The 57,671-nt window shown below is 48.0% G+C and carries 55 protein-coding genes and 2 pseudogenes (2 of these 57 cut by a window edge); 25 read left to right on the plus strand and 32 right to left on the minus strand.

Going from position 1 to position 57,671, the window contains the following annotated elements:
- Window positions 1-898, minus strand: partial view of a helix-turn-helix domain-containing protein gene (locus NG795_RS17390; RefSeq protein WP_367289904.1) — the 5' portion only. It extends 131 nt beyond the left edge of the window; only the first 898 of its 1,029 coding nucleotides appear in the window; it begins with the start codon at window positions 896-898; its stop codon lies beyond the left edge, outside the window.
- A 559-nt stretch (window positions 899-1,457) separates the two neighbouring features.
- Between NG795_RS17390 and NG795_RS17395 the strand changes: the two genes are divergently transcribed.
- The 5 genes from NG795_RS17395 to NG795_RS17415 all read left to right on the plus strand — a co-directional run bounded on the left by NG795_RS17395 (window position 1,458) and on the right by NG795_RS17415 (window position 6,410).
- Entirely contained in the window at window positions 1,458-2,039 is a 582-nt protein-coding gene (locus NG795_RS17395; protein ID WP_367289905.1) for a DUF3727 domain-containing protein, read from the plus strand.
- Window positions 2,040-2,559: 520 nt separating this feature from the next.
- Window positions 2,560-3,654, plus strand: coding sequence for an endolytic transglycosylase MltG (gene mltG / locus NG795_RS17400; protein WP_367289906.1), 1,095 nt, complete (start codon window positions 2,560-2,562; stop codon window positions 3,652-3,654).
- A gap of 231 nt (window positions 3,655-3,885) precedes the next feature.
- Window positions 3,886-4,410 (plus strand): YqeG family HAD IIIA-type phosphatase, encoded by a 525-nt coding sequence (locus NG795_RS17405; RefSeq protein WP_367289907.1) that lies wholly within the window; start codon window positions 3,886-3,888, stop codon window positions 4,408-4,410.
- Between the two features lie 254 nt (window positions 4,411-4,664).
- Window positions 4,665-5,825, plus strand: coding sequence for a glutamate 5-kinase (gene proB / locus NG795_RS17410; RefSeq protein ID WP_367289908.1), 1,161 nt, complete (start codon window positions 4,665-4,667; stop codon window positions 5,823-5,825).
- A gap of 180 nt (window positions 5,826-6,005) precedes the next feature.
- Window positions 6,006-6,410, plus strand: a complete 405-nt coding sequence (locus NG795_RS17415) for a hypothetical protein (RefSeq protein WP_367289909.1) — start codon at window positions 6,006-6,008, stop codon at window positions 6,408-6,410.
- Between the two features lie 316 nt (window positions 6,411-6,726).
- On the opposite strand, the gene NG795_RS17420 is transcribed toward NG795_RS17415, so the two are convergent.
- From NG795_RS17420 to NG795_RS17450, 7 genes are all read right to left on the minus strand, one after another.
- A complete protein-coding gene (locus NG795_RS17420; protein ID WP_367289910.1) occupies window positions 6,727-6,873 on the minus strand; it encodes a hypothetical protein in 147 nt (48 codons plus the stop codon).
- Between the two features lie 109 nt (window positions 6,874-6,982).
- Entirely contained in the window at window positions 6,983-7,213 is a 231-nt protein-coding gene (locus tag NG795_RS17425) for a DUF4327 family protein (RefSeq protein ID WP_367289911.1), read from the minus strand.
- Between the two features lie 783 nt (window positions 7,214-7,996).
- Window positions 7,997-9,649 carry a glycoside hydrolase family 3 N-terminal domain-containing protein gene (locus NG795_RS17430; RefSeq protein ID WP_367289979.1) on the minus strand — a complete coding sequence of 551 codons (1,653 nt, stop codon included), beginning with the start codon at window positions 9,647-9,649 and terminating at the stop codon, window positions 7,997-7,999.
- A gap of 9 nt (window positions 9,650-9,658) precedes the next feature.
- Window positions 9,659-10,087 carry a 30S ribosome-binding factor RbfA gene (gene rbfA, locus NG795_RS17435; RefSeq protein WP_367289912.1) on the minus strand — a complete coding sequence of 143 codons (429 nt, stop codon included), beginning with the start codon at window positions 10,085-10,087 and terminating at the stop codon, window positions 9,659-9,661.
- Between the two features lie 300 nt (window positions 10,088-10,387).
- Window positions 10,388-10,594, minus strand: coding sequence for a DUF751 family protein (locus tag NG795_RS17440; RefSeq protein ID WP_261199304.1), 207 nt, complete (start codon window positions 10,592-10,594; stop codon window positions 10,388-10,390).
- A 28-nt stretch (window positions 10,595-10,622) separates the two neighbouring features.
- Window positions 10,623-10,796 (minus strand): ADP-ribosylglycohydrolase family protein, encoded by a 174-nt coding sequence (locus NG795_RS17445; RefSeq protein WP_495855883.1) that lies wholly within the window; start codon window positions 10,794-10,796, stop codon window positions 10,623-10,625.
- An 87-nt stretch (window positions 10,797-10,883) separates the two neighbouring features.
- Window positions 10,884-11,243, minus strand: a complete 360-nt coding sequence (locus NG795_RS17450) for a hypothetical protein (protein ID WP_367289914.1) — start codon at window positions 11,241-11,243, stop codon at window positions 10,884-10,886.
- Between the two features lie 628 nt (window positions 11,244-11,871).
- On the opposite strand from NG795_RS17450, the gene NG795_RS17455 reads away from it, so the two are divergent.
- Window positions 11,872-12,714 (plus strand): DNA adenine methylase, encoded by an 843-nt coding sequence (locus NG795_RS17455; RefSeq protein ID WP_367289915.1) that lies wholly within the window; start codon window positions 11,872-11,874, stop codon window positions 12,712-12,714.
- Between the two features lie 182 nt (window positions 12,715-12,896).
- Here NG795_RS17455 and NG795_RS17460 read toward each other — a convergent pair whose 3' ends face one another.
- Window positions 12,897-13,793 (minus strand): metallophosphoesterase, encoded by an 897-nt coding sequence (locus NG795_RS17460; protein ID WP_367289916.1) that lies wholly within the window; start codon window positions 13,791-13,793, stop codon window positions 12,897-12,899.
- 115 nt (window positions 13,794-13,908) lie between these two features.
- On the opposite strand from NG795_RS17460, the gene NG795_RS17465 reads away from it, so the two are divergent.
- On the plus strand, window positions 13,909-14,814 hold the full coding sequence (locus NG795_RS17465; protein WP_367289917.1) for a hypothetical protein: 906 nt from the start codon (window positions 13,909-13,911) through the stop codon (window positions 14,812-14,814).
- A 212-nt stretch (window positions 14,815-15,026) separates the two neighbouring features.
- Here the strand turns inward: NG795_RS17465 and NG795_RS17470 are convergent, their stop codons facing one another.
- Both NG795_RS17470 and NG795_RS17475 read right to left on the minus strand, forming a co-directional pair.
- Entirely contained in the window at window positions 15,027-15,749 is a 723-nt protein-coding gene (locus NG795_RS17470; RefSeq protein ID WP_367289918.1) for an N-acetylmannosamine-6-phosphate 2-epimerase, read from the minus strand.
- Window positions 15,750-15,949: 200 nt separating this feature from the next.
- Window positions 15,950-18,430: a hybrid sensor histidine kinase/response regulator gene (locus NG795_RS17475; protein ID WP_367289919.1), complete on the minus strand. Its 2,481-nt coding sequence runs from the start codon at window positions 18,428-18,430 to the stop codon at window positions 15,950-15,952.
- Between the two features lie 619 nt (window positions 18,431-19,049).
- On the opposite strand from NG795_RS17475, the gene cobN reads away from it, so the two are divergent.
- The 5 genes and pseudogenes from cobN (at window position 19,050) to NG795_RS17500 (ending at window position 25,953) form a co-directional block, all read left to right on the plus strand.
- A complete protein-coding gene (gene cobN, locus NG795_RS17480; protein ID WP_367289920.1) occupies window positions 19,050-22,931 on the plus strand; it encodes a cobaltochelatase subunit CobN in 3,882 nt (1,293 codons plus the stop codon).
- A 37-nt stretch (window positions 22,932-22,968) separates the two neighbouring features.
- Entirely contained in the window at window positions 22,969-24,072 is a 1,104-nt protein-coding gene (locus NG795_RS17485; RefSeq protein WP_367289921.1) for an AAA family ATPase, read from the plus strand.
- 73 nt (window positions 24,073-24,145) lie between these two features.
- Entirely contained in the window at window positions 24,146-24,583 is a 438-nt protein-coding gene (locus tag NG795_RS17490) for a transposase family protein (RefSeq protein ID WP_367289922.1), read from the plus strand.
- A gap of 120 nt (window positions 24,584-24,703) precedes the next feature.
- A pseudogene (locus NG795_RS17495) lies at window positions 24,704-25,249 on the plus strand (ISAs1 family transposase); the annotation flags it as partial.
- An 11-nt stretch (window positions 25,250-25,260) separates the two neighbouring features.
- Window positions 25,261-25,953, plus strand: a complete 693-nt coding sequence (locus NG795_RS17500) for a DUF3226 domain-containing protein (protein ID WP_367289923.1) — start codon at window positions 25,261-25,263, stop codon at window positions 25,951-25,953.
- 249 nt (window positions 25,954-26,202) lie between these two features.
- Here the strand turns inward: NG795_RS17500 and NG795_RS17505 are convergent, their stop codons facing one another.
- The 4 genes from NG795_RS17505 to NG795_RS17520 all read right to left on the minus strand — a co-directional run bounded on the left by NG795_RS17505 (window position 26,203) and on the right by NG795_RS17520 (window position 30,555).
- Window positions 26,203-27,171 (minus strand): glycosyltransferase, encoded by a 969-nt coding sequence (locus tag NG795_RS17505; protein WP_367289924.1) that lies wholly within the window; start codon window positions 27,169-27,171, stop codon window positions 26,203-26,205.
- A 240-nt stretch (window positions 27,172-27,411) separates the two neighbouring features.
- The gene (locus NG795_RS17510) at window positions 27,412-28,167 is read right to left on the minus strand and encodes a metallophosphoesterase family protein (RefSeq protein ID WP_367289925.1); all 756 of its coding nucleotides are present in this window, start codon (window positions 28,165-28,167) and stop codon (window positions 27,412-27,414) included.
- Between the two features lie 123 nt (window positions 28,168-28,290).
- Window positions 28,291-29,034 (minus strand): DUF1995 family protein, encoded by a 744-nt coding sequence (locus NG795_RS17515; RefSeq protein ID WP_367289926.1) that lies wholly within the window; start codon window positions 29,032-29,034, stop codon window positions 28,291-28,293.
- Window positions 29,035-29,346: 312 nt separating this feature from the next.
- Entirely contained in the window at window positions 29,347-30,555 is a 1,209-nt protein-coding gene (locus tag NG795_RS17520; protein ID WP_367289927.1) for a NupC/NupG family nucleoside CNT transporter, read from the minus strand.
- Window positions 30,556-30,726: 171 nt separating this feature from the next.
- On the opposite strand from NG795_RS17520, the gene NG795_RS17525 reads away from it, so the two are divergent.
- The 3 genes from NG795_RS17525 (at window position 30,727) to NG795_RS17535 (ending at window position 32,523) form a co-directional block, all read left to right on the plus strand.
- Window positions 30,727-31,161 carry a QcrA and Rieske domain-containing protein gene (locus NG795_RS17525; RefSeq protein WP_367289928.1) on the plus strand — a complete coding sequence of 145 codons (435 nt, stop codon included), beginning with the start codon at window positions 30,727-30,729 and terminating at the stop codon, window positions 31,159-31,161.
- A gap of 182 nt (window positions 31,162-31,343) precedes the next feature.
- Window positions 31,344-31,643 carry a hypothetical protein gene (locus tag NG795_RS17530; protein WP_367289929.1) on the plus strand — a complete coding sequence of 100 codons (300 nt, stop codon included), beginning with the start codon at window positions 31,344-31,346 and terminating at the stop codon, window positions 31,641-31,643.
- A 349-nt stretch (window positions 31,644-31,992) separates the two neighbouring features.
- Complete coding sequence (locus NG795_RS17535) at window positions 31,993-32,523, plus strand: DUF4330 domain-containing protein (protein WP_367289930.1); 531 nt, start codon at window positions 31,993-31,995, stop codon at window positions 32,521-32,523.
- 125 nt (window positions 32,524-32,648) lie between these two features.
- Here NG795_RS17535 and NG795_RS17540 read toward each other — a convergent pair whose 3' ends face one another.
- Entirely contained in the window at window positions 32,649-33,581 is a 933-nt protein-coding gene (locus tag NG795_RS17540; protein WP_367289931.1) for an alpha/beta fold hydrolase, read from the minus strand.
- Between the two features lie 363 nt (window positions 33,582-33,944).
- On the opposite strand from NG795_RS17540, the gene NG795_RS17545 reads away from it, so the two are divergent.
- From NG795_RS17545 to NG795_RS17555, 3 genes are all read left to right on the plus strand, one after another.
- Window positions 33,945-34,145, plus strand: a complete 201-nt coding sequence (locus tag NG795_RS17545) for a hypothetical protein (protein WP_367289932.1) — start codon at window positions 33,945-33,947, stop codon at window positions 34,143-34,145.
- Window positions 34,146-34,300: 155 nt separating this feature from the next.
- A complete protein-coding gene (locus tag NG795_RS17550; protein ID WP_367289933.1) occupies window positions 34,301-34,903 on the plus strand; it encodes a hypothetical protein in 603 nt (200 codons plus the stop codon).
- 507 nt (window positions 34,904-35,410) lie between these two features.
- Window positions 35,411-36,196, plus strand: a complete 786-nt coding sequence (locus tag NG795_RS17555) for a hypothetical protein (protein ID WP_367289934.1) — start codon at window positions 35,411-35,413, stop codon at window positions 36,194-36,196.
- A gap of 215 nt (window positions 36,197-36,411) precedes the next feature.
- Here the strand turns inward: NG795_RS17555 and NG795_RS17560 are convergent, their stop codons facing one another.
- Together NG795_RS17560 and NG795_RS17565 are read right to left on the minus strand one after the other, a co-directional pair.
- Window positions 36,412-37,662, minus strand: coding sequence for a molybdopterin molybdotransferase MoeA (locus NG795_RS17560; RefSeq protein ID WP_367289935.1), 1,251 nt, complete (start codon window positions 37,660-37,662; stop codon window positions 36,412-36,414).
- Between the two features lie 172 nt (window positions 37,663-37,834).
- Window positions 37,835-38,080, minus strand: coding sequence for a DUF7219 family protein (locus tag NG795_RS17565; RefSeq protein WP_261197026.1), 246 nt, complete (start codon window positions 38,078-38,080; stop codon window positions 37,835-37,837).
- Window positions 38,081-38,487: 407 nt separating this feature from the next.
- Here NG795_RS17565 and cobO point away from each other — a divergent pair, with 407 nt between their 5' ends.
- Window positions 38,488-39,165, plus strand: coding sequence for a cob(I)yrinic acid a,c-diamide adenosyltransferase (gene cobO, locus NG795_RS17570; protein WP_367289936.1), 678 nt, complete (start codon window positions 38,488-38,490; stop codon window positions 39,163-39,165).
- Between the two features lie 120 nt (window positions 39,166-39,285).
- Here the strand turns inward: cobO and NG795_RS17575 are convergent, their stop codons facing one another.
- The 6 genes from NG795_RS17575 to NG795_RS17600 form a co-directional block, all read right to left on the minus strand.
- Window positions 39,286-39,912: a hypothetical protein gene (locus tag NG795_RS17575; RefSeq protein ID WP_367289937.1), complete on the minus strand. Its 627-nt coding sequence runs from the start codon at window positions 39,910-39,912 to the stop codon at window positions 39,286-39,288.
- Window positions 39,913-40,630: 718 nt separating this feature from the next.
- Window positions 40,631-40,990, minus strand: a complete 360-nt coding sequence (locus tag NG795_RS17580) for a DUF2442 domain-containing protein (RefSeq protein WP_367289980.1) — start codon at window positions 40,988-40,990, stop codon at window positions 40,631-40,633.
- A gap of 250 nt (window positions 40,991-41,240) precedes the next feature.
- Window positions 41,241-42,977: a helicase HerA domain-containing protein gene (locus NG795_RS17585; protein ID WP_367289938.1), complete on the minus strand. Its 1,737-nt coding sequence runs from the start codon at window positions 42,975-42,977 to the stop codon at window positions 41,241-41,243.
- Window positions 42,978-43,275: 298 nt separating this feature from the next.
- Window positions 43,276-44,079: a glutathione S-transferase family protein gene (locus NG795_RS17590; RefSeq protein ID WP_367289939.1), complete on the minus strand. Its 804-nt coding sequence runs from the start codon at window positions 44,077-44,079 to the stop codon at window positions 43,276-43,278.
- Between the two features lie 60 nt (window positions 44,080-44,139).
- On the minus strand, window positions 44,140-44,337 hold the full coding sequence (locus NG795_RS17595; protein ID WP_367289940.1) for a hypothetical protein: 198 nt from the start codon (window positions 44,335-44,337) through the stop codon (window positions 44,140-44,142).
- A 14-nt stretch (window positions 44,338-44,351) separates the two neighbouring features.
- Window positions 44,352-45,584 carry a DUF4336 domain-containing protein gene (locus NG795_RS17600; RefSeq protein WP_436836060.1) on the minus strand — a complete coding sequence of 411 codons (1,233 nt, stop codon included), beginning with the start codon at window positions 45,582-45,584 and terminating at the stop codon, window positions 44,352-44,354.
- Window positions 45,585-46,130: 546 nt separating this feature from the next.
- Between NG795_RS17600 and NG795_RS17605 the strand changes: the two genes are divergently transcribed.
- Complete coding sequence (locus tag NG795_RS17605) at window positions 46,131-46,886, plus strand: gamma-glutamyl-gamma-aminobutyrate hydrolase family protein (protein ID WP_367289942.1); 756 nt, start codon at window positions 46,131-46,133, stop codon at window positions 46,884-46,886.
- Window positions 46,887-46,969: 83 nt separating this feature from the next.
- On the opposite strand, the gene NG795_RS17610 is transcribed toward NG795_RS17605, so the two are convergent.
- A complete protein-coding gene (locus NG795_RS17610; RefSeq protein ID WP_367289943.1) occupies window positions 46,970-48,373 on the minus strand; it encodes a sugar porter family MFS transporter in 1,404 nt (467 codons plus the stop codon).
- 361 nt (window positions 48,374-48,734) lie between these two features.
- On the opposite strand from NG795_RS17610, the pseudogene NG795_RS17615 reads away from it, so the two are divergent.
- Both NG795_RS17615 and NG795_RS17620 read left to right on the plus strand, forming a co-directional pair.
- Window positions 48,735-48,926 (plus strand): annotated as a pseudogene (locus NG795_RS17615) (IS1 family transposase); the annotation flags it as partial.
- A gap of 298 nt (window positions 48,927-49,224) precedes the next feature.
- Window positions 49,225-49,452: a photosystem II protein, Psb35-related gene (locus NG795_RS17620; RefSeq protein ID WP_367289944.1), complete on the plus strand. Its 228-nt coding sequence runs from the start codon at window positions 49,225-49,227 to the stop codon at window positions 49,450-49,452.
- 117 nt (window positions 49,453-49,569) lie between these two features.
- Here the strand turns inward: NG795_RS17620 and NG795_RS17625 are convergent, their stop codons facing one another.
- Window positions 49,570-51,411 carry a sensor histidine kinase gene (locus NG795_RS17625; RefSeq protein WP_367289945.1) on the minus strand — a complete coding sequence of 614 codons (1,842 nt, stop codon included), beginning with the start codon at window positions 51,409-51,411 and terminating at the stop codon, window positions 49,570-49,572.
- On the opposite strand from NG795_RS17625, the gene NG795_RS17630 reads away from it, so the two are divergent.
- Both NG795_RS17630 and NG795_RS17635 read left to right on the plus strand, forming a co-directional pair.
- On the plus strand, window positions 51,410-51,622 hold the full coding sequence (locus NG795_RS17630) for a hypothetical protein (protein ID WP_367289946.1): 213 nt from the start codon (window positions 51,410-51,412) through the stop codon (window positions 51,620-51,622). The two genes, NG795_RS17625 and NG795_RS17630, sit on opposite strands and share 2 nt — an antisense overlap.
- Window positions 51,609-51,770, plus strand: coding sequence for a hypothetical protein (locus NG795_RS17635; RefSeq protein ID WP_367289947.1), 162 nt, complete (start codon window positions 51,609-51,611; stop codon window positions 51,768-51,770). Before NG795_RS17630 ends, NG795_RS17635 begins: the two co-directional genes overlap by 14 nt.
- Before the next feature lie 94 nt (window positions 51,771-51,864).
- Here the strand turns inward: NG795_RS17635 and NG795_RS17640 are convergent, their stop codons facing one another.
- The 5 genes from NG795_RS17640 to NG795_RS17660 all read right to left on the minus strand — a co-directional run bounded on the left by NG795_RS17640 (window position 51,865) and on the right by NG795_RS17660 (window position 56,652).
- Window positions 51,865-52,083 carry a hypothetical protein gene (locus NG795_RS17640; protein ID WP_367289948.1) on the minus strand — a complete coding sequence of 73 codons (219 nt, stop codon included), beginning with the start codon at window positions 52,081-52,083 and terminating at the stop codon, window positions 51,865-51,867.
- A gap of 678 nt (window positions 52,084-52,761) precedes the next feature.
- Window positions 52,762-54,723, minus strand: coding sequence for a sensor histidine kinase (locus NG795_RS17645; protein WP_367289949.1), 1,962 nt, complete (start codon window positions 54,721-54,723; stop codon window positions 52,762-52,764).
- 374 nt (window positions 54,724-55,097) lie between these two features.
- Complete coding sequence (locus NG795_RS17650) at window positions 55,098-55,301, minus strand: hypothetical protein (RefSeq protein ID WP_367289950.1); 204 nt, start codon at window positions 55,299-55,301, stop codon at window positions 55,098-55,100.
- Between the two features lie 281 nt (window positions 55,302-55,582).
- A complete protein-coding gene (locus tag NG795_RS17655; protein WP_367289951.1) occupies window positions 55,583-55,795 on the minus strand; it encodes a hypothetical protein in 213 nt (70 codons plus the stop codon).
- Window positions 55,796-56,100: 305 nt separating this feature from the next.
- Complete coding sequence (locus NG795_RS17660; protein ID WP_367289952.1) at window positions 56,101-56,652, minus strand: putative outer membrane beta-barrel protein; 552 nt, start codon at window positions 56,650-56,652, stop codon at window positions 56,101-56,103.
- A 158-nt stretch (window positions 56,653-56,810) separates the two neighbouring features.
- Between NG795_RS17660 and NG795_RS17665 the strand changes: the two genes are divergently transcribed.
- Window positions 56,811-57,056: a hypothetical protein gene (locus tag NG795_RS17665; RefSeq protein WP_367289953.1), complete on the plus strand. Its 246-nt coding sequence runs from the start codon at window positions 56,811-56,813 to the stop codon at window positions 57,054-57,056.
- Here the strand turns inward: NG795_RS17665 and NG795_RS17670 are convergent.
- On the minus strand, window positions 57,053-57,671 hold the 3' end of the coding sequence (locus NG795_RS17670; RefSeq protein WP_367289954.1) for a hypothetical protein. 1,253 nt of this gene lie beyond the right edge of the window; the window shows 619 of its 1,872 coding nt (coding positions 1,254-1,872); the start codon falls outside the window, past its right edge; it ends in the stop codon at window positions 57,053-57,055. The two genes, NG795_RS17665 and NG795_RS17670, sit on opposite strands and share 4 nt — an antisense overlap.

Consider the following 57,671-nt stretch of genomic DNA (forward strand, 5'->3'; position numbering starts at 1 on the left):
CAAATTCCGGCACTGTTGGGGGAGTAGATTGCCCATTGAGCCATCCCAGTCCCCCGATCGCCCCCGCCATGAGCGCGGTGTAGCCCACATACAGATGCAGGGGACTGACCGAAAATTCTAGGCTAAAGTCCCGATGATGCCAGGAAGGGATGGGTGCAGTCTGTTTCGGGGGAACGGGTAAGCAATTCGCCATTTTCGCCCCGTCTAAGCCTAAAACATCCCCAATTTTATGAATAAAACTCCGCACATAAACATCTTCCGGCAGCTTGGATAGAAAGCCGTTCTCGATCGCTTCAATATGACGGCAAGGAACCAGGGTCTGTTGATGCAAATCCAGAATCGATAAGCCGAGATCGCAGCGTGCCGCTTGGAGTTCTTGGCCAATTTGAGTCAGGCGATCGGCCCATTGTTGTTGGCGGGCGATGATTTGAGCTTGTTGTTGAGCTTGCTGCTGTTTTTTGTGACGTTGAAAGGGGTTGATTCTAGCCGGTGACGACAAGGGAGAGGGATTTAGGGCGATTTCTGCTGAATCTGAATCGCCAAGGGATTGGGAATGGCTTTCCGGTGTTCGGATGTCCTCTAATGCCTGGGACTCGTGGCGATCGCCGGGTCTGTGAGATAAGTCAAGGTCATCCATGACCCACTCAGTCTCATTCAGAGGTTCTGAATCGTCCTGAGTCGGGGAAATCCATTGCTTGAGCGTCAGCCAAATCGCTTTTTTAGCCACCGCTTGCAGCAACATAGAGGAAGCATCAGCAGACTCACCGAGTCTCTGCTTAAGGATTCCCAACGCGGTCCGATAAACTTTTGTCTGATACAGTTCCGACTCAATTTGAGTGAGGATAGCTGTCAGCTCCTCTGGAGGAAAGGTGGCTTGGGAGATGGTTTCAAGTGCCATGATACTCGTTAAATCCGGGGACGTCAGTGATGAGTAACTGAATGAAAGAACAGTTAACCCCCGCCCCTGTCTTGGCCCAAAATGTTGAGTTGAGCCAGAAATTAGACGGAGGTCTGGCTAGACAGGGATTCAGGGAGAACCTTTATCTGAGTATCTTCATTCCGGGCATTTGTAGTCGTTCCGGATGGAACGTTGCCTCCAGAGGTTACCATCAGCACCATCCAAGGGTGAGTGCACCAATGGATTCATAACCGAGTGCCGTCTGAGTCCTCAAACCTTTTCCTTCAAGAAGGGCGAGTTTCTGCTCCATCCGAGGGTGATTGCTGACTCCGAATCTGCCAAACCCTCAGAGGGCGATCGCCAGGAGTCCCACTCCAAAAAATAGAAATCGGATCAGCTACCTGCCGTGATATTCTGGTTTTGCCCTAGGATTTGCTCTTCCTGGGTTCAGGGCAATCAAAAACCTGTACGCCTCAACCGAAATGCGGGAAGGGCGTTTTCCGGTTTTCTGATTCCGTTTTGCTCCTCGCTAGTGCTCTTTATCTTCCTATTATCTGTCATGTCCCGATCGGAATCATCAAAAGAGAATGGGCAATCCCACACTTCATCCACAATTTTGACGGATGAGTCCGGGCGATCGCTATCTTGTTACATCGAACATTCTGTAGAAGTAAACGACAATACCTACGTTTTACTCACCCCCATTGATACGCCGGTGGAAATTTTCGCATGGCAAGCAGAGGATGAGGATGATGAACCCATTCCTATTAGTGAGGAGGAAGTCGATACTATTTTTGATACGGCTAAAGCGGTCCTCGAAGAACAAAACCTCACCCTCAAACGCACTGCAATTACTCTGACCGTTAGTGGCGAACTTCCGGAATTTACGGAAGAGGAAATCAGTGATGATGAGCTGGGTGAAGCGGCGGAATATGAGGAACTTCAGTGGTTAGCTAGTTTTTATCATGAAGAAGCCGAGTATGCCATCTACTCGCCTTTGGATCCGGTCTTCATTTTGGCTCGCCTCAATGAAGATGGAAACCCTGAGTTACTTTCCGATGAAGAGTTACAGGAACTTGAACCGATGATGTCTACGTTAGAAGGCATGATCGAAGAACGGTTGTTTGAAGAACTCGAATAACGAGGAAACAAGCATGGTCCTCAGTCAAACTGAGTAACCCAATTAGATGTGGGACTAGAATCAATGTTAAAGCCTGTTCAGTCCCATTTCAACAAAATTTTTAGGGGGATCAGCAGCTAAAACTAACCGAAAATCAGGGTTCGTCGGCGATCGCATTGGAGCTTCTCCACTGTGAATTTGACCGAGCATCTCGTTCGTCGTCCGCTTGATTCTTGTTGCACCAGACAGAGGCGACTCAAACTTGTAGGGAATCAGGCGCTCAGAGCTACAAAGCAGAAGATCCCTGGTTTGAAGATTACCCTCTAGCTGCATGAGTTGTCTAAGCCCTGGAAGAACATAAGACTGAATTCGCCGTCTGATGTGCAGTCTATCAATTCACAGATTACAGACTACCCTGGAATAGATGAATGCCGCGATGAAGATCCCCTCGGGGTGATGGCGGGCGATCGCTTCTCCATCAGGGCTAGATCCCCGAAGATCGTCGCGGCATCCCATCATGGTTGTTACAGATCACCAGAAGATGAAAGCAGCGAGTCAACGAAAAACAAATTGGTTGTTATATGTGGCGCTTATCCTCTGCGCTGCGATCGGAATCAGTGCATGGCAAGGTTGGCGATGGTGGCTATCGGCTAGTGCACCTGTAGCCGAATCCTTACCTCGGGATTCTGTTGTCCAAGACAATCGGCTGGAAATCGTGAAAATCGACCCCGGGGAACCGGGACAACTCATCGGACTTAAACTCGAAGAACAGGGTTTAATTCGGTCCGCGAATGCTTGGAATATGTGGACTCGGTGGCTATCTCGCCAAAACCCAGATGGAGGCTACAAGGCAGGAACCTACCAACTTTCTCCTGATGAGCCGATGCAGGCGATCGCCCAAAAAATCTGGAATGGTGAAGTCATGCAGCTCAGTTTCACCATTCCTGAAGGCTGGAATTTGCGCCAAATGGCTGCCTATTTCGAGTCTCAAGGCTTTTTTACTGCTGAAGAATTTCTCAGTGCCACTCAGGAAATTCCCTGGGCTGAATACCCCTGGCTCCCTAAAGATATCCCCCATTTAGAAGGCTTTTTATACCCGGATACTTACAAGCTTCGAGCGGATAATATCACCCCGCAAGCGATTATTCAACCCATGCTGAATCGGTTTGAACAGGTGGCTCTCCCAGTCTATCAACAACCCCAAAATCAAACCAATCTCAGTCTCAAAGAATGGGTCACCTTAGCAAGTATTGTGGAAAAAGAGTCCGTGGTGGCATCGGAACGCCATCGCATTGCTGGTGTATTTACCAACCGCCTCAAACAAGGGATGACTCTGGGTGCTGACCCCACTGTGGAATATGGATTAAATATCAGACAAACGGAAGATAAACCCTTAACCCTGGCCCAGGTGAACACCCCTAACCCGTACAATACTTATCTGAATGCGGGTTTACCCCCGACCCCGATCGCTGCCCCTGGAGTTGCCAGTTTAGAAGCTACTTTAGCCCCTGAAGAGACGGAATATCTCTATTTTGTGGCCCTCTATGATGGCACCCATATTTTTAGTCGCACCTTAGCTGAACATGAGGCGGCTCAAGATGCTATCTGGGATGAGCGGGACCCGACGTTACGGTAATATGATATTCCCCCAGTAGCCATTGGCACAGGCTACCTTGGGGGAGTTGGTGGGAATTGAGGGCGATCGCAGTAGGCTATCCAGCCTTAGTATGTCAAAATCATTCTGCGGGGAATGCAGTTTTTAGAATGCATCCTGGGGATCCGGTGCGATCGCGCTGTCAAACCAAATTATTGGGTCACGGCAGGTTCTAGGGCGGTGGTTCGTGTTAGTCAGCGAAGGTCAATTACTATGTCTTGGGGAAAACTTTTAGAGCCCGATTTATTTTTAGGGGACTCCATTTTAAGCCTGACACCAGAAGTCGTCAAAGAGTACGACCTCAAGGGTCTGGTTTTGGATGTGGATGAAACTCTCGTTCCTATTCGCCAAATTCAAGTGTCTGAGTATCTCCGGCAGTGGGTGGAACAAATTCGCCCGGTTGCTTCCCTGTGGTTGGTTAGCAATAATATCAGTGAAGCTCGCATCGGTGGCATTGCTCGCTCTTTAAATCTGCCTTACATTACAGGTGCAGCTAAACCCTCGCGGCGCAAGTTACGACAGGCGGTGACGGGGATGAATCTGCCGGTGGAAAAGGTGGGAATGGTGGGCGATCGCCTCTTTACCGATGTCCTCGCCGGTAACCGCTTGGGAATGTTTACCATTTTGGTAGAACCGATGGTGAACCCCGGGGAAATTATGCAAACCAAGCATCCCGTGCGATCGCTGGAAGTCTGGTTATCTCAAATCCTCGGCGCTTCCCTCGCCAAGAACAAGTAACAGGTCATTGAGCTGAATACCCCTTGAAAAAACCCTATATAGCCCTACATATTAAAATATTGAGGCTGAGGCCAAATTATCAAGCGGCATAAAAATGAGTTTATAGGGGGCCACCTTGAGCCAGACCCTCACGATCATTCAGTTTTATAAAAACAAAGCGCCTGCCTTCACGGAAATCAAGGCGGGCGCTTTACAATTGGATCCGGTCATCCGAGGGTAACCCGGACTTCATCCTCAACGAGAACGCTTTTGTTATGAACCTGCAAACCCTAGTCGTCAAAATTGGCACCTCTAGTCTCACTCAGGACAGCACCGGCAACCTGGCGATCGCCACCATTGCGGCCCTCGTTGAAACCCTCAGCGCCCTCCGCCACCAAGGGCACCGCGTTATCTTAGTCTCCTCCGGTGCCGTCGGGGTCGGCTGTGCACGCCTGGGATTAAAAGAGCGTCCCCGGACGATCGCCCTCAAACAAGCAGTGGCTGCCGTCGGTCAGGGCCGCTTAATGCGGGTTTATGATGACCTGTTTACCACCCTGCAACAGCCGATCGCCCAAGTTCTCCTCACCCGCAGCGATTTAGTCCAACGCAGTCGCTACGTTAACGCTTACAACACCTTTCAAGAATTACTGCGCCTCGGGGTCATCCCGATTGTCAACGAAAATGATACAGTAGCCACGGAAGAACTCAAATTTGGCGACAATGATACCCTCTCGGCAATGGTTGCCAGCTTAGTCGAGGCGGAATGGCTGTTTCTGATGACTGATGTCGATCGCCTCTACTCCGCAGACCCCCGCAGCAATCCTGACGCCCAACCGATTACCCTGGTTCAACATCTCGATGAGTTGCGGCAGTTACAGGTGCAAACCGGAGGCAGTGGGACCAATTGGGGGACTGGGGGAATGATGACGAAAATAGAGGCGGCCCGCATTGCCACAGGTTCAGGGGTCCGCACGGTGATTACCTCGTCTCAATCCCCGCGCAACTTAGAGAAGATTTTGCAGGGGGAGGCGATCGGGACCCATTTTGCACCGCAAAAAAGCACCAGTAACGCCCGCAAACGCTGGCTTGCCAATGCGGTGATTCCCTCGGGTAAACTGTATTTAGATGAAGGGGCAGTCCGCGCAATCTGTCAAGGGGGAAAGTCTCTGTTAGCCGCAGGTATCCTGGAGGTGTTCGGAGAATTTGAGGCGTCGGATGCGGTGCAACTGTGCGATCGCTCGGGTCGGGAAATTGCCCGGGGACTGGTCAACTATAGCAGTGAGGAACTCGATCGCATTCGCGGACGAAAGTCCGATGAAATTCCCGAAATTTTAGGTTATATTGTTGCCGACACGGTAATCCACCGGGATAACTTAGTTTTAAGCCTTTCCAGTAGCGATGCCGCACAGTTGAATAAAACCGACCCCCTGCTCTGAATTTGACAGGGTCGGAAAGTTAAAGTTAAAATGACCCCATTCATCGGATGCGGCGATTCTCATGCCGATTTGGTGGTCAATGCAACGAGAAGAACATAAGCTCATCGGCGGTGAACCTAGGGACTTTTTCACCCCGGACCCGGAATAAAAATACTTCTACAAAACGGAAGAGAATAGACGATGAACCCCGATAACGTGATGGAATTTTTACAAACCGGATTTCGAGTTGGGGTAGGCGCGACGGCTTCCCTACTCGAAAGTATTCAAGACCCCCAAAAACGAGAAGAAAATCTGGCGGATTTAAAATTAGATGTCAGCGATTTGACCAAAAAATGGGCAGAAAAAGGAGAACTTACCGAACGGGAAGCCCGCAATTATGTGGATACCCTGATCGATCACCAGCGATCGCCGGGGGAACCCCCATCCTCTGCAACTCCCCCTGCGCCAAGTTCTGAGTCTCCGTCATCCCCACCGACTTCGGCAGCCAATCCAGAAGTCTACCAAGATTTACAAGACTTAACCGCCCAAATTGCAGCGTTGCGGTCGGAGTTAGAAAATTTACAAAATAAAGATTCCGAACGTTAATCTGAGGGTGCAAGAACGCCGGTACCGGTTTCAATAGCAGGGACTAGAAACCGAGTTTCTTGACAACAGACTGCTGATTGGGACCCATTTGATGCAGAAACCCCGTTGTTTTCCCCATACTGTACCGCCGCTCTGGGCTTCTAGGGGTTGGCACAGCTAAAATACTTAGCACAACCAGGATGCCAGTACAGGATGAGATTTGTAGGACCAGACACGGAGTTTCTGGCCCTTTTTTTGTGGCTCATTAGCCGAAAATTTTGTCAAGAAACCCGCTTTGTATTCCCTTTACGGTAAGCCTGGAGTAGACTACAGGGTATTAGGTGAGGGAATTTCCTGGGGAAATTGTTCGGTCTTGCTCCCGGCTTTTGAGTGCAGGGTTAAAACAAGAAGAAGAATTCAGGGCCTGGGGTTTTCCGTCCGGAGGAGGCCACGGGGCGATCGCACAAACCCAGGATTTAAGCATAAACGGTTTATGCTGTAGATAAGGATATGTCCTGTCAATAAAAAGTAAAATTAATTTTACTTTTTATTGACAGGAGTACACTTGTTTGATATGATTTACAAGTTTTTTTTTAATCGTTGCCCCAGTCTTCGCGACCCATGAGATCCACAATGCGATCACGCAACAAGAAATCGTACTTTTCTAATTCAGATTCAACCAAGGCCCATTCCCGCGCTGGGATATATTGGCAGAGGGTATAAATGGGTTGTTGTCGCCCCACAAAGCCATTTTTGACCAAGGTTCGAGCTTCTTCTTTGATGAACTCGATGGAATATTGAACGGTAGATGTAGATGGAGCCATCTTTAAAACCTCGCTAGATAGATTCTTTAATCAACGGTATATCTGTGACCACCCCCCAGTTAGGTGAATAATTCATAATAGCTCATTGAAGAAGGGAGACTACTGGGCTGCCTCTCGGGCTATTTGTTACATTCTATACAGCAGCATTGTTATTATCGCGCTAATTGACTCCTACTTATCTTAATAAAATATGAAGAATTATGCACCCCCAGGTAGATAAATTTTTTCGATGTACTTCTCTGGGGGGGTGCCAGAATAATTAATGATTGCATTATTTCGGGTCTCCAGTAGAGAGATCGAGGCCCAAATTTTATACAGGGAGATAGTTGTAGTCACGGTCTAGGGGGGAATTTTATATAAATTTCAGCAGGTTCAATGACTCTCGTTTTGGCGGGAATTTTAAAGGGAACACAGGGTTAGGGGCTTGCCTCCAAAAAAGAGTTCCCAGAATCCAACCCAAATCCCTAGGCTGGGGGAAGCGCAAAGAGTCCGAGGATACCCTCAAGGGAAAAAAATTGGATTGTTTGACAAAATTTCTGCTGGCTTTGCCAGGGAGAAAGGGCCAGAAAGCCAGTTTTTTTGTCCCCTTGGTTTAATCCGGTACAGCTAGACTCGGAGCAGACTACAGGGGAGAAGAACGAACATAAACAGGCTAGGGATCACCGCTTTCTAAGGATAAATGGGTTTTAATGGGATTGAAATTAGTCCCCGGTAGAGCCGGGGAAGGGAGCAATGGGAGGCTCTACCTGCTTTCGGATCAAGGTGCAGATTTCATCTGTAGCCTTAGTAAAACGGATTGGGTTGGGTGGGAGTTGGGGTCAGTCCGAATAGAGTTTCCAGGGCGATCGCTTGGGCGGCCCCCATTTGACCATAAGAAAACACAAACGGAATGGATTGAGGCAAGAGGGCCTTAAATTCGTCCAAAACGTAGGGACTCCCGTAAATCACCACGGCCTGCAATTGTCCCGTTTCTAATAATTGATTCAGCCATTCCCGGGCGAGGCGCGTCACCTGGGCAGGTCCTCCGAAAGGATTACCCCGGATAAAGACTTGAAGTAAAGTTTTTCCGTTTGCCATTGCTTTCAAGTCTTGCGATCGGCAGGGAGTAGAACAATCCACGCCCTGGAATTGATAGCCTTTCGACTTGGGGATAACGATCGCCGGGGCTTGTTTATTCAGAAACGCACTATTAACCAGAGAGTCAGTTACCAATAAATTATTCCAATACTCCCCGGATTCCGGTGGAGGGACGGATAAAGGCAACGACCCCCCAATTTGTTGAGACTCCCGCAAGATATTTTCTACACAGTTGATCGCCCCAGGAGTAGATAAATTAATCAGTTGGGCGGTGGGAGAAGTGGGGGGATTGACTACCGTAGAAGGAGAGAAAAGTTTTTGTTTTGCCTTCCAAATGCGGGTTACGGATTGGCGAATGCGATCGCGGGATATGCGACCGGATTTGACGGCATCACAGAGGGCCGTAATGGCCTCGGCTGGGTCCACAGGCATCAATAAAATATCCGCCCCAGCTTCTAAGGCTAAAATGGGAGCTTCATTGGGGCCATACCGTTTGGCGATCGCCCCCATGACCAAAGCATCGGTAACAATTAACCCCTCAAACCCGAACCGTTGGCGTAATTGTCCCGTTAAAATCTTCGAGGAAAGAGTCGCCGGGTATTCCGAGTCCCAGGCTTCAATACAGAGGTGAGCACTCATCACTGCATCCACTCCACCAGCGATCGCCCGTTGAAACGGCGGAAGTTCCACCGTCTCTAATCGTTCCGGCGAATGCCGCAACACCGGCAACTCGATATGAGAATCCACACTGGTATCCCCATGTCCGGGAAAATGCTTGGCACAGGTGAGGACCGGATACTTCTGTGCACCGCGCATAAAGGCTAAAGCTAACTCACTGGCGGTTTCAGAATTTTCCCCAAAAGACCGGACATTAATCACCGGGTTTTCGGGATTGTTATTCACATCCACCACCGGGGCGAGGACCCAATTAATCCCGACAGCGAGAGCTTCCTGGGCGGTATAAGCTCCCATTGCGGTGGCATAACCCTGAGCTTTCGAGGGTTCTTCTGCGGCAATCTTGGCGATCGCCATTGGTGGGGGGAACCAAGTTGCACCGGCAAATCGCTGTCCGACACCTTCCTCGATATCGGCAGCAATCAGCAGGGGATACTTGGCCCAGGATTGCAATTGCTGCGATCGCAACATCAAATCACCCGCACTGCCTCCCACCAAAATCACGCCCCCCACGCGCTGTTCCTGCAACAGCTTCTGCAACTGGGCCGCTGAGGGTTCCCAATCGGGATATTCAATTTGGTGGTCAAACAGATGTCCAGATGCTCGCACCACGAACAACTGCGCCACCTGTTCTTCTAACGATAGGGTTTCGAGATCCGGCAGTGCCGGGATCAGATCCGACATATCCACAGATTAAGCCTCAGTTTCTGAAATTTCGCTCTCGTTGAGATCCATATCTTCCTCATCCGCGTCAGGATTGTGCTGTTTGCGTTCTTCACTGATCTGATTGAGCAGTGTCAAGATGCGCGTCCCGCGTTCAATGGATCGGTCTTCTAAAAATATCACCTCTGGAGTCCGACGCAATCGCACTCGGTGACCGAGTTCCCTGCGGATATATCCAGTTGCGGCTTGTAGTCCTTCCATTGTTTCGGCGCGCGCTTCGTCACTGCCATAGATACTGACGAAAATCTTGGCGTGTTGGAGGTCACCGGAGACGTTGACATCAGTAACGCTCACCATTCCCGCACCCACTCGGTCATCCTTGATGTCGCCGATTAACATTAAACTGACTTCGCGCTTAATCAAGGACGCGACACGCTCTACTCGACGATCGGTAGCCATAATATTGATTCCCTTGTTTGCATGATACTCATCGGTTTGGGTGGCACTTGAAGGCATCCACCTGTTTTTAGTGTAGAGTTTTAATCCGTGCTACCGCTACAACAGCAAACCGCGTCCCCGCCGACACCATTGACCCACTCATTCCGCGTGACTTGGCTTAGGCCAGGTCAGGAGGACCCCACCCTAACCCTCCCCTGTGTCTTGGGGAGGGGACCGGAGGCGTACTTAAATTTGAGGCAAAATCTGGGTCAAAAACCCGGTTTCTGATCTCTGGGATCTAAATAAAACTGTCCCGATGCTCTAGGTTACGGTCAATCCCAACATCCCTCGTAAGGTCAACCCGACAAAAATTAGGGCAGTCACAACTAAAGTGACTAAGGCGATCGCAGTTACGGGTTTTTGCAACAGGGGCTTAACCCAACCGAACAGGGCAAAGAAGATACCCAGAATGATCGTGACAAAATAGCGCGGGTAGCGAAGGATATTACTCCAAAAATCATCAAACATAAAAATTCAGATTCAACAACAGGAGCGGCTAAGACTGTTTGCATTGTACCGCGTAGCATTGTTCCGCGAGTTGCACCCGTTCAGTAATTTTCCAAGTCCCTGGATCATTCAGATTCGCCGCCAGTTCTGGGGGAATTGCATCGAGTCCGAGGTAGGCCCTGGAAATTGCACCGACCATCGCTGCGGTTGTATCCAGACCTATTCAATCCACCCGCCCCTCCATTGTTCTCAACGGGATACCTTGGGCTTAGTCATTTAGGTTAGATAAATTTTCTATGTAAAGGGCTAATTATATCATATTTTGATGAAAATCAATCATTAACATTTTTCCGGTGGAATCATAAAATAACGTGGCAAAGCAGATTTCTGGATAGACTCTCCCGCGTTTTTGTTTTTGAATTCCACCCATTGCCACTTGAACCCGATAACCTGTTCCTAAATTAATATCAAAATATTCATTAAAAAAGGCTTTTGTTACAATATCAATTTTGACATCTTCTGGGATAGCGACACTTATATCTTCATCTTCTAGTTGGACTTTTTTCTGCCCCGACGCTCGGTATTTTTTCAACATATTATTGACATCGGTAAAGATTTGAGGGTCGGGTAAAATGCGATCTATGGCTTGGATAACGTCCTGAGAATCCATCTGGGAAACCTCCTGAAAAATACATGATCGTAATCAAGGACTCAGTTGAAGCAGCGATCGCGCTTTCGGGAGAAAGGATGGATCTATCTGACTGATTCAACCCGCTTACCCTGCAATTAGATTGCAGTGGGCGTATCTATTTTAGACCGAAAGGACTCAGGGTTTTGATACGAATTGAGACAATTCGAGGGAGAAGTCCTCTGAAGGAGTGGGTCACTCCCGTTAAGGGAATGGGGACTCCCCCCTCATTATGCCAAAATCGGTTTTAAACTGTCGTATCAATGATTACTCCTGGGTTTCCCCGAGGGGATCTACCGCAGAATTCCAGTCGCGATCGTGGTATGTTAGGGATTCATTAGCTTTTGGAGTTGGGTTGGGATTGAGACGACCCCAAATTGCCCCAAAATTGCCTGGTTAAGGGCGCTGGAGTCGTGCAGGAAAGGCGGGGAGGTGCCGTTGAGGGGACTCGTTTCCTGGGGTGCGATCGCCCAACCGGGATTACCCCTTATTTCCCTGATCCCAACTCCAGCAAAACAATATCAAGGGCAATCCTTGAGTTTATCAATTGAAGTCGGTTCACCCAAAAGGGAGGCCGTTGCTACAAAATTAGATACGGTTTTAGGTATAGATGAACGAGACGACTGCATTAACAGTTTTACCCCGTCCTTTTCTAAAATGGGCTGGGGGTAAAACCCAACTGATTCAACAATATCAACCCCTATTCCCCCCCCATTTTAAAAATTATTACGAGCCATTTTTAGGGGGTGGTGCAGTTTTTTTCTATTTATTTCAAGAGCATTCATCGGGGTTTAAATCAGTGTTATCCGATGTTAATGAAGAGTTGATTAATATGTATCGCTGCGTTCAAACTGACGTAGAGGCTTTAATCAAGGAGTTAGAATTTCATCAAGCTAAACATAATCCTGAATATTATTATCAAATTAGAGCGCAGAAAAACCGCAAATTGGTTAAAAAAGCGGCTCGAATTATTTATTTAAACAAAACTTGTTTTAATGGATTATATCGAGAAAATTCCAAAGGGGAATTTAATGTGCCGATTGGCCGATATAAAAATCCCACTATTTGTAATGCGGAGTTACTGCGGGCGGATTCCCAGGCTTTGCAGTCGGTGAAATTAGAAATTAGGGATTTTGATAAGGTGCTGGAGGAGGCCAAAACTGACCAAGATTTTGTCTATTTTGACCCGCCTTATTATCCTCTGAGCAATACGAGTCAATTTACCTCGTACAGTCGCTATAATTTTAAGGAAGAGGACCAAATTCGATTACGCGATGTGTTTGCTAAACTGGCGAAGCGCCAGGTAAAAGTGATGCTGTCTAATTCGGATTGTCCGTTTATTCGAGAGCTTTACCAGGAGTTTCGGATTCATGAAGTTTCAGCAGCGCGATCGATTAATTCCAAAGGAACTCATCGCGGGAAAATTTCTGAAGTGGTTGTGACATCTTATTGATGTGGTGTTGGGATGATGATGAACTATTGGAGGGGGAACGACGGAAGTCGTTACTACGAACAAGGGGAAATGGTGGGACTTTTGGAGAAGAAACGACTGAAGTCGTTACTACGAACAGGGGAAATGATTGAAGTTGGGGTGGGAAATGATGCCGCATTATTGCTTACTATTTTAATTACAAATCATAGGATTGCGATCGCACCTCGGTCGAAGGTTCGGTTATTTTGGTCAATGCCGGTGATGTGAAGGCGATCGCTGTAAATTTCCACCGCTGCAAAACTCAGTTGACTCGCCGATCGCGCTGTCCAACTGGAACGTCCTACCCGTCGGGTTTTTGCACCAGCACCACAAGTTAAATAGGTGGTATTCCCGATCGCGCGGCTTCGTTCGTAGTTATGATTATGTCCATTAATATAGAGTGAAACCCCATATTCTAGGAATAAAGGCATCAGTTTCCGACGGAGAAACCGACTGCCTAAATGTAACCCCGAGGTATAGAGAGGATGATGTCCCATGACAATTTTCCACGGTGCATCACTCTGTTCGAGTTGAGTCTCTAACCAAGGTAATTGATTCTGCCAATCGGCATTTCGGTTGGTATCTAGGACAAAAAACTCGACTTGATCCCGGCGTAAACTATAGTAACGCCCTCGCATATTAAAGCCCGGATATTGGACTTGATCATTGCCATTATTGGTTTTAATATCATGATTGCCCAAACAGGCATAAAATTTAACCTGGGCATCGAGGAGCGATCGGTAGGGTTGCTCAAAGACGCGCGCTATTTTCTCAATTTCGCCATGATTGTAGATATTATCCCCGGCGAGCAAGACTAAATCGAAAGGATTCTGCTCATGGTAGCGGGCGATCGCCCGTCCGACTGCATATTGACCCTCATTACCCGCACCCGTATCTGCCACGGCGACGAAACGCAGCAGCAAGGTATCTGGGGATGGTGGTATCAAATCCAACTCAGTCTCTGACCTCTCTTTCGTTAGCCCCCTGAGAGATTTGCCTAGGATAGCAAAGGTTAAGGCACTAAGTCCAGCCAGTAAAAATTCTCGGCGTGTCTGGTTCATGGGTTGGGGAATTTGCAAGAATTAGCGGACATTTCAAACAAAATGATAGATTAATCCAAGGATGGCCGCATCTTTAAAGTATTCCCTGTTGTCCTCGTCGATCGCCTAGAACAAGATGTCCCAAGATCCGCCAACTCCTCCCGAGTCTGACCCTCAAACCCCAACACCAGCAAACTCTTCTCCACCTGTGCCGCCTGCGCCAAAACCTCCACCATCGGGATTCAAAGCGCTGGCGATCGCCTCATTGCGCTCGATTATTCAACTCTTAGAGGGGGTCGTCGAGACCCTGGAAGCGGAACCGATGACCCCATCCCAGACGCCCGCCCAAGTTAGGATAGAGGGGCTTGGGGTAGAACGGCAGCCAACGGTTTTATCCCAGATTTTAGCGCCGATTCGCGCCCTGTTGCCGACGGCACTCAATCAAACCTTGTCCGATTGGGGATTAACTGGGGCGATCGCCTTGATTGTCGTGATCATTACTTGGACGACAACCAGCGTTCTCTTCCCCAAACCCGCAGAAGTGGCACAAGTTCCCCCTCCTGCATCATCGGAAGTCTCAGAAATGCCTCCAGCATATCTCCCCCCGGTTTCCGAGGTTCCCACCACGGCACCAGAACTCCCTTCCGTTAAGAAAGAACCACCCCCAATCATCACCCCAAAAGAGACACCCCGGCCTAAAAAAGCGCCTCCCGTGGTGGAAACGCCACCGGCTCCCTTAACCCCGGAACAAACCCTAATTGCGGCAATTCAGAGCCAAGTTGCACAAGTCACTGAGGATGCAGATATTCCGATCGCCTCGATTCAAGCTAATTTTGGGGCCTCTGAGTTGCTCGTGCGAATTAGCGATGAGTGGTACAATATCACCGCTTCTCGCCAAGATAAGTTAGCCTCGCAAATCTTCGAGCGGGGGAAAGAATTGGATTTTAGAACCGTGGAAATTGCTGATTCCCAGGGGAATTTGTTGGCTCGCAGTCCCGTGGTTGGGTCGAGGATGATTATTGTCAAACGGCAGCAAGAATGAGGGTTTTAGGGAGTTAGCCCAAACTGAAGTCAGTCTAAGTCTATAAAAACCCCCAACCTTGAGGATTCTGTTGGCGATCGGGAGACCTAACCCCCCAACCCCCTTCCCTAAGAGGGAAGGGGGAGAATCAAAGCCCCTCCCCTCTTAGGGGAGGGGTTTGGGGAGAGGTCTCTTTCTTGATTCGCCAACAGAGTCCTTGAGGGTGCGGGTTTTTAACTCAAATTCAAATGTTTTTGATAGGCTTGAACCTTGAGGTCAATGCCAGTAATATCCGTGCCGACAACGACGGCATTCGCGCCCAAATTGAGGGCGCGTTTTGCCATTTCCGGGGAACTGATACCCCCTTCACAAATCAGGAATCCGTTGATGGTTTTGCGGATTTCGGCGAGGAGATCGAACCCGGGAGGAATGGAGTGTTGGGTGGCGCGGGTGTAGCCATAGAGGGTGGTGCCAATGATATCGGCTCCAAAATTGGCGGCAGCGATCGCAGATTCGAGGGTATCCACATCTGCCATAACGGGTTTTCCGAGGTGGGTGTGAATAGCGGTAATCAGATTGGAGAGGGTTTCATCCTGGGGACGGGTGCGATCGGTGGCATCGATGGCGATGATATCGGCACCACTAGCGGCGATCGCCTCGGCATGATGAAATTGCGGGGTGATGTAGACTTCGGATCCGGGGATGGATTGTTTCCAGAGCCCGATAATGGGAATGGTGGCACCGAGCAGAGAGCGCACGGCTTTGATATGAGCGGGGGTATCGATGCGGACCCCCACGGCTCCATTGCGAACCGATGCCAAGGCGACTGCGGCAATGATCGAGGGTTCAGCCAAGGGAGAATCTGGAGGAGCCTGACAGGAAACAATTAATCCACCCTCCAAAGGGGCGATCGCATCGGTCAAATTCAACGATTTTTCAGAGAGTTGTTCGTTCATTAATCCGTTAAATACTCTGGATTTAGATAAAATTTCAAGAGATGAAATTAACTCTAGCTTATTCAAGCAACAGGCGATAAAATCCTACCGTATTTATCCCAAAATCCTGTTCTTAAAAGTAGTTTGTATCTCTTAGCCCGCCTGCGCGGGCTTCGTCCGCTTTCCTCCCCACCATGCATGGGTGCGGGTTGTTAGAAACTTTATTTACTCGCCCCAATTTCCCCTCTTTCGGGTTGATTGAGCGCTCTACAAGAGTGAAACAAGGCATTCACTTGATTAATGAGCTGTTCTGGAGCGATGGGTTTCGGGGAACAATCATCCGCCCCTGCTTCAAAAGCCGGGTCTTTATCTTCCCCGGTTTCTAGGCCAATTAACGCTAAAATTTTCAGAGGTTCCCGCGCCGGGGACTGACGCAAAGACTGGATCAGTTCCGATCCATTCATGCTCCCTAAGTCATAATTCAGAATTACCACAGTGGGTTGCAGGAGTTCAAATTGTTCGAGTGCCGTCGCCCCATCAATCATCCATACCACCTGATAACCAGCGGTGGTTAAAATATCGCAAATCAGGGTAGCACTCTCCTCACAATCCTCAATCAAAATGATGCGACCTTGTAGGGGTTCTGAACTAAAGGAATCACCCAGACGATTCGGAGAATTGGAGTTAGATAATAACCGCGCCGCAGGCAGATGGACGGTAAAAATAGAACCTTCGCCCACGGTGGATTGTACTTCAATCCATCCCCCATGAAGTTCGACGAGTTGTTTCGTTAAAGCGAGTCCGAGTCCCGTCCCGCCATATTGACGACGGTAGGAGGTATCCAATTGTTGAAAGTTTTTGAAGAGTAGGGATTGTTGGTCTTCGGGAATTCCGACGCCAGTATCTTCCACTTGGAATACCACATTTTTGCTCTCACTCCAAACTCGCAGGGTAACCGTTCCTCCGTTGGGGGTAAATTTAATCGCGTTGTTTAAGAGATTTAAGATAATTTGCTGCACGCGACGGCGATCGGCGATCCAAAGGTCGTTTTTTTGACCCTCTAAGGCCAGGGTCATTTCTAGTTCTAATCCGGCTTCAACCGCTTTGGGGGCGACGCTTTGCAAGCACTGGTGGGCGAGTTTAGTCAAGGAAAATTCGGTGATTTTTAAAATGGCTTTGCCTGCTTCTAACTGAGACAAGTCCAGAATGTCATTAATCAGTTCTAGGAGGTGTTCGCCACTATCATGAATGGTTTTGAGATATTCCTGCTGTTTGACACTCATTTGTCCAAAGGACCAGCGCAATAGGGTAGAAGACATCCCTATCACACAGGTTAAAGGCGTTCGCAATTCGTGACTCATGGTTGCCAAAAATTCGCTTTTGGCGCGATTGGCAGATTCAGCAGCGACTAGGGCATCGTGGAGGTCATGAGTGCGTTCGATGACTCGTTCTTCTAATGTTTTTTTTTGGCGATTGACTTGAGCGTACAGTTCGGCTTGGTGAATGGCTAAGGCTAAATGTTCGGCAATATGTTTAAGAAAGTCTTGTTCGCTGGGGAGCCAAAATCTGGTTTCAAAACATTGATGAGCAATTAACAGTCCCCAGAGGTTATCCTGAACAATGATCGGGACAATTAATTGGGCCTGAATGTGATTGTCTCGGAGAATTTTTAAACTGTTTTGGGATAAATTTGAGGCGGTGGAAACGTCGGCGATCGCCTGAATAAATCCTTTATAATATTGATCTCTAAATTCTGGTCCTGGCAGAAAAGAACCCCCTTCATTTTGAACTTGAAGGAGGGAGGGAACCTCGTCGGATGCTCGGGATTCGTAAGTGATAGCGCCGAGTTCCGGTTTTGCTTGGGTGGGAAATTGTTCATAGAGAAAGTCAGCATCCTCACCCTCTAACTCTTCCGAGACGGACTCGATTTCGTCCCAAAGGTGGAAAGATTCACGAGGTTTTTCTGGGGACGGTTTGCCATTGCCGGAGTTTACGGTTCGCGATGAATTTTGAGGGTTAAATTGAAAAATAGCCAATCGATCTACCTGGAGGAAATGACGCACCTGTTCCACGGCAGTAGATAAGATGGTGGGCAGTTCCAGACTCTGCCGAATCTGGGTGGTGACTTGATTTAAGAGTCGCTCTTGTTCGATTTGGTGGTGCAGGGCATTTTCTACAGGTTGACAGATGGAGACGCAGCTATCGGAGGCATAACTGGCACTGGGGCGGAAATCATCGGCAGTGAGCAAAGCGATCGCCGAGAGGGTAAATTCGCTCTGGAGTTGGGGATTATTCGGTTGGAGGTTGTGATGAGTGCCTTCGAGTTCATCGCGATCGAGATTGACGAGGGGCGATTGCTCTAACCGGGCTACAAATGCGGCCACCTGTGCGGGTTCAAAGGTTAAACCGACTTCCACCTGGGGCGATCGCCCTTCGATGGGTGGCGCGAGAGTCCCGATGCGATCCGGGCGATCGGCATTCGTCCCCTCAGCAGGTCCCCCCAACAGCAACACCCTAAACTCCTCCGAGAGGACTAGGGTAAACCATTGCCAAGGGTGATCCGAAGGAATTTCTTCGCTACCGAGGACCGATTCAGTCAGCACAACTGACCCTTGGCGTTTTCCCTGCTGCTGTAACAACTGGCGCAACTGCTCAAAGGTGTTATGGGATAAAGTTCTTCGTGAGACTTCTAAGGTCGGCATATTTTAAGCGCCTATTGGCAAAAGCTGAATGCGATGGGGGATTTTCCGGGGGAAAGGCTCGTCCTTGACCATGCCCTCAAACATTCCCCAATTCTATTGTTTTAGAATCACCCGGTGTAGCTTGCCCTAAAGCGGCTTCACCTGAGATTTCTAAGAAAAAGTTCAATAAATCTCTACTTACTGGCTTATTAGCTATAGTAGGGTGATTTTTCAAGTTTTGGGTCGGAAATTCTAGGTTTTTTGTACTCTTCACCTTTTCTTTAGAAGATAGACCTAAGACTGGGGACAGTTTGACTTTTAATCCATATCAGTATTTTTTCGGAATAATAAACATAGAGTTATCTCTATCTTAAAGAAAAATTGCCAGGGACTCGATTGCGGATTTATCCCGGATTGATTGATCAATGCCTCTAGGGCATCGGAACGGGATGAGATAGATAGGACAAGAAACAGGGATTCTGAGGGAGATTCCCTGCCACCTCAGCAGAGATTTTGTCCAGAAACCTGGTAGTCTACCTAACTCCTGTACTGACACCCTAGAAGTTCTGGGGCTGCGTCTGCCCTGGGGTTTGGTACGATGGACTGTGCCATTGTACTTAGATCGCTTCAGGAGACTCTCATGCATCGTCTAGCTGCTACCCCAGGAGGTTGGAACCCGCAGGAAGAGGGAGTGATTTTGGTCTCCCAGACTCCGGCACCCGTCGCGATCGTGACGGCGGCGGATACGGATATTCAAGCGATCGCCCAGGCCCTCCCCCACCTCCCCCCCGACTTTCCCGATTTGCGGGTGGTCAATCTGTTGCAACTGCAACAGCAACTGAGTATCGATACTTATGCAATGGAGGTCCTCTCCGAGGCACAGGTAATTGTCTTGAGATTGCTGGGAGGACGTGCTTATTGGTCCTACGGGTTGGAAGTCGTTCGAGAAACGGTGGAAAATACAGGGGCTCACCTGATTGTGATTCCCGGCGATGATGCCGGTGACCCCGATTTAATCGGTCATTCCTCGGTTCCCCTGGTTGTGGTCAACCAAGTCTGGCAATATTTTACCGAAGGCGGTGTCGATAATCTAGTGAATGCGCTCCAATTTATCGCCCAGGTTTGTTTAAAAAGAGAATATAATCCTGCCCCACCCATGCCAATCCCTCGGGTGGGACTTTATCCTTGGAAATCCGCCAGATTTGGACTTCCCAATGAACCGTTCACCCCAGAAGAAACAACTCTCAATCCCACGCGATCGGTTAATTTTAAATCTGGCTTAAATTCCGCTGAATTATCCCCCTCATTTCCCAAAGTAGGGATTCTATTTTATCGGGCTCATTACCTGGCTGGAAATACTGCCCCGATTGATGCACTTTGTCAAGGGTTGCGCGATCGCCACTTAGACCCGGTGCCGGTATTTGTCTCTTCTTTACGCGATCAAGATGTCCAAGCTGAACTGTTAACCTATCTGCAACCCCCTCACGCTGAAACCGTGCAGATAATATTAAATACCACAGGGTTTGCGATCGGTCAAGCGGTCCAGAGTTTACCCAGTACCCAAGACTCTGCTAACCCAGACCTGAAATTCTGGGAAACCCTCGATGTCCCCGTCTTGCAAGTAATTTTCAGTGGCGGCACTCAGCAACAGTGGGAATCGGGTTTTCAGGGACTTTCCCCCCGGGATATGGCGATGAATGTTGCCCTTCCGGAAGTGGATGGCCGAATTATTACTCGGGTGGTGTCGTTTAAGACGCTACAAGAAAATCATGTAAAACTGGAGACCCCGGTGGTGATGTACGAACCCCTGGGCGATCGCATTCATTTCGTCACCGATCTCGCTGCCAACTGGGTCAAACTCCGCCAAACTCCCCCCAGTCAGCGCAAAATTGCCTTAATTCTGGCCAATTATCCCAACCGAGATGGACGCCTCGCCAATGGGGTGGGTTTGGATACCCCGGCAAGTTGTATTGAAATCCTCAACGCCCTCCACAATGCCGGGTATTGGGTGGAAAATATCCCCACTACAGGGGACGAATTGATTCGCCTCCTCACTGCGGGAGTCACCAACGACCCGGAAGGGGAAGGATTGAGAAAAATTCGCCAAGTTTTGCCTGGGAAAGACTATCAATCCTATTTTGAAACCTTGCCGGAACCCGTTCGCCAAGGCATTGAGAATCGCTGGGGACAAAACCTTGGCGATCGCCTGACTTTGGAAACCCAAACTTTCCCCATTCCTGGAATTCAATTGGGCAATATCTTTATCGGAATTCAACCATCCCGAGGATACGACATCGACCCCAGTTTGAACTACCACGCCCCGGATTTAGAACCAACGCATGAATATTTAGCCTATTATTATTGGATTCGAGAATGCTTTGGTGCACAGGCAATTACTCATGTCGGCAAACATGGCAATTTAGAATGGTTACCGGGAAAAAGTATCGCCCTATCGGAAAATTGTTACCCAGAAGTTGCCCTGGGACCGATGCCGCATTTTTATCCGTTTATCGTGAATGACCCAGGAGAAGGCTCACAGGCCAAGCGGCGATCGCAAGCGGTAATTATTGACCACTTAACTCCGCCCATGACCCGGGCGGAATTATACGGTCCCCTGCAACAACTCGAAGGGTTAATCGATGAATATTATGAAGCCCAAAGTTTAGACCCGGTTCGCTTAAAACCGATTCGCAGTCGCCTGATTCAACTGGTAAAAAACCAACATTTGGATACAAAAGCATCTTGGGATAATCCATCCATTTCTACGGAGTCCGATCCAGAATTTACCGCATTAATTGCCAATTTGGATGGATATTTGTGTGAATTAAAAGAAGCGCAAATCCGAGATGGACTGCATATTTTTGGAAAATGTCCCCAAGGGCGGCAACTGGTGGATTTAATTGTGGCGATCGCCAGACATCCCGGAGGCAGTCGCCTCGGACTGACCCGCGCTTTAGCAGCGGATCAAGGACTCGACTTTGACCCGCTTACCAGTAATCCGGCGGAATTTTTGCCAGAATTGACGCCTAATTCTTCTCGTCGGACCATTGGAGATGCGATCGCCTTTTTAGAAGAAGAAGCAGCAGCATTAGTCACCCAAATTATCAACCCGACGGGTGAAATAATTCTCCCCAAACCCGACACTAATACAGCAAAAGAATTAGATTGGATTCGGGATTGTTTACTTCCGGCATTGCAACGAACTTCCGAAGAAATCACTCAATTATTGCGCGGATTTGAGGGGCGATATATCCCCAGTGGCGCATCCGGTGCACCCACCCGAGGGCGTCCCGAAGTGTTACCAACAGGACGCAATTTTTACTCCGTAGATATTCGGGCAATTCCCACCGAAACTGCTTGGGATATAGGACGGAGGGCCGCAGAAGAGGCGATCGAGCGCTACACTCAGGAAAATGGGGAATATCCACAAACCCTGGGATTATCCGTCTGGGGGACCTCCACCATGCGAACCGGGGGCGATGACATTGCCGAGGCCCTCGCCTTGCTCGGGGTGCGCCCCATCTGGGATGGACCCTCCCGGCGCGTGGTTGATTTTGAAATTCTGCCGGTTCGGGTTTTGGGGCGTCCGCGAGTCGATGTCACTTTGAGAGTGTCCGGATTTTTCCGCGATGCCTTTCCTAACTTAATTGATTTGTTCGATCGCGCGGTGGAAGCAGTGGCGAGTATGGAGGAACCGGCAACGGATAATCCCTTGGCGGCGCAAGTGCTGGTAGAAAGTGAGAAATGGCAAGGGTTGGGGTTGACTCCGGAACAGGCAAACCGGCGATCGCGGTATCGAGTCTTCGGGTCAAAACCGGGCGCTTATGGCGCGGGATTACAAGGATTAATCGAAGGGCAGAACTGGACTACTGACGCAGATTTGGCCCGGGCCTATATTAATTGGAGTAGTTACGCTTATACAGGGATGGGCAATGGACAGTCCGCCCCAGAAGCGTTTGAACAACGGTTAGGACAGATGCAGATTGTCTTACATAATCAAGATAATCGGGAACATGATTTACTGGATTCAGATGATTATTATCAGTTTCAAGGGGGGTTATTAGCGGCAGTGCGGGCAGTGCGAGGCACGGATGCGGTGGCATATTTTGGCGACCATTCTCTGCCCGAAAAGCCGAAAATTCGCCGGTTACAGGAGGAAATTGACCGCGTGTATCGATCGCGAGTGGTGAATCCGAAATGGATTGAGGGAGTGATGCGCCACGGGTATAAAGGTGCGTTTGAGATGGCCGCTACTGTAGATTTTTTGTTTGCCTACGATGCAACTGCACATTGTGTAGAGGATTTTATGTATGAAGGGGTGGCCCAGGCATATTTGTTAGATGACAAAGTGCGGAAGTTTATCCATCAGAAGAATCCTTGGGCGTTGCGCGATATGGCGGAACGGTTGTTAGAGGCGAATCAGCGCGGTTTGTGGGAAGGGGTAAAACAGCCGATGTTGGAGGAGTTACGGGCGATCGTGCATGATGCAGAAGGGGCGATCGAATCGGCGATCGTTTCCTAAACTAGAATAGAAGAATATCCACAACTTAGAGGTCCTTATGTTACGCGATATCAGCCTAAAAAATTATCGAATGTTCAAAGACTTTCAGATAGACGGGTTAGCGCGAGTCAACCTGCTAGTGGGCCCAAACAATAGTGGCAAAACCAGCTTGTTAGAAGCGATTCATTTGTTAGTGAATCCGGATAACATTAACGAGGTTTTTGATGAGGTTCTAGGTCCGCGAGGTCAGTTCCTCCTGGTTCCCGACCGCTGGGGTGATGAGCCAGAGATAGAGCATCAAATTAAAACTTTATTTTATCAGGAAATATTGACAAGTGAAGCCACTCTGTGCATTGAATCCAAAAGTGATGATTTACAATCCTTTGTACTGCAACTTTATCCTACTCCCGAATATATGGAGGGATTAAACTTGCCTGAATTCGTAACTAAAGCACTTCGCATAAATAATTATAATCTATTAGTATCCCACACCCAAGAAAAGCAAACAATTTATCACGCAACAAAAGTCACTGCTAAGGGAATAACTTCCAGCGATTTCCGGGGGTTAACTCGTTCTGATCCTCCTCTTTTCCAGTCTCGACAGAGCGTTTTAATGACCCTCGAACGGCTCAAATTGGTTACCCTAGTCGAAATGTGGAATGAGATTGCCCTCACTCCCAAAGAAGAGCAGATCATCAAGGGATTGCAAATTTTAGAACCGGACATTGAACGATTTAGTTTTATTGGAGGGACAACGACTGCCAGTGGGGTTCTCATCAAACTGCGAGGCCGAGAGCATCCCGTTACCTTGGGGAGCATGGGCGAGGGAATGAAACAAATGTTAAATCTAGTCATGGCTGCGGTGACTGTTGAAAATGGAATTTTGCTAGTTGATGAAATCGAAAGCGGATTGTATTATGATGTTCAGGCAGATATGTGGAGATTACTCATAGAAATTGCCCAAGAATTGAATATCCAGATTTTTGCAACTACTCACAGTTGGGATTGTGTGAGGGGTTTTGCGGCAGCGTTAAGCGAAACCCCAGAAAGTGATGTAGGAAAATTATTTCGGTTAAGCTGGCGGGGTGAATTAATTCGCGCTATTGATTATCCAGCGGAGCAATTAGAAAAAGCAGTCGATTACGGAATTGAGGTACGGTGATGGCAGGGCTATTTCATTCTAGTCTAAGACATGATAGAATACCAGAGTAATCTCACCGAGGGGTCAGTTCAAAATGTCTCAGATAGCCATTGTTGAAGCATTTGCCGATCTGGAGGATTGCCGACGGCAAGCAGGCAAGCGCCATAAACAAAGCCTCTGTCTAGCCTTATTTACCCTCGGTGTTGCCGCTGGAAATCGGGGGTTTATAGCGATTGGAGATTGGTTAAAAGCCTACCATGATGAACTCTTGGAAGTATTTAAACCTGAGAAAAACCGCTTACCCTCTTACAGTACGATTCGACGAACGGTATTACGAATTGAGCAGCAACGCTACTCAGCCTGTTTATCTCGTTTTTTTGGGATTACTCCAATAGAGAGCGAAACTATTGCAGTGGACGGCAAAGTTTTACGAGGGTCTTATGAAGCCATTAATGACGACGTTAATGTAGATTCTCATCCGGCCATTATGGAAGGCAAGTGCCTACATCGTAGAACGAGGGCTAATTCTTGACCCCTACGAAGTTGATTCAAAAACTAATGAAATCACCGCTTTACCCGCATTTATCAAAGAAATGGCCCTTAAGGGTGTAGTGTTCGCTTTTGATGCAATCAGTACCCAAAAAAAACTGCTCAAGTCATTGTAGAAAGCGGCAATGACTACATTGGGGCCCTCAAAGGCAACCAATCAGGTCTACTCGAAGCAGTCCAAGCCAATTTTGAAGCTATTCAGACTCATGAATCGAACAATGTTGGTCATGGTCGAGTTGAAAAACGCACGGTCAGCATTAGTAATAATTTAGATAAAATTCCTGAGTTTCCTGGACTAAAGACCTTGATTCGTGTTGAGTCATACCGAGAAGTCCATCGAGCAAATATTATTGAAACAAGTGTTGAAGTTCGTTTTTATGTTTCTTCTTTGATGGAAACGGCTGAAGAATTTGCCAAGCGAATTCGAGGTTATTGGGGAGTCGAAAACAAAGTTCATTATGTCCGGGATGTAACGATGGGTGAAGATGCTTCTCGTATAAGAACAAAACCCTTGGTTCAAATTTGGGCGGTCGCTCGAAATTTTGCACTGAACATATACCGCGATTATGGATTTCATAATATGGCTCAAGCCCAACGTCTGGCGGGATTTGGCCTTAAACTAATTAAGGAGTTGTTTAGAATGAAATAGCCCTGACGGTGATGGGGAAACGATCTAAAAACTTAACGCCTCCCAATCAGCTATTAGTTGAAGGCAAAAATGACTACCACGTTATTTGTAACTTATGTAAACAATATAATATCAATATCCCCAATACGTTTGAGGTAAAATTTCCTGAACCAGGGGCAGAAGGGGTCAAGAACCTATTAGATGGTTTGCCCGTGAAATTGAAGGAAGAGAATTTAAGAATCTTGGGAATCGTAGTGGATGCGGACCAAGATTTAGCCGCGCGATGGCAATCGATTAGAGGTAAGTTGAGTGCCAGCGGTTATCCCGAGTCAGATATCCCCGATTCACCACAGGAAAAGGGGTGGGTTTATCAACCGAAAAATCTTTTTTTGAAGCGGGTGGGAGTTTGGGTGATGCCGAATAATCAACTGCCGGGAATGTTAGAGGATTTTGTAGCATTGTTGATGCCAGAAGATGATAAGTTGCGTCCGAAAGCGGAAGAGATTTTAAGAGAAATTGAAAGAGATGGACTCAACCGATATGGAGAAATTCATCGTGCAAAGGCGCTGATTCATACTTGGTTGGCATGGCAGGAGACTCCAGGAATGCCGATGGGACTGGCAATTACGGCGCGGGTTTTGCGGAGGGAGTCTGCGATCGCCCAAGTTTTTGCAGACTGGTTACAACAACTATTTCAGGCTGAAATCCCTGAAACCAACGGCTAAATTTAGATTATCCTATAAAAAATTGCATTCTTTACAATCGCCTAAACATAAGTTGATATAAAAAAAGTTCCCCTCAAGTATTCCCCCTGAAGCAACTATTTTTGAGCGAGAGGCCACCACTCTAATTAAAACAGGATATAGCGGTTCCCCCAGTTATGAGGTACAGATAGCTATTAAGAACCTGAGCATCTTGCTCACTTCAATGAAGAGCGAACAAGATGTAAAATGATTAAATCTTCCGGCAATGAATTATCCCTTATTTAGAGTGATAATCTCCCGCCAAGCGGCGACAATATCCCGTTCTTCTTGTTCTGCGGAATAATTGGTTTTAATAAAATCTGCTGCTTTTTTATGCTTTTCCATTAAAATCTGAGGTTGGGTATTATAAGTCGCAATCAGCTTTTCGACGGTGTGAGCAAATCCAATGATATCCCCACTTTCTATCGGGAACGAAAAATCCGGTAAAAAATATTCCTTCCCACCCCATCCATGATATCCCACGGCTAAACAGCCCGAAGCCATTGCTTCAGCGGGGGGTAAGGAAAAGCCCTCGGAATAACAAAAGCTCAAAAACATTAACGACTCTCGGAAAATTTGGGCAACTTCTTGTTGAGGTTTGTTTTCGATGGGGATTAGCTCAAATCCATTTAAAGCATTTCTAAATTTTAAAATATTAATCACCTGTTTAGCGTCTCGTTGCATTTTTCGATCCATCCAGCAAATTTGTTTTTTCTTAACGGGATGATAGTAAAACAGGTCGGTATCAATAGAATGATGAATCCGAAAGAGTCGTTTTTGGGGAAAGACATACTTTAAATAATCCCAACTATTTTCCGAGGCAACCATGACGGCGACTACTTCGGGAGAGAGATAGGGGGTTTCTAAGTGATGTTTGTCGAAAGAATATTCATTAAAGGTATTATAGCACCCTTGATTGTAAATCACTTTGCGGAGGCCCGGTAAGAGATTGCCACTTTGGGGTGTTGCGGTTTCAGGCATCACGAAAAAGTCATTAGCCTTGAGTTGGATTTGAGTAAGATAAGCGATTTGGGTTTTATTTTCAAACCAATTGCATCGAAAGCCTTCCTCATCATGCACGATAAAAGCGGAAAATCCATTTTTATTTAAAACATCAACGTGACGATAGAGCATTTTCACCCCGCCAATCGGTACGTTGGTGTCTGGGTAGCAGACAAAATAAATACTGGGTTGCATCATGTTTCGGAAGGTCGAGAGTCCATTACAGCATGGATGAATGGAGGGGAAGACTAGATAGAATTAGTCCCGGTAGGGCGTTGGTACAGTCGGGTTAGAAACCGGGTTTCTTAACCAAATCTGTTGCAATTTGGCACAAACCTCGGCAAGAAACCCGGTTTCTTGTCCTTGAGGGCTAAAACCTTACAAAGTGCTAGTTGGGGCATCCATTCATCGGTTCATTTATTTTAAGACGCAAAGGGGTCAAAGAACTGCCCCTTGCTTGGGGTGAATGGAAACTACGGCGTCTTGTAGAGAGAGTTTGCGGACTTTGCCTTTGAAGAGGTTGATTTGGTAAACTTGGCGGTGGGTGAGGTCGAAGGCGGATAACCAGCCACTCATGGGGTGATAAGCCCCAGTGTCAATATCCAGCCAACCGTTGCCTTTAGCGAGTTGTCCGGGTTTGATGCCTTTAAAAGTAAAGGTGATGGTATGGCCGACTACGATGAGTTTAGTGGGAAAGTAGGGCTTGCGGATATTGTGGAAGGGTGCGCGAATCCAGCAAAAGTCTTCGGCACCTTGATCCTGGATGGGGAGATCGGGATGAACCCCGGCATGAACTAACCAGGCATCGCCCAAATCCAGATAGAGGGGAAGGGTTTGCATCCAGGCGACATCTTCTAAAAGTGCTTCGCTGGGATGGGAGTAGAGTTTGGGATAGCTAGTTAAGGTACTTTGTCCCCCACTGTAGCGCCAAGCTTGGAGTGCGGCTTGATTGACTTTGCCATTGCCGCAGGCGGTGATGAGAAGATGTTCGTGGTTACCGAGGAGGCAGGTAAATTGATTGTCCCGGACTAATTTAACCACGGAGGCACTATCGGGACCGCGATCGATTAAGTCGCCGAGGAAGTAGAGGCGATCGTCTGCGGTGGGACCGATCGCATCTAGGAGTTTCACGAGTGCCTCATAATGACCGTGCACATCCCCGATCGCAATGCGTCGGTAGTTAATTTTGCTCATGGAGTTGCCTGGGTAAACAAGCTGGGCTATTCCTGCTCTAGGGTAAAAAAAACGACCCCAGTCCGTCCCTATCTATAAATTTCGACTCGGACGCACTGGAGTCCTGTTCCTATTATTCCCCGATTATTGACTTAATGCCCGTAAAAAGCGCTTCATATTCGTCATTAAGCCCGGTTTTTTCGGGGCAGTTAAAGGCTTGTTGGCGGCTTCATCCGTCGATTCTTCAACGGTACCAGTAGCTTGGGTAATTAATCGTTCTAAGTCGTCACCGACGGGTTTGCTTGCAGTTTCTGAAATGAGTTTGTAGGTATCGCCGGTTTCCAGCCAGACTTGCCAGGGACTGGGGTAGCAGCGAAAGACTGCATATCCTTCGTTCGGTTGGATGTAGTAGCAGGATTCAATCGTGGAGAGAAATCGTTCCCTCAGTTGTCTTCCGGCTAAACCAATGCCGATAATAGCGACATTTTCCAACTTCGGCAGTAGAATCACCGTGGGGCGATCGCCTGCTTGTTCGCACATTTTCTCTAGGGTATTGACTTCGACAGCAGAGGGTTCCACAAACAGGAATCCTTCGTCTTCCGGTTGCATTTGACCTTTGGGTTCACTCAATCCGCGAATGATATAGGGCCTCTCTCCCCAATCGCGACGGGCTAAGGCAGCGGCCCCAGCATCGGGAAAGTACACTTTAAAGCGATCGCCAAACAACTCCTCGAAGAGGGGGAGAAATTCTTCGGCGATCGGTTGGACTTTCAATTCCGGAATCCCAATTTCGACTTGTACCAGTCGGTATCCATCCTCTAAGGCAGCTTTGGTGGCTGTTTTCGCTTGGGCGATCGCCTCATCTAAATCTTTAGGTAGTTCAGGCATTAATCTTTCAATTGTCAACGGGTTTATTTTTACGCTTCAGGGTTCGACAGAATCACGGGTTCTTCTATCTAGGCGATCGGCACAGTCATGGCAAGACAAACGGGGTTTTTTCACAACGTTTCTGCGGCATTTGCCCCCAATTTAGGCAAAACACCCGATTTCTGGTCCCGGGGAACTCATCCTGTACCGATGCCCCAGTCCCCCTCATTGTAAATCGAATCGGGTGAGATTCCCCCTCCACTCCGGTGCCTTCCTCCCTTCCGGTCCCCTCCCCTTGGCAAGGGGAGGGTTAGGGTGGGGTCCACCCCCGACTTACAACAACAATCCAGCGATGCAAGCGGTCATAAAACAGGCAATGGAACCCGCGAACATTGCTCTGACTCCTAATCGGGCTAAATCTCCTTGGCGATCGGGTGCGATCGCGCTGATGCCACCAATTTGAATGGCGATCGACCCCAAGTTAGAAAATCCACATAACGCATAAGTGGCAATCACCACGGAACGCGGAGAAATTGCCTGATTTTCAATCAATTGTTTTAAATCCAGATAAGCAATAAACTCATTCAAAATCGTCTTTTTTCCCAGCAGCATTCCCACCGCTTCCGCATCAGCCCAGGGAACTCCCATCAACCAAGCGATCGGGGCCATGATATAGGATAAAATCAACTCCAAAGACAGGGAAGAAATTCCCACCCAACTGCCCATCCATCCCAACACCGCATTCAAAAAGGCGACCAATCCTAAAAAAGCAATCAACATCGCTGCTACATTTAAGGCTAATTTTAACCCTTCAATTGCCCCGGATGTGATAGCATCAATGGCATTGATATAAGGACTTTCTCCGTTGATTTCTATTTTGCCTGCGGTGGAAGATTTTTCGGTTTCCGGATACAATACCTTAGAAACCGCTAGAGATGCCGGTGCAGACATCACCGAAGCGGATAGCAGATGTTCCACGGGAATTCCAAAAGAAATATAGGCCGCTAATACGCCACCCGCAATGGTGGCAAATCCTCCGGTCATCACCGCATGAAGTTCGGAATTTGTCATTGCTGCAATATAGGGTTTAATCAGCAGAGGGGCTTCCACTTGTCCGACAAAAATATTCGCCGCAGAGGAGAGGGATTCGGCCCCGGAAGTTTTCATGGTTCGCATCATTACCCAAGCAATCCCCTGGACCACCCGCTGTAAAATTCCGTAGTGATAGAGGAGGGTAATGCAGGCGGAAAAAAAGATGATGGTAGGCAAAATTTTAAAGGCAAAAAAATGTTCTTTGAAGTTTTCGCCAAAGACAAAAGCAGACCCCACATCGGCAAAATTTAGAAAGTCATTGACCCGATCGCCTAAAAACTTAAATAAGGCAAAACCCAGGCTTGTCCTGAGAATAAACAGAGCAAAAAACAGTTGTAACCCAATTCCCCAGAGGACCGTTCGCCACCGGATGGCTTTTCGGTTAACGGAAAAAGCATAAGCGATTCCCACAAATGTAATTAATCCCAATAGAGAAATTAAGCGTTCCATGACCTTCCCCCCAAAGCGCCAGAATAGTCAAATCATATCAAGTTAGCTGGACAAAAGCGATCGCCAGAAATCGTGATCCCCAAAGCCCTCCTGGAAAAAGGAAGGACCTGGGTAGATTTTGTCAAGCGGTCTATTATAGGAATATTCTTTATCTCTTCAAGAGTTAAGCCTATGAAGCGTCGAGATTTTTTAAGCTGGGTTGGTGTCGGTGGGGTTGCCAGTTTTTTGCCAATGGCGATCGCCGCCTGTACTCCCTCGGGAGAATCCGCAGCGGAAGTATCGACTACCCCAGGTAACTTTGAGGCAGTCGGGACCGTCTCCGAATTAGAGAGTCAGGGTCAAATTCTCAATGAAAATTTTGAAAATGGAGCCATTTCTGTAACCCGCAATCCAGAAAATGCTGAACTCCTTTATGCCGTGAATCCGACTTGTACTCATAAAGGCTGTCTGGTAGATTGGAACGCAGGAGAACGCAAGTACATCTGTCCCTGTCATGGTAGCGAATATTCTCCCGATGGCACCCTTCTCAAAGGTCCAGCGGAAGAAAATCTCCCGCCCTATTTAGTCAAAATAGAAGGAGAGCAGGTGTTAGTTCAAGCGATTTAAAGCCTAAATCTACTACAACTCTAATGCTGATTCATTGCCACCTTTGATCGCAGAACTGGGGAAAATAACTCTTCCCTCAAAGGCGATCGCCCTGCCTAAAAATTTCCCCTGTATTCATCCCGACTTTGGACAACAGGATCCGTATAGCGTCCATGCCTACCTTATGAGTTAGGAGAACAGGGATGCAACTCCAGTTTTTAGGCAGGGTTAGCCTATTTTTATTCTTTTTTTCGCTACCCGCCCTCATGCAACCGTTAGATCCAGCCCATTGTTCCACCGCGAGTCGGAATCAACCCATTCCCAATTCTACCCGGGACAAACTTGCTGAATCTATCCTCACTACCCCCAAAAAGAGCTCCAAGACTATCCAGTTGGCCATGTTTGGACTGCCAGACGACCCACTCCAGGGAGATCGCCGCAATACCAAGGATTTAAGTGCTATCTCCCTTGCCCAGTTCCATACAGCTACTTGTCGCCGGTAATCCCTAGGGGCGCAGGTTTTGCGCCCTTGCTTGTCACAATTTTCCCCTGACTGCTTTGATAATCCGGGGGTGGAAAGATTTGGGGCGATCGCGCCTACAGCAATCCTAAATGATTTGTAACCAAAAAAGCGAGCAAGATGCTCGCACTACAAGGGTTTCAACCTTGGACCCATTCCCCAACCTCTTTAAGACTGGTATAGACTTCTAACTCTTATGATAATCTGACAGCAGATATCCACCTATCCCCCTCTTTCTGTCCAGTGGATTCGGAGGGATGGCTCAACCCGTTGAAAAGGGAAGTTAGTTCACCCCTCAGTTGTGTCTCGCTAAAGTAGGACGACTTGATTTTATGAAGATTTTGGATCGCCAAGGCCGCTTATTTGGCAAAATCAGCATTCTTGACCTGGGTGCTGCCTTGGTCATTCTCCTGGTTGTCATCGGCATCTTTTTCTTTCCCGGTACTTCCGGTTCCGTTGCCCAAATTGGTGGGGTAACCACGAAACCTGTTGAGGTTGATTTGATTGTCCGGGGACTGAGTGTGCGGGACCCGGAAGCCCTGGTTCGGGAATTTCAAGAAAAGGGCAAAACCAATGTAATTATCCGCAATCAGCCCTATGGTCAAGTTGACGTCAAATCGGTACAGCTTTTAACCCGAACCCTAGCAGTTCCCCAACCCGATGGTTCTGTTAAGGCATTACCAGACCCTAGGCAGGAAGAGTCGTTTAGCGCTAATTTACTGATGACCGTGGCGGGAAATGCCAAAATTACCGATGATGGCCCAGTTCTGGGCAATAGCAAAGTCAAAATCGGCACGCCGATGGAACTGGAAGGTACCACCTATAACTTTAATGCCAGTGTGATTGATGTCCGGGTTCCATAAGCCGCGATCGCCTCAATTTTAAAACAGTTAGAAACCGGGTTTCTTCACCCCCTTTTTGGCACTCTGTCAAAAATCTGGGCTAGAAACCCGGTTTCTTGTTGTTTCGGACTCTAAAAACTGATACCCTAAGTCCCGGCAGATTCGGGCGATCGCTCAGTGAGTTCCACCAAAAATCTGCGGATTAGACCAATAGTTACCGCAGGCACTTCCAATTGAGGCGTTAATCCGACGGTTTCAAGCTGGATGAACTCGCGGATTGCCGAGGGGTTGAGACTGGCGAGACGCTTGCCGAGTTCGGGTCCGGTAAATTGGGACTGGCGTCCCCAAATAAAGGCGGTGGGAGTGGTGAGTTGGGGAATATCCCGGGCTAAATCAAAGCAGAGGTCCCCGCGCACGAAGGAGAGGGCCGCATATTCCCCATTCGGTTCTAGGGCCGACTGTAGGTACGCTTGGACGATTTCTGGATAAATTAAGTCCGGATTGGCAAATTGTCGGCTTTGCAGGAACCCGCGGATTCCGCCTTCTGTGGCGATTCCCGTCCGATACAGCAGTTGGTCTAGGAAGGGGGTTTTCACCAGTTGGGCGAAAAAGCTACTGCTGTAATTTTCCCCAAAGTCGGAGAGTCCCGAGGGGGTGGTTAAAATGAGGCTTTTGAAGAACTCAGGATGGGCGATCGCCACTCGAATGGTGAAGGCAGCGGTTAGGGAAGAGGCGATCGCCACCACAGGTTCGGGACAAGTCTGTTGGATAAACTCGGTTAAGGTACTCAGATAGTCTTCAATTTGATAATTGCGTTCCGGATGTTCCGAACGTCCCCATCCGATTAAATCGGGGGCAAGAATCCGGTAGTCTGGGGCAAAGGCGGGATAGACTTTCGACCACTCATAAGCGGAGGACCCCCCACCAAATCCGTGCAGGAAGAGTAATGTCGGTTGGGTCGGGCGATCGCCACTTGCAGAAGGTCCACCCTGCCAAAACTCCGGGCGGTTGGTATAGTAAACCATGCGACCCAGGGAGGTCACGATTGAACCCTGGTCAAAACCGGGGGGTATAAACATCAATTTACCTCCTCATATCAAGATGATGATTTTTCAATGGGGACTGTACAATCTCCTCGTTACCCAGGCGATCGAGCCTTACTGAGTCAGGCCCTCTCTCCGGGGCTATCTTTCTGAAAACGGGTTGCAAATGCAAAGGATTTATCAAGCCTAATCTAATTTTATAAAGTTTCCGTAAAGCTCCGGATCCGCTCAAGTGCGGCTATATCCGGTTAAAACGCTTCTGCTGTAAGGATTTGGTGGGGATTTTAGTTTTGAATATAATTTTCCCAGGGTGCTGTTAAAATCGCCGCAATCCGACATAATTTACAGTGTGGGGTGTCACCCCTCATGCTTGCTCGGGACTGTCGGTAACCCAATCTGATGACTGATGGCTGGATCGGGGGATTAAGTCAATCTGAATGTAGGGTGTGGTTTTGGCTGATGCGATCGGTTCGCGAAATTAGGGTTAATTTTTTCCCGAAAGAATATTTCTGGGGTGAACATCTTTACCAACCGGGCAAATCCCCCAAGGGGAAAACCCCGGTGGCAACCCAACGGGTGATGGAGTCCCTTGTGGAGTGATGCAAGGGAGTCATTGCCTGGATATGTCTGAATTGGGTTCAATGATCGCACCGGGATTGCACCGGAAACGATGGAGATCGCCTGATTTAGGTTCAAACACGCAAGGGTGGGTTCATCTGAATTAGCCAGAAGTAACTTTAACAGGGAATGATAAGATGATGCGTCAACGTGCAGTGATGGTAGAGCAATTTAATTCCGATAGCCGTGATTTCTCGAAAAAGCGGAATCATGACTCTGTGATCGAGTGGAAGCAAGTTTCCACCTTGACCTCCTTTCCGAATAATGTAGAGTCAGGAACGGTCGAGTTGAGTCTAGTTGAACCCGAAATCGGGCGCATCATTTTAGATTTAGAAGCCTTAAACTGTTTTGAAGTTGTAGAACGTCAATTTGAGAACCTAGGGGTCATTTTCAGCAATGCGATCGCGCTGGCTCCTTCTAATCCGGCTTTTCCCAGCAAATCAGGCCGCATTGTCATCATGGGTGCACCCAAAAGCGGGGCGATCGAAGTCACCTTTCTCAAACCCGTTCACCTGGTCAATAGCCTCATAACCAGTTCTCGGCGCACTGTTCTTTCCGCTTACAACGAACAAGGCGAACAAATAGCCGAAGTCGAAACCCTCGGACCGAATTTAGCCGGTTCCCCCTCATTAATTCCCCCGAATGCTGAACTCATCGTCAATGTTCCTAACATTCATCGGGTCACCTTTTATGCCTTTGATGGTCACCTAACCTTGGCGGGATTTTCCTTTGCTGGATAGTCGCTAACTTTTAAGTTCCAGTGCGTTAGCGCCTTGGGTCTGACCTTAAGAAGGGTTTCTAATCCTCATCAAAGGCGCTAACACAGCAGACCACTTATCATTCCATTGAAACTGAGCTATTTATTCGGTAAAATTTAATTTGAAAAGTTCTCTTTATTCGAGTATTTTTATCTAACTTTAATCAATTACTATTCTATTTTTTAGATGGAGACTATCCTGAAGTAGTTGAGAAAATGAGATATTCATCACTCACTAAGTGAAATAAGTCGGGTAATTAAATATCTTAATCAATTTTTTCCTTCTTCCCTAGCCCTGCCTACTGCTGCTCTAATCAGAGGCTCGGCCTCCTTGTTTTTCTCGGTCCGATGAAATATGCAACCACTTCCCCCATCCCCGCAATTTCCCCAATCTGGCCAATCTCTATCCAAAGATATTCCCAGAAACGCCATCTGATCGTAAACTATATCCATCTTGTTTCTGTGACTCAGACGAAATAGGTAAAATAACGTGGCAAAGGGGTTATCGCAGTGGCAACAACGGGTCAACGAGTTATGGAGGGCATCCCCTCTACTGAAGCAGGGCTTTGTTGACAAAACTGGCTCACCGATGCGAATCCGCTTAAACGGCACTTGGCTGTTGGGGGGGACGGTGACGATCGCCTTGTTGATTTGGAATTGGAAACTCTTAGTCGCTACAGGGGCCGGGGTCCTGGTGATGTTGGCGACTTACATGATCCAGGGATGGAATTGGCATCAGGTGCGATCGCGCTTGAATCAGTCTCTTATTGGTGCAAACCGTCAGGTGGCGATCGCTGTGGGTACAGGAGGACTTGCCACCCTAGGAAGTTATATGGCAGTCTCGATTTGGCTGGAGTCCCCCAGTCCCTGGTTCGCAACGGCAGCGATCGCCCAGGGAATCATGACTTTCGCCACTCTAATTTTACTGGTCTGGCAAGCACTCAATCATCAAGTGAGTTCTCAGACAACTCATCTGAATGCCAGCGTGATGAATTTGACGGATTCAGACCCCCTCAAGCGTCTGATTGCGGTTCGACAAATTACTAAATCCCTACCCATGACCCCCCTTGCTGAACGACGGGCGATCGCTGACTATTTTCGCCTAATGTTGTCTCGGGAAACTGAATCCCTGGTTCGCGATGCGGTTCTCGATGGACTGCAAGCGATCGAACCGGGTAAACAGCTAGGCGTGGGAATGGAACCTCTAGCAGTCCCTCCCTTGAAAAAGCGCACTCCGGTGAAAGTACGCCCTCGGGTTTATGAATACGAGGAATAGTGGCAACAACCGGCGGGAGCAACAACCGGCGGGGTGGCAACAACCGGCGGGGGTTCAAACCCCCGCCTAACAGCTAAAGTCGGTTAAAAACCGACTAAAAACACCACTTTATCAGACTTGCAGTCGTCTTTAGACGACTTTAGCTATGAGGCCGCCAATCGTTTAAACCCCCGCCGGTTGTCGCGATGGAACGTTTGAACCCCCGCCCATTGTCGCTACCTGTTAATCGCCAGCACTTGAATCGGTTCACCCGGTGCAATGGTAGAAACTCCCACGGGAATCACTGCTAGGGCGGTGGTTTGGGCGAGATTAATCAAATTGCCTGAACTGTGACTGCCGCCTGCTAGTTCAAATTGATAAATGCCATCGATGCAGTGGATTTTCCCCCAGAGATAGATTTCTCGGGGTCCTCCTCCGCGTAATTCTTGCTGCGATCGCGCTGTTAAAAATTGAGGTTCCCACCCCTGCTTCCATCCCGCAAATTTCCGCATCGCCGGTTGTACGAAGCGCCAGAAGGTGACTAAGGCAGAAACTGGATTTCCCGGCAAACCAAAATAGAGGACAGAAGAGGTGGACTCTTTCCGAGGAAAACTCGCAACGGTTAAGGGTTTCCCGGGTCTAATCCCCACCTTTTTGATGTGGATTGTTCCCTTTAATTGGGTCAGAATTTGTTCAACATAGTCATAGTCGCCCACGGAGACACCCCCGGTAGAGAGGACAATATCCGCAGTTGCTAACGCTTTGGCGATCGCCTTTTGGAGTGCCTCGGGTTGATCTCCAACAATTCCCATTAGCAAGGGTTCCCCCCCGGCGGCAGTGACGGCAGCGGCTAAAGCATATTGATTTGAGTCTACCAGTTGTCCGGGTTGTAACGGTTGGCCCGGAGCAACTAACTCATCCCCGGTGGATAAGATAGCCACTTGACAACGGCGATACACCGGCACTTGGGTAATCTGTGCCGTGGCGAGAACAGCAATATCCGGCGCACTCAGGACGATTCCTGGGGATAACAGGGGAGTTCCAGATTGGTAAAAGGAACCCTGATAACGCACCCATTCTCCCCGTTGCGAGGGGGCGGATAAGATGTCCACGCGATCGCCTGTCCGTTGGGTGTCTTCCTGAATCGTCACCGTATCCGCACCCAGTGGCATCATGGATCCGGTGAAAATTCGCGCCGCTTGTCCGGTTTGAATGGTTTTCTGGGGGGGTTTCCCAGCAGGAATTTCTTCGATGATTTCTAATTGGATAGGGCGATCGCCACGAACCTCGGCAACATCTTCGTAGCGCACTGCATATCCATCCATTGCGGAGTTATCCCAGTGGGGAAAATCTAAGGTTCCCACCACGGATTCTGCCAACACTCGCCCCCGGGCGGATAACAACTCAACCTGTTCCTGATCCTCAACCGGATCCATTGGTTGCACTAACCCTAAGATAACTTCTTCTGCTTGTTTAACCGGCAACATGGACAATCAATCACCCCTTCAAACGGATGAAGTCAGTTTATCGGGTTTGGGTACTCCATGCCTGCCCAAGTCAGGGTCAGGGAAACCGGAATTAAGAATTAATTGTTAATCATTAATACTCTTTAACTCTTTAACGTTTAATTCTCAATTCGTCTGTTTCACTCAGGCGGTCTTACTCCGGTTGGATTGGGGGTTCCCCAATTCCCAGCTCTTTTTTAGACTTTTTAAGCTGTTTCCAGAGTCCCTTAATGTCTTCGTAGGCTTGATCCGGGGAGATTTTACCGCCGGTTTCCAAACCACAGATATAGTTCACTTTTTGAGCAAATTCCTGTAAATTTGCATCAAAGGCCAAGTTTTCAGGTGAAAACTTACCATAGTATCGACTGCGCGGATACAGAAAATCCGATTTGTCTGTCATAGCTTCCTCCGGAATCAACAATTAGCAGCTTTGACCCAAGGGGATCCAGGTGGGTGTTTTTCTGGCCCCTTGGTGATGGGTTATCCTGGGATGGAGGTCTAAACCTCTTAACCCCCGTTTAACCTGTTTATTATTTAACCTACATCCTTTAACCTATTCTTAATCTTAGAAAAACTCAACGTTATTTCTCCACCCTTCCCCCTCAGAAATCCGAGAAGGGGACCGTAGGACCCTCTGATGGGACCCTTGAGCCAGAAATCTCCCGGTGAAATCCGCCAAGGGCGATTTACCCTAGAGATTAACTTCTTGCATCATTTTAATGAATTAGGAGCGTTTGTCCGGGTGACTAACCCGGTGAGGGGGGTTCCTAAATTCTGCAAGAGGGGTAGTCAAGGGAGTAATGAGTGATGGAAACCAACGCTGATTTAGTGGCAGGGGACAATTTATCTGGGGAAGAGACTGGAGGCGATCGCCTCTCATCCTCTCTCAGCGACAGTCAGTATCAAAAAAAGATGCAGCGGCGCAAGGAGGTCCAAGAACAACGGGTGGCCCTTGCTGCGGTTGAGAAGGGATTGATCATTGTGAATACCGGGAATGGCAAGGGAAAAACCACGGCGGCGTTAGGGATGGTGTTGCGATCGCTGGGACATGGATTCCGGGTGGCGATCGTCCAGTTTATCAAGGGCGCTTGGGAACCTGCGGAAAAGGAAATTTTCAGCCACTTTAGCGATCGCCTAGAATTCCACGCAATGGGGGAAGGGTTCACCTGGGAAACCCAGGACCGCGATCGGGACATCCAAAAAGCCCGTCAAGCTTGGGAAAAAGCCTTAAGTTTTATCACCAACCCGGACTATAAACTGGTCCTGCTTGATGAAATTAATGTTGCACTTAAGCTGGGTTATCTGCCTGTCGAGGAGGTGATCGCCGGTTTAGAGCAAAAACCCGAGGAGTCTCATATCATCCTCACCGGCAGAGGCGCACCCGCACCCCTGATTGAATGCGCTGACTTAGTAACGGAAATGACTCTGATTAAGCATCCATTCCGGGAACAAGGGGTTAAAGCTCAACCCGGGATTGAATATTAATCCAAGAATAACCCATAACCCATCTGGCGTTAAAACATCGATGGGAACTTTAGATCCTGTCGGTACAGCTAGAGTGCTGTATCAGCACCCGATTGGGTGTGGGTTTTTTCTTTCCTGAGATTATTGCGGCCAAACTTTGTCCTGATAATTTTCTTTACAGACATTCAAAATCCGCTGATCATTCTCGCTCACTGTAGAGATGGATTGCAATCCTTCTAAGCGCACGATATTATCTCGGGCGGGATTTTGGGAAGAGGCGATCGGAGAATGTTCAATTCCCACTGCGTAAGAATACTCAGTATTCTCGTAAGTATCCACAATCGTCAGGGCTAACTGTTGCGGTTCCACCGTGCCATATAAGCAATCAAAGGAAGAACTGGGCATATAAAATGCACCAATCAGTTGAGTAGAACGGACCTCAAAAATGAGATAGGCTCGTCCCAGTTGGTTCGGTTCAGAGGATTCACCATAGAGATAAACCCCATCTGGTAAATTGTGGGTTCTCGTCACCGTTGCCGCATCCGCAACCCAAGCAGCAGAAGGACCGGATTGCTCTGTCACCGCTACCGGATTGGCTACTGCCGCGAGATTTCCCCCGCCAAACAGGGAATAAGCTGTAGCTACTAAAGTACATACGCTTCCAGCAGCCCATATATTCAATACGGATAGGCATTGAGACCCTAGGGATTGGGTCGATGGGTTCTGCTGAGTTTCTGAAATAGTCGAGCAAAAAAATTTATTAAGCACCCTACATTTCCCCCTAAATACTGAAATTTTAAATCGGTGATTTTTTTTGAGAAAAGAGAAAGAATTGATATTTCTTACTAAGTAGATCCAGCACCGCATTCCTGAATTACGGAATTGGTTTATAATTGTTTACAATCTTCGGAAGTGCCTTAATTTCCATACTAAACAGGCAGCAGCCGAGTGACTATCCCTCTTTAGGAAGATGAGTCATCCTAAACCGGGTGAAATCGCCGTAACCGATTGATTCGACAGTTCTAATTGAGTTAGGATTGCCAAAACACGACAAAAATGCCCGGTTTGACGGTTGTAAATACAGCGGTGAAATTGAGGAGTGAGAAGCAAAGTTATAAGAATCAGTGTAGACCGGATCGAGTCACGAGTCCAGAATTTACAGCCCCGCGATCGCAAAACTTAACAGACTCGGGCGATCGGGCGTTTGCCAATAGGGGTCATCCCCTCAGCGATGTAATGGGCAACATTTATGGGATAACTGGCCCCTAGTGTAGCGGTACAGTGATGTAACCAATAAATAGGACAAGAAACCCGGTTTCTACCCCAGATTGGTTCCTAATTATCACCATCTGGGTTAACAAACCCGGTTTCTAAACTTCGATAAATAGGACAAGAAACCGGGTTTCTGGCCTAAATTTGTTGCTATTTGCTACAAATTTTGTCAAGAAACCCGGTTTCTAATCCATACCAAAGCGATGCTGTAGGGCTAAGGAATTAATCTGGCCCCCTTACTTCCGCTCGGTTTAATACCATAGGATGAAGGAGATGGGGATGATTTAGAACCTTTAGGTCGCCCTCCTTTTTTGCCATTTTTACGCGATGCTTCCTGTTTGGCTTCGGTTGATATTTTTCCGCCTTGGCGTCCTAATTCAGACATCCATTTTCGGGTTCCAAAAATGCCCTGTAATAGTCCTAAGACACTAAAATCAGCATCCAGGCTTTCCCAATGTACGCTTAAGCCATCAGCATCCAGCCAAACATCCCTGAGTTGCTCGGGGTTGGCTCCCCTTAAGCCTTGAGCTAAATCAGGAGGAAAGGAGAAAGTTGAGCCATTGGTCAGATGAATTTGATTAAATTTTCGTCAACTTTGCAGGAAACTTTCTCAGCACAAGGACCATTTTCTGCATCGGCGATCGCCGCCTTTTCAGATTGTTTTAATTCCTCAGTTAAGGCTTCTTCTGTGAAATCAAAATTCCACTGTTTTTTCCAAGGCTTAGTCCTGATATTTTTATACCACTCCTCTAAAAACTGCTGTTTATGTTTGGCAGTGAAAAAACTTCTGAAACTCCCGACTTGAATTTTCGCCCCTCGGGGTTCTAAAACCCTAAATCCAATTTAGCTGATTCCGCAGCGGTTAAGAGTAAATCGGTTTCCATGCCTTCCCAATCCATATCGCCGACTTCTTGGTAGAATTTGGCATCATAAGCCCGTGTTTGGACGACGACTGGCATGGGAACCGCATGACCCAACACGAGGGCTTGTTGTTTAGAATCCAGCTTTGAGAGAACGGATTTCAGATTTTGTCCCCCTGAAACGCCGGTGAAAATGGCATCAATATCTTTTTCATCATTGAGTAAAGCGGTGATGCGAGTACCGATTTGGGACATGACTTCGTTATCAATTCCCGAGGGACGTTGATCAACCACAAGCAGGGTGACAAAGTATTTCCGCATTTCGCGGGCGATCGTGCCGAAGATGGTTTGGCGAACGGTGGCGCTGTCTAGGAAACGGTGCGCTTCTTCGATGGTAATGACTAACTGTCTAGGCCGATCGCTGGGGTTTTTGGTTTGTAAAAATATCTCGGATTTTTCTACATAAGCCCGATGAATCCGCCTACTCAGGACATTGGTCACCAACATATAAGAGAGCATATTCGATTGTGACCCGAACTCAATGACTAAATGTTTACCCGCATTCAGTTTGTCCAAAATCTGCTTCACATAATTCTGCGGACAGCTATTCCGGATATATTTCAGTTCATCCAATAGTCCAAGTTTGCGCTGTAATGCCATGATTGAGGCTTTGTTGCCGCGCTTTTCATCGCAAAACATTTGGATGTCTTCATTACTCATGGCTAGGAGTTGGGTGATCCAAGTCGTGCCAAATTCATTGCGCAGAATAATCGCATTTTCGATACTGGCTTCGGAGAGGTTTAACTCCCGTGAGACTAATCGGATATCTTCGACTTCGATTTGATCATAGGCGAGATACAATTCTTGAGCATCCCGGACTCCCCGTCTGCGGGTGGATTCGGGGTCGAGGGTGTAGACTTCGACTTCGTTGGGGAAGAGTTGCCGTAAGCCTTTGACGGTACTAAATTTTTTGCCTTCCGTGGCAGCTTCCCAACCATATTCCGAGTGCATATCAAAGATGAGATTGACGGCGGCTTGTTTGCGGATGATGCCGGAGAGGAGGAGGCGGGTGAGGAAGGATTTGCCGGTTCCGGATTTGCCAAAAACGCCGTTACTGCGTTCGACGAAGCGATCGAGGTCGATACAGACGGGCACCTCCATATCTAGGGGTTGACCGATCGCAAAGTTACGGCGATGAGGGTCATCTTCCCAACCAAAGACAAGGCGAAAATCCCTCTCACTGGCATCGTACACTTGGGAGAAGTGGCTGGGAATGGTTTTAACCGGCCTTAACTGCATTTCTCCCGTGGTATTGGCTTGGTAAGAGGCTAATCCGTTGGTTTTGAGTCCGTTGTTGGCTGAGGTTTTGAGGAGAGAATTGGGACTCCATCCCCCTTCATCAGCTTCTGGGGTCAGCATCAACATGGGGGAGAGTTCGATTTTTCCATAAGTGCTGCTGCCTGCGAGCACTTCCTGCATGAAGGTATCTTCCGGGTGGGGAGGATTCATGGAAATGCGGTCGTTGGTGGTTCCTAAACAGACATCGGTGAGTAAACAGAAGAAATGCGATCGCGCACCTCGGACGACTAAAAATTTTCCGACTCGCATCTCTTCGACGGAGACATCGGGATGTAATTTGACTTCTAATCCTTTACTCAGAGAACCTTGGATAACAGAACCTAATGGGCGATCGGGATTCATAAGGCAATTTTTATAAAGGGAAAGGGAAAGGAAATGCTGCTATTTCAACACCTTGATGAAAAATTCTACATGATTTAGTCTCATCAAGGTTATTTTACGGTTCATTCTTTAGAAAAAAATAGCACAGAATTTATGAAGCCTCCCCGAGAAACCCACAAAAAAAGCAATTGTAGGGTGGGCACTGCCCACCTCAACGGGTCGGTGGGCAGTGCCCACCCTACAATTGCTCCCCTAGAAACCCACAAAAAAAGTATGTATGCTTTCAAAACATACATACTTTTTTGACCCGAGTTATCGCTTATTCTATCTCAATCGAGGTGGGTTTTTGACCTGTACCAATCGGAGTAGTCGGGGCGTAGGGTAAGGGTTTGCGGAATTCCGCATAGAGGCGATCGCGCCAGGTGAAAAAGGGTTCATACAGGGGATTGTCCGCAATTCCAATCACGCCTTTGCCGCGCAATTTTTCGGGAATATCCAGATAGGGTCCGGCAGGGAATTTGAGCAGGATGGATAATCCAGCCACGGCTAAATCCGCCAGGGTGGGCTGATTTCCGGTTAAATAGGGACGATCTTGCAAAATCAGGCAGAGGGCTTCTAAATCTTGCTTGATGGCGTCTTCAGCGGATTTTACGGCATCTGGGGAGGCACCGAGACCCGACCCGAGGGTTCTGAGGAGGTCCGATGGCACTGCTTCAATCAGATTTTTGAGGAAATCTGGGGTACTCGACGGCAGCAGCGCACTGCGGAAACTTTGATCCTGACTGATTCCCTGAAACAGGACGACTCGGCTTTTTGTGCCAATGGATTCATCCGCCCATTCTTCCATCATCAGGCACAATCCTCGTTCTAGGGGATTGCTGGGAAGAATGGGGCGATCGGGGTATTTTTCGTCTAAGTATTTGGCGATTTTGGTGGAATCGGCAATTACGGTACTCCCATCTTTGAGAATGGGGACTTGGGATTGCCCGGAAAGTTGGTAAACTTCGATCTGTCCAACCCCAGGGGTGACTTCCACTTTGCGGTACTCTAATCCTTTGTAATCCAGGATGAGTCTGACTTTTTCGCTGTATTGCGACAGTTCAAATTGATATAACTCTAGCATGAGACGGTCCTCTGGCTGTTTTGTTGTCCCTCTAAAGTGTATTAAAAATTTTACAATTCTTCATGAAGTTTTTTGATGCAGGGTGGCAGAAGGCGATTCGTGGCGATCGAACCTTAACAATTTCGGCGGTTGAGGGAACTCTCTCTTGAGGTAGATGACAGGAACATCGCGATTTGGACTGGGAAAATTGGCGGTGCGATCGCCCTCATCAGCCCTCTGTTCCAACCGTGGCGAAGTGTCCTCGTGAGGACGCCTCACGAGGACGAAAAGATTTATACTCTATCCGAACGAGGGGGTGTAATTCGCCAGCGATCGAGCAGTTCGTCGATGGTTCGCAAGGTGGCAAAATCGCGATCGCCCAAAGATAAATTCTCTTCAGTATTACCGTTACTCCCCCCTGACGGTTGTTCCAAAAAATTAAACGCCTGCCGAAATTCTCGGGGACCGACGGCAAGGGGAGAGTCTAAGTGACAGGGGACAATTCGTTCAAACTGCCACCGGGCAACGGTATCGGCCCAAGTGAGAGTAGCCTGGGGTGCGCGGTTGAGAATCAAGGTTTGGAGGATGGGGGCGACAAAGAGGCGTCCATCGCCGCGCAGGAGGTCAAAGGATTGTTTCCAGTCCGGTTGCCAGTCGAAGGGAAACAGGCCAAAATAGGCTTTTTTGGAGCGATCGCTGACGTTGCGCGCCAGTTGAAACGCTTGTCTGAGTTTGAGGGTATTTAATGTGCTAGGGCGGAAATAAAAGGCAAACAGACATATACGCTGCCATCCTTGACGACGATTATCGGGGGTATCTTGCCGCACATCGGCAGCATTATCCCGCGCATGAAACAGCAGGGGATAGGGGTCAAGTTCGACGACTGCCGGAGGGTCTTCGGGGATAGATAGCACAGAATCTGTGACTAACAGCGATCGCGATGCTCTATGGAAAAATGCCACTTCCCCAAATCGTCCTAATCCTAAATCAATCGGACCCAAAATTTCATAATCAAACTCATCGGCAAAGGGGACTTTGCTGCTATCCTGGGGTAACACTTGGGTGCGTCGTTGGGGCAACCCCAACCAACTCAAAGGCAAATTGAGGGGAAAACTCCATTGAGACGGCGCTACAAACACTTGCGCCAAGGGAAAACGTCGCGCAAACGGACCAACAAACACCTTATGTTCTAGTCCGGAAACCGTAGGTAGGATAATATATTTAACCGGACCATGTTGAGACTCTAATGCCTGAACTTGCCTCACACATTCTGGCGTTGGGGCGATCGGTGCATAGACCAATAATCCCCCCCGTTCCAACCGGACTACCGTCATGCGAATGGGAACCACGACATAAAGAATGCCCTGAATCTGCTCAAAAGTCCAGAGGGTATCTTTGACCACTTCTTGACAGAGGGTGCGCCTTCTGCCATAGGGGTACAGAGGCATCGCCAACCAAAAGGGCCATGATAGGTCCTTGGGTGGCAGACTTGGACTAAGGGGTGCTGAATCGGGTGCGCTTTCCAATGTTTTCAGTGTTGTTATCCCTAGAGGTTGACTGGACCAGATGAACAAGGCGATCGCCTATGATTGAGTTTACCAAACCTGCTGCAAAACTGGCTGCACCCAGGGAGAAACTCCACCGATAGCAAGATAGCGAACACTCCAGACAATCTCTCCCTCAACGGAGTGGGGAAGGCGATATCATCGCAATTTTAATGTTAAAATTGCCCGGTTAAGGCCGATTCCAAGAAGCCCGTCAAGGCGATTTGATTTTTTTTTGAATGATGGCGATCGCTTGCTTTTTTCTGGGTAAACTACAAAAATAGACGGATCAACTATCCCCGATGGATATTCTCGCCCCCAACCCTCCTATCAAGGTCAATCCAGAACCCCTGGGTTGAAAATAGGAACCCAAAGGGGTTTCTGGTTGTGGCAAGCGAATCCCGAGGAGCAGAATGGACTGTCTATCCAATTGGATTAAACTGCAATTTTTTATACTGCTTTTTTACTTGAAACGGTGAAGATAAAAGGAGACTTTTTCATACCCTCCTACGTTGCTACTCTCCTGTTATGACTAAATCTCTGAAAGCACCTCTAATTGGCATTAGCACTTATGGCAGAAACGGGGTCAGCGCTTTTTCCCTCGCTGCGACTTACGTTGATGCAGTCCGCGCCGCAGGTGGAATCCCGGTACTTTTGCCACCGGGAGAACCGAATCCGACTGAAGTTTTGGAACGGATCGATGGGTTGATTTTATCCGGGGGTGGGGATATTGACCCAAGTGCCTATCAGGGGGCGTCTCATCCTTGTATTTATAATATTGACTCAGAACGGGATGAATTTGAACTCACATTAGCGCGGTTGTGCTTGGAAAAAGATTTGCCGTTTTTGGGGATTTGTCGCGGCATGGAGGTGGCGATCGTTGCTTGTGGAGGAACTTTGGTGACTCATGTTCCCGATGAGTACGGGATGCAGGTGCAACATCGGTTAGTCCCGGCACCGGGTCATCTTTATCCAGCAAAACATCCGGTGAGAATTCTGCCCAGTAGTCGCTTAGGTGGAATTGTGGGGAAATCTGAGATTGAGGTGGTGTCTTGGCATCATCAAGCGGTGAGAAATTTAGCCCCAGGTTGGCGGGTGGTGGCGGAGTCGGTGGGGGATTATGTGATTGAGGCAGTGGAACATCAACACTGTTCCTTTGCGATCGCCGTCCAGTGGCATCCCGAATTGTCCCCGGAGGATATCTCTCATCAGCGAATTTTTCAGGCGTTGGTGAAGGCAGCAGGAACGCGGAAAGTGGTGCCGATTCAGGATGCGATCGCCTAAAAATTCAAGTCCGGAAAACACCAGAGGCATGAATTCTGATGAAATAACCGGACTTGATAGGACAGGTTTCCCTTCATGGACTACTACATTTCTTCCAATTCTCGACCCTTGGTTTCCTTGACCAAGAGTAGCACAAAGAACAGGGAAATTGCCGCAGCCGTTGTATATAAGCCGTAAGCAAAGCCCAATCCGACATCTTTGAGGACTGGAAATGTTGTAGAAACTCCAAAGTTAGCAATCCATTGTGCCGTAGCAGCCACAGATAAGGCTGATCCACGAATTCGATTGTTAAACATTTCTCCGAGTAATACCCAGGTGACGGGACCCCACGAGAAGCCGAAGCAAAAGACGTAGAAGTTAGCGGCTAAAAGTGCGATCGTTCCGGCGCTATCGGTTAAAGCAGGATTACCGGCAGCATCCAGCGGCGCGTTCCCGAAGACGGTTGCGAGGGTTCCAAGGGTGAGCATCATGCCAATGGAACCGAGAATCAGTAAGGGTTTGCGACCAAATTTATCCACAAAGGCGATCGCCACTAAAGTCGTGACAATATTGGTGACACTGGTAATCACCGTAATCCACAGGGAATCCGCCTCAGAAAAGCCGACTGCCTGCCATAACACACTGCTGTAATAGAAAATGACGTTAATCCCCACCAACTGCTGTAGAACCGAGACCCCGATTCCGATCCAGACAATGGGAAGTAATCCACGCCTGCCGAAGATATCCGACAACCGAGGTTTATGGTCCTGAAATACGCTGTCTCGAATCTCCCGAATTTTCGCCGCTACATCCCCTCCGATCGCCTTTGCCAAAATCGGAGTCGCTTCCACTTCTCGCCCTTGCGCGACTAAATATCGGGGGGATTCGGGAATTCTTAATGCACCCAGTCCGTAGAGGACAGCCGGGGGTATTTCAGTCCAAAACATCCACCGCCAAGCGGGTATTCCAAACCATAGCGGAGACATGGCAGAACCGGCTCCAGTGGCAATAACATAGTTGGAGAGCAAGGCGACAAAAATGCCGGTAACAATGGCGAGTTGCTGGAGAGAACCGAGTCGTCCCCGCAAATGTGCCGGTGAGACTTCGGCAATATAAGCCGGAGCAATTACACTGGCGGTCCCGACGGCTACCCCACCGATTAATCGCCACATCATAAAATCGGCCATCGAGACGGCAATCCCCGAACCGATCGCACTAATTAAAAAGAAACCTGCCGCCACAAGCATGGTTTTAACTCGACCGTAGCGATCGGCAATTTGTCCAGCGAAAAAAGCTCCCGCAGCCGACCCCAGTAACGCCGAAGAAACGGCTAATCCCACTTGGAAGCTATTGGCTTGAAATGAGATTCCTAATGCCCCAACTGCCCCATTAATCACTGCCGTATCAAAGCCAAACAAAAATCCTCCTAAAGCGGCGACCGTTGCCAGCATCAAAACATAAGAGGTCTTGGCTTCATAAATAATTGGTTGTGCATTTTCAGTTTGCATTTATTAGGGACTCCATGAATTTAAAAGGTCGATTTTTCATTGTTTTAGTTGTAAAATCATCAATCTCAGAGGGACAAGGGTATTTAAACCTGTCGATGTATCGCGTTCTAGCTGTTATTTTAACGCAAATTTTTTCAGGCGATCGGCCTCTCTCCTTTTCCCAACACAGAAGACGGGATTCCTGTTCCCATTTCTATCTCCTCTCAGCCGGTTTGAGAAGCATCGGGCTGGGTTTCTGTAACTTTTATTAACATTTCTCAATACCTTGAAATATTAAGAATTTGGAATAATCTCTACCAAAAGATAGATTTCAAACCGCCCTTGACTTTTCCAGGCTTATGTTGATCTAAATCGCAGCTCACCGCATTATAATTTTATAGTTAGCAAGACATCCATGAGTCGGGTAGAAGGAGAAAACAGGCGATTAAGACATTATTTAGCCCGCCTCCCTAGAAAAACTTTATGTTATTCAAAATCCGCAGAACTGTTAAAATTTTCTATCAAGTTGGTTCTGTACTACCTGAAACATCAGACTGTATTCCTGCCCCATTGAATCATACCGCTGAGGGATTTCCAAAAAATAAATCATATAAACGTTCGTAGTGACTCATGAACTGAGTCATCTTTAAAGAAACCCCGTCAAGGGGGGACGTTGAACTTTTTGCGGGTTTTATTTTTTGGAGTTCCCTGATGTGCAACGCCGGATTTCTAAGGTTTTCCCTCCCTGTTTACTTATATACTACATTTTGTAGTGCTTAATGGGGCATCAATTTATCACCCCTTGACAAAAAGTCAAGGAGTCTGTTACATTTATTTACATAAGTTCATAAAGGTTTACAACGAGGTTGACCATGACTATCCTAATTGCTCTGTTTATCGTCGGTTGGGTTGCTGTCGCCTTATTAGGGACTCAAGCGTACTTCCGAGGCGAACAGTCCAAACCTATCCATGAGCGGAATTGGCGTTCTGAGTCCTTTGAAACCCTAGCTGAATCGATTACCGGAACTGATATCGACTACAGCAAGCGAGTCCCCGCATTCGAGGTGGATGCCTATAGCAGCAGCAATCTACCCTCTTAATCGTTCAAGATAGAACATGAGACCCTGCTTCTGTGGATCATGCGGGGTTCAATGAGGAATAAAAAAGGGGAGGCACTGGAGTGTCTCCCCTTTTTGATGGGAAACTGCTACAAAACTCTAAGACCCCTCGGGTTGGTGAACCACGGAGGGAAGGCGGCAGGTGAAACTAGACCCGACTCCGGGTTGACTTTCTACGGTAATATTGCCCCCCATCATGTGACAGAAATTCTGACCGATCGCCAACCCTAAACCCGTCCCCCCATATTTGCGCGTATATTTCTCATCGGCTTGGACAAACGGCTGAAATATTTTCTTGATTTGTTCAGGAGTCATGCCAATTCCGGTATCCGTGACGGTAAACACGAAGGTTGCTCCATCGGGATTCGGGTCTGGGTCTCCACTGGGAGTCACGGCCTCAATCCGGTCTACAGAAAAGGTAATTTGTCCATTGTGGGTAAACTTAGCGGCATTACTGAGCAGATTGAGCAGCACCTGCTTAACCTTGGTGCGATCGGCAGTCATTGTCCCCAGTTCATCGCCATATTTAACCTCTAGTTGATTGCTATTTTTCCGAATTGACAAGTGGGTATTACTTTGCACTTCCGCAATCAGTGCTGTCATATTAAACCGTTCTAAATAAAGCTTCGTATGACCGGCTTCAATTTTGGAAATATCCAGAATATCACTAATAATAGTCAGCAAATTCAAACCAGACTGATGAATTTGTTCTAAATCCGAGACAAACTCTTCTAATTCATCTTCCTGAGCTTGATCTCGCAACAGGTCACTATACCCAAGAATCGCATTCAAAGGGGTTCGCAACTCATGACTCATGGTGGCTAAAAACATACTTTTGGCATGACTCGCCGCTTCAGCGGCTTCCTTGGCCTGTTCTAATTCTAATTGAGTTAATTTATTCGCTGTAATATCCCGAATAATTGCCAAGACTTGTTGATGACCGCTGACCACCATGCGGACCTCAAAATAACGGCGGGTTTCATTAATAAACCAATCATATTCAAACACCTGGATCTCATCGGTTTCCAGGGCAATTTGGACATATTTTAAATAGAGACGGGCTAATCCTGGGGGTAAAATATTGTCGAGATTTTGAGTTAATAAGTCTCCGGCAGGTCGTAGGAGGGTATCGCCTCTTCCCCCCTTAAAATCCATGAAAGTCCCATCTTGACTAAATTGCAACATTAAGTCTGGAATGGCCTCTAAAAGGGCGCGATTTTTCGATTCACTTTGATGCAACGCTTCCGCACGTTCTTCTAGGGTGGCGATCGAGGTTTTGAGTTGCTCGGTCATGCTGTTAAAGGATTCCGCCAGGAGAAACAACTCGTCATGGCTGCCCACCACGATGGTTTGATCCAGGTCCCCTTCGGCAAGGCGTTCAGTGGCGGCGGTCATTTCCTGTAAAGGTCGGGTGATGGAACGCGCCAGTAACAAGGCGAAGAGGGTGCCAGCGAGGGAGGCGCTCAAGGCGGCGATGATCCCTTGATTCCGAACTACTGCCATTTTTTCCCATAACTCGGCAGTGGAGAGGCCAATACTGACGGCCCCTAGGAGTTGCTCCTCTCGGATGACGGCTTTTCCAGCAATCAGGCGATCGCGTTCCCATTCAAAAACGGTCTGGTTACTGTTAACCAGAATCACGCCAAAAGCATCGGGTTCGGTATTGTAGTGCCAAATATCATCGCTATAGATATCGGCGACAATTCGTCCATCGGTGGCATAGATGCGGCCAACCACCAAAATTTGCTCATTGCCGAGTTGTTCGAGGATTTCTTCTAAAAAGTCAGCCTGTTGGTTCTGGAGTGCATGAGCGGTGGTTACGGCTAAGGTCGTCAGGACAATCTCGGCTTTATTTTCGAGTTCGCTGCGAAAGTTTTGTTGTGTGCGACGAAGGAAAAGCCCGGTGACGCTCCCCACGGTGAGGATCGCTAAGGTTGTCATGGCTAACGCTAGTTTGCTGGCAAGGGAAAGCCCTTTTTTCCTGTTAAAGATAACCATGCCACTCACCTATGTTTTAGCCTTGGATATAACTCCGGCATTTCGACTGGACATCGACCCAGAGCAACTCTATCAATTTCGACAGTTTCTGCAAACTGGGGGAGTCGAGCTTGGACCTTCTGACTGTGGAGTATATCGAGGTGGGGAGTATTGATCCGATCGCGGAGAATTGGACGATCGCCGTTGGTCCTGGGGACCGTCGTGAAACTGGATGGCGAGATGTCTTGGGACGAGGCGGGTACGGATTGACAACCCCACTTGATCGCCTTGGCGATCGCACTCACCTGCGCGATTGTTCTTAAGTCGGTTTTGAACATGAGGTTATGGTTTGGGTTTGCACAGCGATGGTAGATTAAGAACTCAATGGTATTATGAAATGCTCGCCTACCGATGCCCTCAAGGAGCGATCCGGGTGCGGTGGATTGAGAGTCCCTGAATCAAAATTGGCATAGATGCGCGATCGCCACTCAATGAGCGTTTGAGCGCCACCGCTGTTTTTTCCCAACAAAGGGCGGTCTGGTTTTGACTAAGCAAACGGTCCCAGGATAATCGGTTTGAACCGGATCTATCATTAGGGGGAAGACAACCGGGCTGCTTCACAAAATTTTTACTCATGAGTCACTTTCTTTGGGCTACCAACCCGGTTTTTAGTCCTATTTATCTCATCCTGTAACGATGCCCCAGACGATCAACCTTGGCTCCTGTCAGCTTTGATGTTCCCGAATTCGGGGCGATCGCGAGTAGTTATGCTCACCGATTCCCCTGGATTCTCTCGGATTGGCTGCCCTTTTAAGTCAATCCGATGCCTCATACTTTCATTACTCGATCATTCTACCAAATCCCTTGGACCCGATGTCGAGTCGCTCAATCCCTCAGTAATTTTACGGATTTTTTGTTCTGAACCCAGAAAAAATTTCACCACAACTCAAGCTATTCCCTTAACAAGGCGTTCCAGTCTGCATACGAATCCTGAAACCTGATACCAGGAAGAGGTGAAAATTTCTGGCCTAGAAAGGAAACCGGGCGCAACCTTCCTCGGAGAATTCCCAGAGGAAACTTAAGGTAGGGGTCCCTCCGTAAAATCCACAGGAAGGATGGGGGATGGGGCAGATGGGGGGGATGGGGGGGAGGGCGATCACACTCAAAAATCCGCACCGAATCTCTGTACCCAAGGCGATCGCACAGGGGGGAACAGGGTGCGGTTGTGCACCGGCTGAATATTGTCATCCCTCATCAAAGACGGGGCAGTTCTCCGTTAGAGTCCCTTGAGCCATCTCCCAGTCCCCCTTGAACTTAATTATACTTTTCTACCGCCCAGGATACATTCTTGGGGGGTTTGACAATCACGGGGAGACAGACTGTAAAGGTCGAGCCGCTCTCAGCCTGACTGTCCACAAAAATCTTACCCCCCATCAACTTGCAAAACCGTTGACCGATCGCCAACCCTAAACCCGTCCCGCCATATTTGCGCGTTGTCGAGGGGTCAGCTTGAGCAAATGCCTTAAAGATATGCTGCTTCTGTTCCGGGGTGATGCCGATTCCCGTATCTTTCACCCGAAAAATCGCATATTCCGTCGCATTTACTTCCTCAGATTCGGTGGGAGAGTCAGCAGGAGAGAGGGGGGGAGATTGAGTGGGTTCATCCTTGGCAGTTTTTTCCTTTCTAATCTTTTTAACGGACATAGAAATCATCCCAGATTCCGTAAATTTGGCGGCATTACTTAGCAGATTTAACAACACCTGTTTAACCTTGGTGCGATCGGCGTACATACTGCCCATATTGCGCGGGCATTGGATTTCCAGGGTATTGCCATTTTTCTGAACTAACGGCAAAACTGTCGTTTGCACTTCCAACAGCAACGTCGAAATATCAAAAGTTTCTAAGCATAAGGTCATTTTCCCCGCTTCCAGCTTAGAAATATCCAGAACATCGCTGATAATTCCCATCAGATTTTTTCCGGCTTGTCTGATTTTTTCTAAGTCGGAAATAAAATCTTCATAGCCCAACTCTTCCGCCTCTTCCTCCAACAAATCTGTATAACCAATAATCGCATTTAGGGGAGTTCGCAGCTCGTGACTCATATTGGCTAGGAAGACACTTTTGGCATAATTCGCCGCTTCAGCGGCTTCCTTGGCTTGTTGCAATTCAAATTGAGCTAATTTACCTGCGGTAATATCGCGAACAATAGCCAGCACTTCATCTTGCCCGCAGACTGCAAATCGCGCTTCAAAATGGCGACGCTTGCCGTTGATAAACCACTCATATTCAAAAACTTGAATATCCCGAGTTTGTAAGGCGCTACTAACGTATTTTAAATAAAGATCGGCCAGTTCGGGTGGAAAGACCAATTCCACGCTTTTTTGTAACAACTCCCCTTGGGGTTTTAAGATGGTATCCCCTCGTCCTCCTTTGTAATCAATAAAGGTGCCATCTTCGCTGAATCCAAACATCAAATCGGGAATGGCCATGAGCAAGGCTACGTTTTTAGCTTCGCTTTGATGGAGATCGGCAGTGCGATCGGCCATGTTTTCAAATAGCTCTCGGAGGCGATCGCTCATGGTATTGAACGAGTGAGTCAGCAGGCCGATTTCCTCATAAGCGGGAATTTCAATGGTTTGGGTGAAGTCTCCTTCCGCAATCCCTTCCGTGGCCGAACCCAACTGATACAGAGGTCCGGTGATCGACTGGGCCAGTTTGCGCGCCACAATCACGGCCACAAATCCAGTGACCAGAATCGCGAGCAGTCCCGTGGCGATCGCCCCCAACATTTTCTGCTCTAACAGGGCCGTAGACAGCTCAATCCGCAGGGCAGCAACAGGGGTGCCTTCTACGATGACCGCTTTCCCCGCAATCAAACGGTTATCCTGCCACCGAAATAGAGTTCGATTGGTCTCTAGCAGTTGGCTCACAAAGGTTTGGGCTTCTGGGCTTGCTCCAGTCTCCGGAGAATCCTCGGCGATGACTTGTCCGTCGGTTTGATAAATCCGCGTAGAAAGAGCGATTTCTCGTCGCTGGTTCTCCTCAACAAGGGTTTGCAGAAACTGTTCGTTTCCTCCGGTGAAGGCATTACCGACACTAATGGAGATTGCCTCCAGTAACTGCTCGGCTTGTTGTTCGAGTTGTTTGCGAAGAGTCTGTTGCTGACTCCAAATCGAGATCGCTGTTATGGTCGCCATCGCGACAAGGGTTAAGGTCGTGACAGAGACGGTAAGCTGGGTAGTCAGGGACCGTTTTTTTCCGATGAATTTTCCCATGAAAATGATGTGTTTAGACCCGCCTAGACCCCACCTGGGAATGTCTTGGGGTTAAGACAAACAGTATGGGGCTTGAATTGCCTCTATTATGAACTTTTTTACCTTTTATTGCTCGACGTCGATTGACACCCTTGCGAATGGTTATAAGCGACTTTGACACCTTTGAGGTCAATCTGTTATATTTATTTACATTTTCTAAACATTCTTCTCATATTTGGAAGAGTGAGGCAAAGTTTTAACGGCAACGCCCCTGCATCGGGGCGATTAGAGCAACCCTCTAAAGGATAGAGGGGTTACTCTGCTCGTGAAACAATTCTTGGAGCATCAGCGCGTCCGCAAGCATCGGAGTTCAGGTTCGAGGTTTTTAAGGCCAGTTAACCCGAATCCCCACGGTTATCCGGTGGGGTCGGATCAGGGGTGTCATGGCGTCCGGAGCCCGGAGACTGGCGATCGAGCAAACCCGTCGCTTTCCAGGCCCAATAGACGGTAAAGGCCCGACCCAATTCTTGAAAGGCTTTTTCTAATTCCTGCGATGACTGAATCGGTTCTGGAGTAGTGTGGGTTGGTTGTCCGTTCATGGTGGTAAATTCAGGAGTAAAGTTTAGAGACTTCTACCATCAGCGATCGCCCAGAAAATTGGTGTGATCCAACTCAGCGATCGCTCATTAGACTTCTTGCAAAATACCGTAGAGATCCCCCCAACCCCCCTTAAGAAGGGGGGCTTTTTAGAATTTTACAAGGGGTCTATTTATAAAATAGCCGTTTAGGGGTGAGGGAAATAACCAACAAATCCGGTTGCCATCGCCTCCAGTCGCGATCGCAATTCTTCTGAGAACTTTCCCCTTTGCCCATTTCTAGGTTACCTCCCCCCACGCATCCAAGTCTGCTGGATCATCCGTTCCCCTAGAGGAATCGCATCGTTCTGTGTTTCCTCCCGGTCCGGCGATTGGGAGGGATCAAGTTTCGGCTCCAAATTGGGATTTTTTGCCGCTGTATCCCCTTCAGAATCGATAGAGTTAGGGGGTTCTTTGGCATTGGAAAAATCAACTGGCTTGGGCTCAGTTTCAGACATGGTTAGACTCCAGGGATGTACATTAAAAATAAACCGGCAGAGAAAAGCGCTAAAAATTTGTCCCTTAAATTCTTAAAAAATCTCTCAAAATTGCTAATTTTTTTTAGCAATGAGTTTATTTTTGATAAAAAATAATAAAATTTCCTCTACCCAGAGGAAGAAATGAGAAACCGGGAAAAAGGAAAAAATCAAGTTGCCCATAAAACAGCAGTCGGGCAGGTATAACCTGCCCGACTACTTTCTCACTTACGATTTAACCGAGTGCCACACCACACTCCGCCCAACTCGGGGCAAAATTAGAAAAATTAGAAGCGATAACCTGCACCTACCAACAAGCTAAAAGCAGCTTGATCCGTATTGCGATAAGCATCCAACGCGACTTTAGCATCCCCAAACAGCACGATGTTATCCTGAACGACTGCCTCCACTCCCGTGGCAAGGGTTAAGGCATCTTGGTCACCCAGAGCCGTTTGTTGACCGCGTTCGGTGATGAAGGAATAACCGCCTCCAACGTATAAGTTGGCGTTATTCGTCACAGGGACATCGAGAGATAACATCGGGACCAATGCTGCCGCATTATTATTAATCAAGGCCGATCCCCGCACCGATACGGCAGAATTAGGAACTTGATAACGACCCTGGAGGTTACCGCCATAGCTTTCACTGCCTTGTCCCTCATCCCAGTTGTGAACGTTACCACCCAGACCCGCACCGAGATAGTGACCCGCCATTCCTTGCTTGCCGGTGAGGGTTTGTAACCCTTCGGCATGAGCGGCGCTGCTGGAGAGGAGTGCCGGGATCATCATCACAACGGACAAAGCAGACAGAGTTGCAACAGACTGAAGAATTCGTTTCATAAAAGTCGGTTGGTGAATGAAATCTTGACAACCGTTGATACTTTGACTGTAGGGGGTGACGGTGATGGACAGGGGAGGGGATGTGGAAGTATTTAAAGTGACTGTTACCCGGTCTGGATGTCTCCCCAGATATTTCCTAGAACTAGAACAAAATTAGCTTGCGCTGTCAGGATTTCAGTCAAACCGTCCCTGGGCGATCGCCCGAGGGTATAACTCGGGAAAATCCCCCTAATCCAGACAGTGTTCAAACTGGCAACTGTACTGGAACCCGTGGATGCCATCTCAGTCCTTTCCAGGTGCGATCGCACCTTAAGGAGAATTCTCTCACTACAAAAAAGTCGGTTGAGTTACCCACATCCACTCAACCGACCCATCCGGACAAAACTCCCAAACCCCGCGCTTAAACTGAAGGAGGATTGACCACCACTTTATCCAGCAATTTTTGCTGAGTAATGTAGCCCAATTCATAACAATATCCCGGCAACAAATCTAATTTCTGCCGGACTCGTTGACAAGCTCTGCTCCGTCCAAACTCCGTGGGTTTGCTCATCACCCAGTTGACATGAGCTTCTTTATTCAGCGCTTTCCGGATTTTCACAATCTGCTTGATTAATTTCCCGGCTTTTTCTGCATCATCACTCTCTAAATACTCCCACTGGCCGTAATTAGACACCGCATATTTATGGGCTTTGTCTAATAAATAATGCAGGGCTTTAAACAGCAATTTTAAGTCCGACTTCATCAGCATTTCCACCTTTAAAGTCTTTTGCATAATTTCCGGGTTGCTCATGGTAATAAATTTCTGTAAATCACAGAATTTGTATTCCAAAGCCGAAACCGCTTTATAGATATCATCCAAGGTCCGGTCAATTTCATCAGAAATCAGTTGTTGTTGTTCCGGTAAAAAGAGAGTACCTTGATGAGCGCGATAGGCGATTCCTTCTAATACCGGATAGTCACAAATCCCGGTTTTACGATATTCGGAAGTAAATCGGGCAATCAAGCGTTCTTCATACCTT

It is taken from the genome of Laspinema palackyanum D2c (genome assembly GCF_025370875.1).
Classification (GTDB): domain Bacteria; phylum Cyanobacteriota; class Cyanobacteriia; order Cyanobacteriales; family Laspinemataceae; genus Laspinema; species Laspinema palackyanum.

Excerpts from the sequence above, each read along its gene's own strand:
- NG795_RS17530 (WP_367289929.1), top strand. The coding sequence starts at position 31,344 with ATGCAACTCCAGTTTTTAGGCAGGGTTAGCCTATTTTTATTCTTTTTT.
- NG795_RS17395 (WP_367289905.1), top strand. The coding sequence starts at position 1,458 with ATGTCCCGATCGGAATCATCAAAAGAGAATGGGCAATCCCACACTTCA.
- NG795_RS17660 (WP_367289952.1), bottom strand. The coding sequence starts at position 56,652 with ATGAAACGAATTCTTCAGTCTGTTGCAACTCTGTCTGCTTTGTCCGTT.
- mltG (WP_367289906.1), top strand. The coding sequence starts at position 2,560 with ATGAAAGCAGCGAGTCAACGAAAAACAAATTGGTTGTTATATGTGGCG.
- NG795_RS17620 (WP_367289944.1), top strand. The coding sequence starts at position 49,225 with ATGACTATCCTAATTGCTCTGTTTATCGTCGGTTGGGTTGCTGTCGCC.
- NG795_RS17605 (WP_367289942.1), top strand. The coding sequence starts at position 46,131 with ATGACTAAATCTCTGAAAGCACCTCTAATTGGCATTAGCACTTATGGC.
- NG795_RS17475 (WP_367289919.1), bottom strand. The coding sequence starts at position 18,430 with ATGCCGACCTTAGAAGTCTCACGAAGAACTTTATCCCATAACACCTTT.
- NG795_RS17425 (WP_367289911.1), bottom strand. The coding sequence starts at position 7,213 with ATGGCTCCATCTACATCTACCGTTCAATATTCCATCGAGTTCATCAAA.
- NG795_RS17560 (WP_367289935.1), bottom strand. The coding sequence starts at position 37,662 with ATGTTGCCGGTTAAACAAGCAGAAGAAGTTATCTTAGGGTTAGTGCAA.
- NG795_RS17525 (WP_367289928.1), top strand. The coding sequence starts at position 30,727 with ATGAAGCGTCGAGATTTTTTAAGCTGGGTTGGTGTCGGTGGGGTTGCC.
- NG795_RS17440 (WP_261199304.1), bottom strand. The coding sequence starts at position 10,594 with ATGTTTGATGATTTTTGGAGTAATATCCTTCGCTACCCGCGCTATTTT.
- proB (WP_367289908.1), top strand. The coding sequence starts at position 4,665 with ATGAACCTGCAAACCCTAGTCGTCAAAATTGGCACCTCTAGTCTCACT.
- NG795_RS17500 (WP_367289923.1), top strand. The coding sequence starts at position 25,261 with ATGGGGAAACGATCTAAAAACTTAACGCCTCCCAATCAGCTATTAGTT.
- NG795_RS17540 (WP_367289931.1), bottom strand. The coding sequence starts at position 33,581 with ATGTTTATACCCCCCGGTTTTGACCAGGGTTCAATCGTGACCTCCCTG.
- NG795_RS17470 (WP_367289918.1), bottom strand. The coding sequence starts at position 15,749 with ATGAACGAACAACTCTCTGAAAAATCGTTGAATTTGACCGATGCGATC.
- NG795_RS17585 (WP_367289938.1), bottom strand. The coding sequence starts at position 42,977 with ATGAATCCCGATCGCCCATTAGGTTCTGTTATCCAAGGTTCTCTGAGT.
- NG795_RS17640 (WP_367289948.1), bottom strand. The coding sequence starts at position 52,083 with ATGAGTAAAAATTTTGTGAAGCAGCCCGGTTGTCTTCCCCCTAATGAT.
- NG795_RS17535 (WP_367289930.1), top strand. The coding sequence starts at position 31,993 with ATGAAGATTTTGGATCGCCAAGGCCGCTTATTTGGCAAAATCAGCATT.
- NG795_RS17625 (WP_367289945.1), bottom strand. The coding sequence starts at position 51,411 with ATGACAACCTTAGCGATCCTCACCGTGGGGAGCGTCACCGGGCTTTTC.
- cobO (WP_367289936.1), top strand. The coding sequence starts at position 38,488 with ATGGAAACCAACGCTGATTTAGTGGCAGGGGACAATTTATCTGGGGAA.
- NG795_RS17450 (WP_367289914.1), bottom strand. The coding sequence starts at position 11,243 with ATGGATTCTCAGGACGTTATCCAAGCCATAGATCGCATTTTACCCGAC.
- NG795_RS17455 (WP_367289915.1), top strand. The coding sequence starts at position 11,872 with ATGAACGAGACGACTGCATTAACAGTTTTACCCCGTCCTTTTCTAAAA.
- NG795_RS17655 (WP_367289951.1), bottom strand. The coding sequence starts at position 55,795 with ATGTCTGAAACTGAGCCCAAGCCAGTTGATTTTTCCAATGCCAAAGAA.
- NG795_RS17505 (WP_367289924.1), bottom strand. The coding sequence starts at position 27,171 with ATGATGCAACCCAGTATTTATTTTGTCTGCTACCCAGACACCAACGTA.
- NG795_RS17565 (WP_261197026.1), bottom strand. The coding sequence starts at position 38,080 with ATGACAGACAAATCGGATTTTCTGTATCCGCGCAGTCGATACTATGGT.
- NG795_RS17590 (WP_367289939.1), bottom strand. The coding sequence starts at position 44,079 with ATGCTAGAGTTATATCAATTTGAACTGTCGCAATACAGCGAAAAAGTC.
- NG795_RS17630 (WP_367289946.1), top strand. The coding sequence starts at position 51,410 with ATGGCTAACGCTAGTTTGCTGGCAAGGGAAAGCCCTTTTTTCCTGTTA.
- rbfA (WP_367289912.1), bottom strand. The coding sequence starts at position 10,087 with ATGGCTACCGATCGTCGAGTAGAGCGTGTCGCGTCCTTGATTAAGCGC.
- NG795_RS17610 (WP_367289943.1), bottom strand. The coding sequence starts at position 48,373 with ATGCAAACTGAAAATGCACAACCAATTATTTATGAAGCCAAGACCTCT.
- NG795_RS17420 (WP_367289910.1), bottom strand. The coding sequence starts at position 6,873 with ATGCTTAAATCCTGGGTTTGTGCGATCGCCCCGTGGCCTCCTCCGGAC.
- NG795_RS17460 (WP_367289916.1), bottom strand. The coding sequence starts at position 13,793 with ATGAACCAGACACGCCGAGAATTTTTACTGGCTGGACTTAGTGCCTTA.
- NG795_RS17550 (WP_367289933.1), top strand. The coding sequence starts at position 34,301 with ATGATGCGTCAACGTGCAGTGATGGTAGAGCAATTTAATTCCGATAGC.
- NG795_RS17650 (WP_367289950.1), bottom strand. The coding sequence starts at position 55,301 with ATGAACGGACAACCAACCCACACTACTCCAGAACCGATTCAGTCATCG.
- NG795_RS17645 (WP_367289949.1), bottom strand. The coding sequence starts at position 54,723 with ATGGGAAAATTCATCGGAAAAAAACGGTCCCTGACTACCCAGCTTACC.
- NG795_RS17415 (WP_367289909.1), top strand. The coding sequence starts at position 6,006 with ATGAACCCCGATAACGTGATGGAATTTTTACAAACCGGATTTCGAGTT.
- NG795_RS17510 (WP_367289925.1), bottom strand. The coding sequence starts at position 28,167 with ATGAGCAAAATTAACTACCGACGCATTGCGATCGGGGATGTGCACGGT.
- NG795_RS17485 (WP_367289921.1), top strand. The coding sequence starts at position 22,969 with ATGTTACGCGATATCAGCCTAAAAAATTATCGAATGTTCAAAGACTTT.
- cobN (WP_367289920.1), top strand. The coding sequence starts at position 19,050 with ATGCATCGTCTAGCTGCTACCCCAGGAGGTTGGAACCCGCAGGAAGAG.
- NG795_RS17515 (WP_367289926.1), bottom strand. The coding sequence starts at position 29,034 with ATGCCTGAACTACCTAAAGATTTAGATGAGGCGATCGCCCAAGCGAAA.
- NG795_RS17490 (WP_367289922.1), top strand. The coding sequence starts at position 24,146 with ATGTCTCAGATAGCCATTGTTGAAGCATTTGCCGATCTGGAGGATTGC.
- NG795_RS17465 (WP_367289917.1), top strand. The coding sequence starts at position 13,909 with ATGTCCCAAGATCCGCCAACTCCTCCCGAGTCTGACCCTCAAACCCCA.
- NG795_RS17520 (WP_367289927.1), bottom strand. The coding sequence starts at position 30,555 with ATGGAACGCTTAATTTCTCTATTGGGATTAATTACATTTGTGGGAATC.
- NG795_RS17430 (WP_367289979.1), bottom strand. The coding sequence starts at position 9,649 with ATGTCGGATCTGATCCCGGCACTGCCGGATCTCGAAACCCTATCGTTA.
- NG795_RS17545 (WP_367289932.1), top strand. The coding sequence starts at position 33,945 with ATGACTGATGGCTGGATCGGGGGATTAAGTCAATCTGAATGTAGGGTG.
- NG795_RS17405 (WP_367289907.1), top strand. The coding sequence starts at position 3,886 with ATGTCTTGGGGAAAACTTTTAGAGCCCGATTTATTTTTAGGGGACTCC.